The organism is Streptomyces sp. CNP082 (assembly GCF_059570535.1).
Genome location: NZ_JCANSZ010000005.1, coordinates 78,443 through 136,113 on the forward strand (window position 1 = coordinate 78,443; position 57,671 = coordinate 136,113).

Annotated in this window: 44 protein-coding genes and 1 pseudogene (1 of these 45 cut by a window edge); 18 read left to right on the plus strand and 27 right to left on the minus strand. The window is 73.1% G+C overall.

What is annotated here, in order from left to right; all coding sequences use genetic code 11:
* Nucleotides 1-150: 150 nt before the first annotated feature.
* The 3 genes from B124_RS06055 to B124_RS06065 all read left to right on the plus strand — a co-directional run bounded on the left by B124_RS06055 (nucleotide 151) and on the right by B124_RS06065 (nucleotide 2,708).
* Nucleotides 151-1,005, plus strand: a complete 855-nt coding sequence (locus B124_RS06055) for a Hint domain-containing protein (protein ID WP_496501788.1) — start codon at nucleotides 151-153, stop codon at nucleotides 1,003-1,005.
* Between the two features lie 8 nt (nucleotides 1,006-1,013).
* Nucleotides 1,014-1,418 carry a hypothetical protein gene (locus B124_RS06060; RefSeq protein ID WP_496501618.1) on the plus strand — a complete coding sequence of 135 codons (405 nt, stop codon included), beginning with the start codon at nucleotides 1,014-1,016 and terminating at the stop codon, nucleotides 1,416-1,418.
* Between the two features lie 156 nt (nucleotides 1,419-1,574).
* Complete coding sequence (locus B124_RS06065; RefSeq protein ID WP_496501619.1) at nucleotides 1,575-2,708, plus strand: hypothetical protein; 1,134 nt, start codon at nucleotides 1,575-1,577, stop codon at nucleotides 2,706-2,708.
* A gap of 272 nt (nucleotides 2,709-2,980) precedes the next feature.
* On the opposite strand, the gene B124_RS06070 is transcribed toward B124_RS06065, so the two are convergent.
* From B124_RS06070 to gmd, 6 genes are all read right to left on the minus strand, one after another.
* Nucleotides 2,981-3,226, minus strand: coding sequence for a DUF397 domain-containing protein (locus B124_RS06070; RefSeq protein ID WP_496501620.1), 246 nt, complete (start codon nucleotides 3,224-3,226; stop codon nucleotides 2,981-2,983).
* The gene (locus B124_RS06075) at nucleotides 3,223-4,038 is read right to left on the minus strand and encodes a helix-turn-helix domain-containing protein (protein ID WP_496501621.1); all 816 of its coding nucleotides are present in this window, start codon (nucleotides 4,036-4,038) and stop codon (nucleotides 3,223-3,225) included. Before B124_RS06075 ends, B124_RS06070 begins: the two co-directional genes overlap by 4 nt.
* A 121-nt stretch (nucleotides 4,039-4,159) precedes the next feature.
* Entirely contained in the window at nucleotides 4,160-4,999 is an 840-nt protein-coding gene (locus B124_RS06080; protein ID WP_496501622.1) for a glycosyltransferase family 2 protein, read from the minus strand.
* 10 nt (nucleotides 5,000-5,009) lie between these two features.
* Entirely contained in the window at nucleotides 5,010-5,435 is a 426-nt protein-coding gene (locus B124_RS06085; protein WP_496501623.1) for a hypothetical protein, read from the minus strand.
* Between the two features lie 14 nt (nucleotides 5,436-5,449).
* Nucleotides 5,450-7,573: a CBM96 family carbohydrate-binding protein gene (locus B124_RS06090; RefSeq protein WP_496501624.1), complete on the minus strand. Its 2,124-nt coding sequence runs from the start codon at nucleotides 7,571-7,573 to the stop codon at nucleotides 5,450-5,452.
* Nucleotides 7,574-7,642: 69 nt separating this feature from the next.
* Entirely contained in the window at nucleotides 7,643-8,656 is a 1,014-nt protein-coding gene (gene gmd, locus B124_RS06095; protein ID WP_496501625.1) for a GDP-mannose 4,6-dehydratase, read from the minus strand.
* Nucleotides 8,657-8,703: 47 nt separating this feature from the next.
* Between gmd and B124_RS06100 the strand changes: the two genes are divergently transcribed.
* Nucleotides 8,704-9,732, plus strand: a complete 1,029-nt coding sequence (locus B124_RS06100; RefSeq protein WP_496501626.1) for a GDP-L-fucose synthase family protein — start codon at nucleotides 8,704-8,706, stop codon at nucleotides 9,730-9,732.
* A gap of 71 nt (nucleotides 9,733-9,803) precedes the next feature.
* Here the strand turns inward: B124_RS06100 and B124_RS06105 are convergent, their stop codons facing one another.
* From B124_RS06105 to B124_RS06125, 5 genes are all read right to left on the minus strand, one after another.
* Nucleotides 9,804-11,285, minus strand: coding sequence for a sugar transferase (locus tag B124_RS06105; RefSeq protein ID WP_496501627.1), 1,482 nt, complete (start codon nucleotides 11,283-11,285; stop codon nucleotides 9,804-9,806).
* Between the two features lie 258 nt (nucleotides 11,286-11,543).
* Nucleotides 11,544-13,088 (minus strand): arabinosylfuranosidase ArfA, encoded by a 1,545-nt coding sequence (arfA, locus tag B124_RS06110; RefSeq protein ID WP_496501628.1) that lies wholly within the window; start codon nucleotides 13,086-13,088, stop codon nucleotides 11,544-11,546.
* A 58-nt stretch (nucleotides 13,089-13,146) separates the two neighbouring features.
* Nucleotides 13,147-14,034 (minus strand): carbohydrate ABC transporter permease, encoded by an 888-nt coding sequence (locus B124_RS06115; protein ID WP_496501629.1) that lies wholly within the window; start codon nucleotides 14,032-14,034, stop codon nucleotides 13,147-13,149.
* A gap of 3 nt (nucleotides 14,035-14,037) precedes the next feature.
* On the minus strand, nucleotides 14,038-14,973 hold the full coding sequence (locus B124_RS06120; protein WP_496501630.1) for a carbohydrate ABC transporter permease: 936 nt from the start codon (nucleotides 14,971-14,973) through the stop codon (nucleotides 14,038-14,040).
* A gap of 41 nt (nucleotides 14,974-15,014) precedes the next feature.
* Nucleotides 15,015-16,442: an extracellular solute-binding protein gene (locus tag B124_RS06125; protein ID WP_496501631.1), complete on the minus strand. Its 1,428-nt coding sequence runs from the start codon at nucleotides 16,440-16,442 to the stop codon at nucleotides 15,015-15,017.
* Nucleotides 16,443-16,604: 162 nt separating this feature from the next.
* On the opposite strand from B124_RS06125, the gene B124_RS06130 reads away from it, so the two are divergent.
* Entirely contained in the window at nucleotides 16,605-17,633 is a 1,029-nt protein-coding gene (locus B124_RS06130; protein WP_496501632.1) for a LacI family DNA-binding transcriptional regulator, read from the plus strand.
* 165 nt (nucleotides 17,634-17,798) lie between these two features.
* Here B124_RS06130 and B124_RS06135 read toward each other — a convergent pair whose 3' ends face one another.
* A complete protein-coding gene (locus tag B124_RS06135) occupies nucleotides 17,799-18,791 on the minus strand; it encodes an aldo/keto reductase (RefSeq protein ID WP_496501633.1) in 993 nt (330 codons plus the stop codon).
* A 322-nt stretch (nucleotides 18,792-19,113) separates the two neighbouring features.
* On the opposite strand from B124_RS06135, the gene B124_RS06140 reads away from it, so the two are divergent.
* The 4 genes from B124_RS06140 (at nucleotide 19,114) to B124_RS06155 (ending at nucleotide 23,166) form a co-directional block, all read left to right on the plus strand.
* Nucleotides 19,114-20,322, plus strand: coding sequence for a helix-turn-helix domain-containing protein (locus B124_RS06140; RefSeq protein WP_496501634.1), 1,209 nt, complete (start codon nucleotides 19,114-19,116; stop codon nucleotides 20,320-20,322).
* A gap of 90 nt (nucleotides 20,323-20,412) precedes the next feature.
* Nucleotides 20,413-20,811: a recombinase family protein gene (locus B124_RS06145; protein ID WP_496501635.1), complete on the plus strand. Its 399-nt coding sequence runs from the start codon at nucleotides 20,413-20,415 to the stop codon at nucleotides 20,809-20,811.
* 481 nt (nucleotides 20,812-21,292) lie between these two features.
* A complete protein-coding gene (locus tag B124_RS06150) occupies nucleotides 21,293-22,045 on the plus strand; it encodes an MvdC/MvdD family ATP grasp protein (protein ID WP_496501636.1) in 753 nt (250 codons plus the stop codon).
* Nucleotides 22,042-23,166: a methyltransferase domain-containing protein gene (locus B124_RS06155; RefSeq protein WP_496501637.1), complete on the plus strand. Its 1,125-nt coding sequence runs from the start codon at nucleotides 22,042-22,044 to the stop codon at nucleotides 23,164-23,166. Before B124_RS06150 ends, B124_RS06155 begins: the two co-directional genes overlap by 4 nt.
* 469 nt (nucleotides 23,167-23,635) lie before the next feature.
* On the opposite strand, the gene map is transcribed toward B124_RS06155, so the two are convergent.
* On the minus strand, nucleotides 23,636-24,496 hold the full coding sequence (gene map / locus B124_RS06160) for a type I methionyl aminopeptidase (protein ID WP_496501638.1): 861 nt from the start codon (nucleotides 24,494-24,496) through the stop codon (nucleotides 23,636-23,638).
* 78 nt (nucleotides 24,497-24,574) lie between these two features.
* Here map and B124_RS06165 point away from each other — a divergent pair, with 78 nt between their 5' ends.
* Nucleotides 24,575-24,808, plus strand: coding sequence for a hypothetical protein (locus B124_RS06165; protein ID WP_496501639.1), 234 nt, complete (start codon nucleotides 24,575-24,577; stop codon nucleotides 24,806-24,808).
* 284 nt (nucleotides 24,809-25,092) lie between these two features.
* Here B124_RS06165 and B124_RS06170 read toward each other — a convergent pair whose 3' ends face one another.
* Nucleotides 25,093-26,331, minus strand: a complete 1,239-nt coding sequence (locus tag B124_RS06170) for an MFS transporter (protein WP_496501789.1) — start codon at nucleotides 26,329-26,331, stop codon at nucleotides 25,093-25,095.
* A 147-nt stretch (nucleotides 26,332-26,478) separates the two neighbouring features.
* A complete protein-coding gene (locus B124_RS06175; RefSeq protein WP_496501640.1) occupies nucleotides 26,479-27,087 on the minus strand; it encodes a hypothetical protein in 609 nt (202 codons plus the stop codon).
* A gap of 264 nt (nucleotides 27,088-27,351) precedes the next feature.
* On the opposite strand from B124_RS06175, the gene B124_RS06180 reads away from it, so the two are divergent.
* On the plus strand, nucleotides 27,352-29,103 hold the full coding sequence (locus tag B124_RS06180; protein ID WP_496501641.1) for an NAD+ synthase: 1,752 nt from the start codon (nucleotides 27,352-27,354) through the stop codon (nucleotides 29,101-29,103).
* A gap of 34 nt (nucleotides 29,104-29,137) precedes the next feature.
* On the opposite strand, the gene B124_RS06185 is transcribed toward B124_RS06180, so the two are convergent.
* Both B124_RS06185 and B124_RS06190 read right to left on the minus strand, forming a co-directional pair.
* Entirely contained in the window at nucleotides 29,138-30,175 is a 1,038-nt protein-coding gene (locus B124_RS06185) for an endonuclease/exonuclease/phosphatase family protein (RefSeq protein ID WP_496501642.1), read from the minus strand.
* A 228-nt stretch (nucleotides 30,176-30,403) separates the two neighbouring features.
* The gene (locus tag B124_RS06190) at nucleotides 30,404-31,942 is read right to left on the minus strand and encodes an MFS transporter (RefSeq protein WP_496501643.1); all 1,539 of its coding nucleotides are present in this window, start codon (nucleotides 31,940-31,942) and stop codon (nucleotides 30,404-30,406) included.
* Between the two features lie 227 nt (nucleotides 31,943-32,169).
* On the opposite strand from B124_RS06190, the gene panB reads away from it, so the two are divergent.
* Together panB and B124_RS06200 are read left to right on the plus strand one after the other, a co-directional pair.
* Entirely contained in the window at nucleotides 32,170-33,063 is an 894-nt protein-coding gene (gene panB / locus B124_RS06195; RefSeq protein ID WP_496501644.1) for a 3-methyl-2-oxobutanoate hydroxymethyltransferase, read from the plus strand.
* 227 nt (nucleotides 33,064-33,290) lie between these two features.
* Complete coding sequence (locus B124_RS06200) at nucleotides 33,291-33,614, plus strand: hypothetical protein (RefSeq protein WP_496501645.1); 324 nt, start codon at nucleotides 33,291-33,293, stop codon at nucleotides 33,612-33,614.
* A gap of 83 nt (nucleotides 33,615-33,697) precedes the next feature.
* On the opposite strand, the gene B124_RS06205 is transcribed toward B124_RS06200, so the two are convergent.
* The 3 genes from B124_RS06205 to B124_RS06215 all read right to left on the minus strand — a co-directional run bounded on the left by B124_RS06205 (nucleotide 33,698) and on the right by B124_RS06215 (nucleotide 36,910).
* Nucleotides 33,698-33,931 carry a hypothetical protein gene (locus B124_RS06205; protein WP_496501646.1) on the minus strand — a complete coding sequence of 78 codons (234 nt, stop codon included), beginning with the start codon at nucleotides 33,929-33,931 and terminating at the stop codon, nucleotides 33,698-33,700.
* 202 nt (nucleotides 33,932-34,133) lie between these two features.
* Nucleotides 34,134-34,838 (minus strand): NADPH-dependent F420 reductase, encoded by a 705-nt coding sequence (gene npdG / locus B124_RS06210; RefSeq protein WP_496501647.1) that lies wholly within the window; start codon nucleotides 34,836-34,838, stop codon nucleotides 34,134-34,136.
* A gap of 23 nt (nucleotides 34,839-34,861) precedes the next feature.
* Nucleotides 34,862-36,910 (minus strand): hypothetical protein, encoded by a 2,049-nt coding sequence (locus B124_RS06215; protein ID WP_496501648.1) that lies wholly within the window; start codon nucleotides 36,908-36,910, stop codon nucleotides 34,862-34,864.
* A 240-nt stretch (nucleotides 36,911-37,150) separates the two neighbouring features.
* Here B124_RS06215 and B124_RS06220 point away from each other — a divergent pair, with 240 nt between their 5' ends.
* From B124_RS06220 to B124_RS06230, 3 genes are all read left to right on the plus strand, one after another.
* Nucleotides 37,151-37,564 (plus strand): HIT family protein, encoded by a 414-nt coding sequence (locus tag B124_RS06220; protein WP_496501649.1) that lies wholly within the window; start codon nucleotides 37,151-37,153, stop codon nucleotides 37,562-37,564.
* A 56-nt stretch (nucleotides 37,565-37,620) separates the two neighbouring features.
* Nucleotides 37,621-38,478, plus strand: coding sequence for a hypothetical protein (locus B124_RS06225; protein ID WP_496501650.1), 858 nt, complete (start codon nucleotides 37,621-37,623; stop codon nucleotides 38,476-38,478).
* 345 nt (nucleotides 38,479-38,823) lie between these two features.
* A complete protein-coding gene (locus B124_RS06230) occupies nucleotides 38,824-39,558 on the plus strand; it encodes a phosphatase PAP2 family protein (RefSeq protein WP_496501651.1) in 735 nt (244 codons plus the stop codon).
* A gap of 34 nt (nucleotides 39,559-39,592) precedes the next feature.
* Here the strand turns inward: B124_RS06230 and B124_RS06235 are convergent, their stop codons facing one another.
* From B124_RS06235 to B124_RS06265, 7 genes and pseudogenes are all read right to left on the minus strand, one after another.
* Nucleotides 39,593-40,270, minus strand: a complete 678-nt coding sequence (locus B124_RS06235; RefSeq protein ID WP_496501652.1) for a DUF11 domain-containing protein — start codon at nucleotides 40,268-40,270, stop codon at nucleotides 39,593-39,595.
* Between the two features lie 180 nt (nucleotides 40,271-40,450).
* Nucleotides 40,451-43,567: a bifunctional [glutamine synthetase] adenylyltransferase/[glutamine synthetase]-adenylyl-L-tyrosine phosphorylase gene (locus B124_RS06240; protein WP_496501790.1), complete on the minus strand. Its 3,117-nt coding sequence runs from the start codon at nucleotides 43,565-43,567 to the stop codon at nucleotides 40,451-40,453.
* Nucleotides 43,568-43,641: 74 nt separating this feature from the next.
* Nucleotides 43,642-45,003 carry a glutamine synthetase family protein gene (locus tag B124_RS06245; RefSeq protein WP_496501653.1) on the minus strand — a complete coding sequence of 454 codons (1,362 nt, stop codon included), beginning with the start codon at nucleotides 45,001-45,003 and terminating at the stop codon, nucleotides 43,642-43,644.
* A 1,366-nt stretch (nucleotides 45,004-46,369) separates the two neighbouring features.
* A pseudogene (locus tag B124_RS06250) lies at nucleotides 46,370-47,455 on the minus strand (hypothetical protein); the annotation flags it as partial.
* A 939-nt stretch (nucleotides 47,456-48,394) separates the two neighbouring features.
* Nucleotides 48,395-51,511: an alpha-N-acetylglucosaminidase gene (locus B124_RS06255; protein ID WP_496501654.1), complete on the minus strand. Its 3,117-nt coding sequence runs from the start codon at nucleotides 51,509-51,511 to the stop codon at nucleotides 48,395-48,397.
* Nucleotides 51,512-51,676: 165 nt separating this feature from the next.
* On the minus strand, nucleotides 51,677-52,327 hold the full coding sequence (locus B124_RS06260) for a LuxR C-terminal-related transcriptional regulator (protein WP_496501655.1): 651 nt from the start codon (nucleotides 52,325-52,327) through the stop codon (nucleotides 51,677-51,679).
* The gene (locus tag B124_RS06265) at nucleotides 52,291-53,583 is read right to left on the minus strand and encodes a sensor histidine kinase (protein ID WP_496501656.1); all 1,293 of its coding nucleotides are present in this window, start codon (nucleotides 53,581-53,583) and stop codon (nucleotides 52,291-52,293) included. The genes B124_RS06260 and B124_RS06265 overlap by 37 nt, the downstream gene beginning before the upstream one ends.
* A gap of 352 nt (nucleotides 53,584-53,935) precedes the next feature.
* Here B124_RS06265 and glnII point away from each other — a divergent pair, with 352 nt between their 5' ends.
* Together glnII and B124_RS06275 are read left to right on the plus strand one after the other, a co-directional pair.
* Complete coding sequence (glnII, locus tag B124_RS06270) at nucleotides 53,936-54,979, plus strand: glutamine synthetase (RefSeq protein ID WP_496501657.1); 1,044 nt, start codon at nucleotides 53,936-53,938, stop codon at nucleotides 54,977-54,979.
* Nucleotides 54,980-55,153: 174 nt separating this feature from the next.
* A protein-coding gene (locus tag B124_RS06275; protein ID WP_496501658.1) for a phosphoinositide-specific phospholipase C-related protein crosses the window boundary here: on the plus strand, nucleotides 55,154-57,671 show its 5' portion. It continues 512 nt past the right edge of the window; the window shows 2,518 of its 3,030 coding nt (coding positions 1-2,518); it begins with the start codon at nucleotides 55,154-55,156; its stop codon lies beyond the right edge, outside the window.

The following is a 57,671-nucleotide window of genomic DNA, read 5'->3' on the forward strand; positions in this document are numbered from 1 at the left end:
GACCCGAGGTACCAGGACAGCTTCTGCTTTGCCGCCGAGAAGCTGGGTTGGATATCGTTCGACACCCCTGGCCTTGATGTCCTGGGAGTCCTCGGTATCCGGGATGCCTGGAACTGCGTTACGGACGGCGACGGCGGAGCGTGTGCGTGGGTGATCGCGGATGCAGCCACCCGTGGTGCAACCAAGCTGCTGAGGATAGGGAAACTCTGCACACGACACAGCTTTACCCCCGGAACACGTGTCCTCCTCGCCGACGGAAAAACCAAGCGGATCGAAGACGTCGAGAAAGGCGACCGCGTCGTCGTCACCGACCCCGACACCGGCAAAACCACCACCCGCACCGTCAAACGACTCATCACCACCCACGATGACAAGGATTTCGTCCGCCTCACCCTCACCACGAAAAACGGGCACAGCAGCAAGCTCACCGCCACCACAACCCACCCCTTCTGGGCCGANTACGCAGGCGAATGGATCGACGCCGGCGACCTCCTCCCCGGCACAACCATCCGCACCACCACTGGCGACACGCTGACCGTCCAGGCCGCTGACCACTACACCAAGCGCCAGACCACCCACGACCTCACCATCCGCGACATCCATACGTACTATGTGCTGGTGGGGGCCACTCCGGCTCTCGTCCACAACAGCAACTGTGCAACGCGGCCTGATTTCAATTCAGGTTCCTCGGCGGCGAAGCACTATGCCAAGCACGTATTGGGTGTGAAGGTGGGGAAGAGGGGTAAGCTAACGGCTGGAGATGCGGCGGACATGCCCGAGTTTAGAGGTCCTGGCGGGCTTAAGCACTACCGTGAAACCGCGAGAAACTTCATGTCGGGCGCTGGCCCGGAGGGATCGATCTCGCTGCCAAGTTCTAGTGGTGGAATGTTCCGCGTTGATCCGCAAACTGGATACTTCGGCTACATGAATTCCTCGGGGACAATCTCAACGTTCTTCAGGCCGAGAGGGAATCCAGTGGATTACTTCTGGAGTCAGTTCAAGTGAGAGGTCGAGTGAGCAGGTTTAACGACAGGTTCCAGGAGATCGCTCAAGCCCATGGGTGGCGTCAGTCTCCGATTCCGGTTGCCGCCCTGAGGATGTGGGAGGGGTTCGTCAACGAGTGCCAGATCGGCTATGGGTTCGACCTGTCCGAGTATCTTAACGACCTGGCTGTGCGAGACTTGCTTGCGTCAGCCTTGGTGGATGCAGAGTTGAGGGGCTTGGGTGAATTTGAGTGGCTAGCTCGCGAGACGGGCAGAATTGATTCACTCTTCCGGAAAATTCTCGCCAATGGTCCGGTAGTCTGGCCAAACTCCGTGAATTGGTGGAGCAAGATGCTGCCCGAATATGGGTCGGAGGAGTTTGTATCTGATGTTAAGGAACGCCACCACGTGGTTCTTAGGATCAGAGAGGAATAGGAAGATGCCCGTCTGGCGGCAGGAGTTGAAGGCTACCTGCAGGGCCGATGGGTAGCTCCTGGTTGAATGTGTGCACCAGCAAATCTGATGCCCTACAGGTATGGCCGATGGGGTGCAGTAGTGTTCGTCGTTACGTCGAACCACCCTGGAGAATTAATGTTGGGAAGACTGCAGAGATCCTTTAGTCGCGTCACCGTAGTAACTGTGCTGGCGGCGCTTATGCTCACAGGTGGAAACGTCGCTGCTCTCACGTCAGGTACGATCGCCACGAGCGCGGCCAGGTTCACCTCAGCTCCTGTGGACGGCCCTACTGCCCACAATGACACTCCGGTCGAATACGTTCAGGACAGTCTCTATGTCGCTGGCGACTCCGGATACCTGCACCGCAGGGCGAACGCAGATGGTTCGCTAGGGCAGTTCACCTGGAGCGGGTACGATGGGAGCGAGCAGACGCTTGAAGCATATGACGGCGCAGTTGCCGGTAATTTCAAGTACTACGGCGCCGGGACCGATGTGCTCAGGATTCCCCCGATCAGAAACGGTGAGATAGAACTACGCGACATGGCTACCGGGGAAACAATCCATGTTGCAATTCCAGACGGGCAATTCTATTTCGCTAACTTTGGTACCACTGTGATCACGGCGGAATTAAACGATGTGTGGGATGTCTCCCGTCTCCACCTGCTGCGACCCTCGGGCGACGGTACGACTGTCACCGACATTCCGGTGGACCCGCCTGGAATCGAGTTCTTCCATGGGGAACAGCCGATCATGGCCGGCGACAGCGAGACCGCGGTGATCCGCTTCCGCCACGCATTCGACATCGGGCTGCTTAACCTTGCTACCGGCGAGTTCACGGAGGTCGCCGCTCGCCCCCGCATTGATGAATCACTCCGGCTCCAAGCGGCGCTTTCCCCGACACACATCACCTGGTACGAGATGGACAGGAGTATCGCACACGTTGTACGGCGGGACGACCCGACCTCGGATCCGATCACGGTACCAGTGCCTCTCCCCGAGGCAGGTAGGCCCTTTGTAGGGCTGGCCGGCGAGTGGCTGCTGACTACCACCTTGCCGCCGTGCTGTCAGACGACCGGCCCGGTGGGACCGCTGACGGCCATCCCTCTGGAGGGAGGGGAGCCGCGAACGCTTCTGCCCGCGATGGACCCGCAGATTGCGCAGATCCCCAGCGGCGGCGCTATCGCTGTTGGCCAGGCGACTAACGGCCGGTGGCTTCCACACCGCATCTCCGTGTTGGACAACGGCAAGCTGTCGATCCAGGCTCTATGACGCAACTGCGCTGGGCCGTGGGGATAGGCTGAAACAGTGATGGCGTCCCACGGGACTCCCAACCCCCGTTAATTCAGGTCCGAATCGTGCGACAGGTGGGACCCTCCTGTTTCAGGAAGCACTGGCCCGATACCGGCGCCCACATCCGCCTTCTGTGTGGCGTTTGGTGCAGGCGTCACCATGACTACGCCTGGGGAATGGGCTGGGCGCTGGTGCTGGGGCGGAGGCGGAGCGCGGTGTGGGGGCGTGTGCTCCGCCTCCGGGGGTGCGGGTCAGGTGGGGGTGGTGGTGTGGGTGAGGAAGGTGGACCAGGCTTCGGGGGTGAAGCAGAGGTGGGGGCCGTCCGGGTCCTTGGAGTCGCGGACGTGGATGGCGCCGGGGACGGGGGCCACCTCGACGCAGGCGCCGCCTTCGTTGTCGCTGTGTGTGGACTTGCGCCAGGCGACGGCGACTTCGATGCACTCGCCGCCCTCGTCGTTGCTGTAGCTGGACTTGAACCAGTCGAGCTTGTTCTTCATCGCTCCTCCAGGAGCCGAGTGATGAACTGCACGGAGTCTCGGGTACAGAGGGCCTCGCCCGCGATCAGGTCGCGACGGCGCATTGCGAGATTGACCCTCTCCGAATCAGCGTAAAGCATCCCACCTGCCTGGCTTTCAGCGTAGGCGAGGTGCTCGCGCTGAGGTGTTTCCAGGATGACGATCGGGCCCCGGAGACCCGGGTGGAGGCCGCGGTCGGACGGCATCACCTGCAGGGTGACGTTGCGTCGCTCCGCGACCTCCAGCAGGCGGCGCAACTGCCGTTCGTGCGCCTCCTCGCTGCCGAAGCGGCGGCGCAGTACTGCTTCTTCAGTGACGAAGCCGAACGAGCGGCTCTCGTGGTCCAGCAGCGCTTGCCGCTCCAGCCGGGCCTTGACTCGCTCTTCGAGCGTCTCCGCATCCAGCGGCGGCACGAACGCAGACAGAACCGCTCGGACGTACTCCTCCGTCTGCAACAGGCCGGGAATGTAGTGGGGCTGGTAGAAGCTCAAGGCCAGCGCCTCGGCCTCGTACACCATGTACTCCTGCGAGTACGTCGCGAACTTCTCCGGCTGCAAGTACCCCAGCCCCGCCACCAGCAGCCCATGCGCATCGCACATCTCATCCGCCACCTGCAGCAACCTCGGCGTCGGGCGGCGGATGCCCTGCTCCATCTTCTTCACGTGGTCGTAGGTGTACCCCGCCTCCGCCGCCAGTTCCTCGCGGCTCACCCCCGCGCGCGTCCGCCACCGCTTCGTCTGGTTACCGCAGTAGCGCCACTGCACCGGCGGCTGGGAGTTCTCAAGCGTCGTCACCGCATTCACCTCGCCATTGAGGGGCACGGAGGTCCACAGACCCCCCCTTCTCCCTACGCACAGTAGCGAGATGCAGTCACTCTGTGAGACCTGAACCCCGAACGAGGAGGGTTCAACGCAACTACGCGCTCTTCTCCCGGGTCTTGAGGCCGATCTGCCAGCGGTAGAAGCTCATCGCCAGCGCGTAGTCCAGCCCCGCCCGCCCGTCGAGGAAGCCGCGCTTGTACACGTAGGCGTACGCGAACGACACCAGCGGCTTCAGCGGGGCGCGGTGGAAGAGCTGGCCCTGGCGGGTCTTCGCCTGGCGGATTTCCTCGCGGACCTCCGGGTGGTGTTCCAGCCACGCCTCCCAGTCCGAGTAGCGGTTGTGCCGCTCGAACCACGTGTGCACCGGGTCCAGGTCCTCGTGCTCGATCGTCGCACTCAACCGCACCACCCTTCCGTCGGCCAGCGGCTGGTAGTGGCCCTCCTGCTCGCCCATGCCCGGTGCGTCCAGGTCTCCCAGCTCCGGGAAGCGGACGCGGGTGCGGTCCATCAGGGCGCGTTTGACGATGGTGTAGCCGTGGCGCAGGCGCTTGCCCGCGAACCAGTAGCCCAGGGGGATGTCGAACGCGGCCGGTGCCACCCGGACCGTGTTGCCGGCCGCCGGGTCGAAGATGCGGTGCAGTTCGGCGATCAGTTCCGCGCTCGGGGTTTCGTCGCCGTCGATGAACAGCATCCAGTCCAGCTCGGGGTGGATGTGGTCCAGGCACCACTGCTTCTTCTTCGGGTACTTGCCGTCCCAGGTGTACGGGACGATCTCGGCGCCCTCGTCCGCCGCGAGGGCGCGGGTGTCGTCAGTGCTGTCCGAGTCGACCACCACCACGGCCTCGAAGTGGTCGATGACGGACCGCACCGTCGTCGCGATGTTCTCGGCCTCGTTCTTGGTCGGTATCGCGACGACAATGGGCAGTCTCTTCAAAGCCGGGCTCCTACAGCAGGTCTTCGTACTCGGGGCACAGGGTGCGGACCGCGTCCTCGGCGTTGGCGATGTCGCCGGAGCGGATGGCCTCCTGCGCCAGTTCGTCGTTCGTCGCCGCCGCGCTCTCGATCTTGGCGCAGGCTTCCTCGCCCGCCTCCAGGACGGCCGCCGGGTCCACGCCTTCGGGCACCCGTTCCTTCAGGTACGTCTTCTCCTTCTCGGAGAACTCGCCCTCCGCCGGCTCCAGGTCCTCCTCCGGCACCTTCTCGGTGTCGTCGGCCTTCTCATCGGCCTCCGGACCGGGGTCCTTCGGGGTCTTCTCCTGCTGCGACGCCGGGGGCTTGGCGGCTGCGTCGTCGTCCCCGTCGTCGCCTCCGCTGCAGGCGGTCAGGGTCAGGGCCAGGACGGCGGCGGCCGTCGCGAGCGTTCTGCTCACCGTACGGGGCCCCATCAGGCCGCTCCGAACGTCAGCGTGAGCTTCGGCGCGTACGAGGTCTCGCGTGCCCGCACCCACCAGGCGTCCGTGCCGTCGCTGGTCAGCGCCACGTCCAGGGTGTCGCCCAGCGAGCCGGCGAGCTGGGCGGCGGACAGGGACGCGGTGTTGTCGGTGTCCAGCTCGGTGGCGCCGGTGAACGTGCCGAGCGCGGTCGACGACAGCGCCGGGCGGTTCGCGTACGTTACCGCCGACTCCGTCCAACTGCCCGTCACGGGCTGGACGCTGATGGTGTCCGGGGTGCCGGCGCTGGCGTCGGTGGTGGTGCGCAGCGTCAGCTTCGCGGACTTCAGCGTCATGCCGCTCGGCGCCTCGGGCAGGGAGAACCGCAGGTAGCTGAGGTACGGGGAGGTCTCCCTGACCAGGAGCTGGTTGTGCGTGCCGTAGTTGGTGCTCGTCGCCGAGCCGTTGACGTAGGAGTCCGCGGTCGCGGTGCGCTCGATGGTGGTCTCCGTCGGCGTGCCCGGCGTGGTCACCGACACCGCCGCGGACTTGGCGGTGGTGTTGCCGGCGGCGTCGCTGGCGGTGATCTGGTAGCTGTACGTCGTGCCCGGCTTGACCGAGGTGTCGGTGAAGGAGCCCTGCGGCAGCGTCCAGAAGGTGGAGTCCAGCGTCGGCTTGGTCGCCAGCGCCGCGCCGTTGCGGTAGATCGTGTACGTCAGCTTGCTGTCGTCGCGGTCCCAGCCGGCCTTCCAGCGCAGCCGGACGCCGCTGTCGACGTTCGCCGCGGTCACGCCGGTGGCGCCGGCGACGGGCTTGCGGGAGTCCGGGGTGTTGGCGAAGCGGACCAGGCCCTGCTGGAGCTTGTTGCCGTTGGACTGGATGCGGGTGAACTCGCCGCCGACCCACATGTAGTCCTTGCCGCCGCTGGACGAGGTGACCATCACGCGCGGACCGATCTGCTCGGTGCCGGACGGGCCGTCGTCGGTGTCGGGGAACCAGGACAGCAGCGGCTTGGGGCTGTCGACGGACTCGGCGAGCATGTGCTGCCGCTCGTTGAGCTCCGGGAACTGGCCCATGCTGCTGCAGTTGTGCGCGTGCGAGACGCTGTAGAGCACGCCCTCGTAGACGGTGACGTCCTGGGTGGCGCCCAGGCAGGTGTCGCGCCAGCGCTGGGTGAAGGTGCTGTTGAGGTTCATCGCCAGCCGGCCGTCGAAGACGCCGCCGCCGTGGCCCTCGTGCGCGGTGTAGATGCCGGACTCGTCGATGTGGATGCCCTTGACGAGGGAGTTCCAGTGCAGCTCGTACGGGTTGTTCTGGTTGTTGCTGACGCCCTTGAAGGCCCGTACGGTCGCGCCCGTGTCGGCGCGGACGACGCCCAGGCCGTGCACGGTGCTGTCCCCGTTGAGCCCGTTGAAGTCGCCGCCGACCACCACGTGCTGCCCGTTCGGGGTCTCCTCGATGACCCGGCCGGCCCGGTCCGGGCCCGCGTTGGCCTTCCAGGAGTTCAGCGCGCCGGTGCTCGCGTTGACGGCGGCGAACTTCACCCGGCTCTGGCCGCGGACGGTCTTGAAGTCGCCGGCCAGGTACAGCCGGCCGCTCGCCGCGGCGTCGAGCCCGTATACCCGGGCGGAGACCGCGCCGGCGTTGAAGCCGGTCTTCACTGTGCACGAGGCGATGTCGACGGCTGCGACGCGGCTGCGCGAGACGCCGTTGACGGAGCCGAACTCGCCGCCCGCGTAGAGCGTCTTGCCGTCGGGGGAGACGGTCAGCGCGCGTACGGTCGCGGTGCCGGAGCCGATGGTGAAGTTCAGCTTGCAGTCCGTGGGCTCACCGGTCGCGGCGTTGAACGCGGCGAAGTTCGCCACCTTCGTCTCGCTGGTGCCGGCCGCCGCGCCGGGCGGGCGGATGGCGGAGAACGTACCGCCGGCGAAGACCACGCCGTTGGACTCGGCCATGGCCCACACCACGCCGTTGGTCTGCCAGGTCGCCAGGTCGTCCGCGGTCATCGCCACCGGCGGCGTCACCGCCTCCGCCGCCGGCGAGGAGTAGGTGATGCCGACCGTCACGAGCGTCCCACTCGTCACCGCCAGGGCGGCGCCGAGCGCCCCCCACTTCCGCGTCCTTCTGTGCTTGTGCATGTGCCCCCCTGGGCCGTCGTCCCCTGCGGCCCCGCGCCCTTCGCGAGTCAGGGGAGAGAATATCCGTCTTTACCTGTCGATCCTGACGGTGGTACCGGCCAGTTCGGCGTCCAGCGCCCCGATGTCCGCCTCCACCATGATCCGGGCCAGCTCAGGCCACCTGACCTGCGGCTTCCAGCCGAGCAGGTCGCCTGCCTTCGAGGCGTCCCCGATGAGCGCGTCGACCTCGCTGGGCCGCTCGTACTTGGGGTCGAAGCGGACGTACTCCGTCCAGTCGAGCCCCGCGGTGGTGAACGCGGCGTCCAGGAACTGGCGGACGCTGCCGGCCTCGCCGGTGGCGACCACGTAGTCGTCCGGCTCGTCGCGCTGGAGCATCAGCCACATCGCCTCGACGTACTCCGGGGCGTAGCCCCAGTCGCGTATCGCATCGAGGTTGCCCATGTAGAGGCGGTCCTGCAGGCCCGCCTTGATCCGCGCCACGGCGCGGGTGATCTTCCGGGTGACGAAGGTCTCGCCGCGGCGGGGCGACTCGTGGTTGAAGAGGATGCCGTTGACCGCGAAGAGGCCGTACGCCTCCCGGTAGTTCACCGTCGACCAGTAGCCGAAGACCTTGGCGCAGCCGTACGGGCTGCGCGGGTGGAAGGGGGTCCGCTCGTTCTGCGGGGGCGGGGCGGAGCCGAACATCTCCGACGACGACGCCTGGTAGAGCCGGGTGTCGATGCCGGCGGCGCGGACCGCCTCCAGCAGCCGCATGGAGCCGAGGCCGGTGACGTCGGCGGTGTACAGGGGGGCGTCGAAGGAGACCCGGACGTGCGACTGGGCGCCGAGGTTGTAGACCTCGTCGGGCGCCAGGTCGCGCAGCAGGTTCACCAGCGCGACGCCGTCGCTGAGGTCCGCGTGGTGCAGCACCAGCCTGCGGCCGGGCTCCTGCGGCTCCTCGTAGATGTGGTCGATGCGCTCGGTGTTGAACGACGACGAGCGCCGCACGAGACCGTGCACCGTGTAGCCCTTGGCGAGCAGCAGTTCGGCCAGGTACGAGCCGTCCTGGCCGGTGACGCCGGTGATGAGGGCCGTCTTGCCCATGGGATCCTTCCCCCTGATCATTCCGCCGGATGGCAGAATTCGTACTTATGACGCCATCGAACGAACTGTCCCCGCCCGTCGGCGCTGACGGTCTCCCGCCCGCCGGCTCTGACGGTCTCCTGCCCGCCGCCCGCGTGCTCTTGTCGCCCGGCGCGCGCGTCTTCGTCGCGGGCCACCGGGGTCTTGTCGGCTCCGCCGTCGCCCGCCGGCTGACCGCCGAGGGCTACGACGTGCTCACCCGCACCCGCGCCGAGCTGGACCTGCGCGACGCCGAGCGGACGGCGGCCTGGCTGGCGGCCGTCCGGCCCGACGCGGTGGTGCTGGCGGCGGCCAAGGTCGGCGGCATCATGGCCAACAGCCGCTTCCCGGTGCAGTTCCTGGAGGACAACCTGCGCATCCAGTTGAGCGTCATCGCGGGCAGTCACGCCGCGGACGTCGCCCGGCTGCTGTTCCTCGGCTCCTCGTGCATCTACCCCAAGCTCGCCGATCAGCCGATCCGCGAGGACTCGCTGCTGACCGGGCCGCTGGAGCCGACGAACCAGGCGTACGCGCTGGCGAAGATCGCCGGCATCGAGCAGGTGCAGGCGTACCGCAGGCAGTACGGCGCGGCGTACATCTCGGCGATGCCGACGAACCTCTACGGTCCCGGCGACAACTTCGACCTGGAGACGAGCCACGTCCTGCCGGCCCTCATCCGCCGCTTCCACGAGGCGCGCCAGGCGGGTGCGGAGGAGGTCGTGCTCTGGGGTACGGGGACGCCGCGCCGGGAGTTCCTGCACGTGGACGACCTGGCGGCGGCGTGCCTCGCGCTGCTGCGCGGGTACGACGACGACGCGCCGGTGAACGTCGGCTGCGGCGAGGACCTGACGATCCGCGAACTGGCGGAGACCGTACGGGACGTCGTCGGCTACCCGGGCCGTATCGCGTTCGACGCGAGCCGCCCGGACGGCACGCCGCGCAAGCTGCTGGACGTCTCGCGCATCACGGAGCTGGGCTGGCGCCCGCAGATCGGGCTGAAGGACGGCATCGCGGCGGTGTATGAGGAGTGGTGGCGTACGACGCGGGCCGGCGCCTGATACGCATGACACCGCGGCGCCGGCCGACCCCGAATGGCCGGCCCGGCGCCCCGCGCGTGCGGTTCCGTATCTCAATACGCCCCCCGGCCGTCGACGACCGCGCGCAGGGTGCGGGCCATCACGTCCATGTCGTGGGCGAACGACCAGTTCTCCACATAGTGCAGGTCGAGCGCGACCGTCTCGTCCCAGGTCAGGTCCGAGCGTCCGCTCACCTGCCACAGCCCCGTCATCCCCGGCTTCACCGCCAGCCGGCGCAGCTCGGTGTCGTTGTAGCGGGCGACCTCCTCCGGCAGCGGCGGGCGCGGGCCCACGAGGGACATCTCCCCGCGCAGCACGTTGAACAACTGCGGCAGCTCGTCCAGTGAGCTGCGGCGCAGCACCTCGCCGACGCGGGTGACCCGGGGGTCGCGGCGGATCTTGAAGATCGGGCTGCCGTCGTGTTCGTTGACGACGGACAGGGCGGCCTTCTGCTGCTCCGCGTCCTCGACCATGCTGCGGAACTTCCACATGGTGAACGGCGCGCCGCCCCGGCCGAGCCGGGTCTGCCGGTGGAACACCGGCCCCGGCGAGGTGAGTTTCACCGCCGCCGCGATCACCGCGAACACCGGTGACAGCAGCGCGATGCCGAGGGCCGCGGCGACGCGGTCGCTCGCCGCCTTCAGCGTCGCCTGCGCGCCGCGGCGCAGCGGCGGCGCGATGTGCAGCAGCGTCAGGCCCGCCACCACCGACAGCCGCAGCCGCCGCTCGGCGACCTCGGCTATGCCCGGCAGCACGGCCAGCGGCAGCCCGGCGTCGTGCAGGGCCCATGCCAACTGGCGCAGCCGGGCCGCCGGCAGCAGCGGGCCGGGGGCGGCGAGGACCAGTTCCGCGCCGTGCTCCCGGGCCGCGGCCAGGACCGCCTGGGTGTCCCAGCCCGCCCGGTCCGCGGGGACCGGGCCGAGCCGGGCGGCCTCGGGGGCGCCGCAGGACAGCGGACCCTCGCCGACCGGGACGACGCCGACGACCACGTACTCGTGATCGGTGCGCGCGGCCAGCCGGCCGACGACGTGGTCGGCGGTGGCCGGTTCTGCGACCACCAGCACGCGCCGTACCGCCTGGCCCTCCCGGCGGGAGGCGACGAGGTGGTGGTGGAGCAGCTTGGCGGTGACGACGCTCAGCGCGAACGCCGGCAGCAGCGCGAGCAGCGCCGGCTGCGGTTCCGCGGCGCTGTCGGCGGTGAACGCGCGGACGACGGCGAGCACGCCGAGGAGCAGGAGCCAGTCCTGCAGCAGCGGCACCACCGCGCCCGACTCGCCGAGTTGCCGCGCGGAGTAGCGGCGCCGCGCGGCCCGTACGGCGAGCCAGCCACCGGCGGCCAGCGCGGCGCAGAGCCCCGGGTAGGGCTGCCGGGTGGTGACGAAGACGAGCACGACGGGGACCGCGATCCCCGCCGCGTCGGTGACGAGGACGGCCGGCAGATACCACGCCGGCTTTGCCGCGGCGGAGCGGACGCGGGTCCCGCGTCTCGGCTCCGCCGTCACGATCCCGGTATCGGCAACTCCGATACGCCGCATGTTCCCCCCTGGCACATCGCGACTGATGAAGGCGTACGCGACCCTCCCCCGGCCGACGCGCACCTTTCGCTCCCGGAACTTTAGGCCAGATTTACGTAGAAAGCCCAGGCTTCCTACAAAAAGGGCCTAAATGTAGCGAGCTTCACACCAGGTCGGCGCCGTGCGGCTCACGCCGTGCGACTTACGACGTACGACTCCTGAGAGGCGCCGAGGGATGTACGGAGTTTTGCGGCAGTTTCGATTGCCCGTGGATCCCGGTCAGGCACCCCGTTTCCGCAGGCGGAGCACGTTCCAGGATACGCACGGCAGTTCGGCTTCAAGCTCGCCGTCTGCACTGATCCGGGTGGTGGAGACGGATCGCGGCAGTACGCGCCCCGGCTGTTCCTCGGTGTTCGCCGCGTCGGGATCGTCGTCGGCGAGGACCAGATGTTCGATCACCGTGTACGTGCCCGAACCGTCCCCGCCCCCGCCGAAGCCGCGCAGCGCGACGGTCAGCCGCAGCGGCTCGTCCTGGGCCCGGTTGACGGCCAGGATCGTCAGGTCGCCGCTCTCCTCGTCGTACGTCACCACGTGGTCGAGCGCGGTGACGTCGCCGTGGCGCGGCGTCTCGACGCGCGTGCCTGTACGGTCGGCCTCGGTGCGCAGCACCGTGCCGCGCGCGAACTGTGCGGCCTGCGCGAAGGGGTGGAAGATGGTCTGCCGCCAGGCCGGCCCCCGGGGCTCGCTGCGGATCGGCGCGATGACGTTGACGAGCTGCGCCAGGCACGCCACGGCGACCCGGTCGGCGTGCCGGAGCAGGGTGATGAGCAGGGAGCCAACGACGGCCGCGTCGGTCACGGAGTACGTGTCCTCGATCAGCCGGGGCGTCTCGGCGGTGGCCAGGTTCCGTTCGCCGGGGAAGCGGGCGGCGTACCAGACGTTCCACTCGTCGAAGGAGAGCCGGATCCGCTTGTCCGCCCGCCGTACGGCACGTACGTGGTCCGCGGTGGACACCACGTCGGAGATGTGCTGGTCCATGTGCGCGCCCGAGGCGAGGAAGCTCGCCCGGTCGCCGTCCAGTTCCTCGTAGTAGGCGTGCAGGGACAGGTAGTCGACCTCGTCGTAGGTCTCCTCCAGCACTTCGCGCTCCCAGGTGCCGAAGGCCGGCATCCCGGCGTTGGAGCTGCCGCAGGCGACGAGTTCGATCGACGGGTCGACCTGGTGCATGGCCTTGCCGGCCTCGGCCGCCAGCCGGCCGTACTCGCGCGCCGGCTTGTGCCCGGTCTGCCACGGGCCGTCCATCTCGTTGCCCAGGCACCACAGCCGCACGCCGTGCGGCTCGGCGACGCCGTGCCGGATCCGCAGGTCGGACCAGGCGGTGCCGCCGGGGTGGTTGACGTACTCGACGAGCGCGCGGGCGGCGTCGATGCCGCGGGTGCCGAGGTTGACGGCCATCATCGGCTCCAGACCCAGCCCCTTGGCCCAGGTCAGGAACTCGTTCGTGCCGACCTCGTTGGTCTCCACCGACCGCCAGGCGAGGTCGAGCCGGCGGGGCCGCTCGGCCACGGGGCCGACGCCGTCCTCCCAGTGGTAGCCGGAGACGAAGTTGCCGCCGGGGTAGCGGACGAGGCCGGTGCCCAGCTCCCGGACCAGCGCGGCGACGTCGCCGCGGAAGCCGGCGGCGTCGGCGGTGGGGTGGCCGGGCTCGTAGATCCCGGTGTAGACGCAGCGGCCCATGTGCTCGACGAACGTTCCGTACAGGCGCGGGTCCACCTCGCCGATGACGAACTCGGGGTCGACGGTGAACCTGGCGGTGTGCGGCATGCGGTGCCTTTCTCCGGGGGTGTTGACGGGGGGTACGGGATATGGGGGCGCGGCGGGGCTACTTCAGGCCCGTGCCGGCGATGCCCTCGACGATGCGGCGCTGGAAGAGCGCGAAGACGGCGAGCAGCGGGATGGCGCCCAGCACGGCGGAGGCCATGAGCTGCGCGTACGGGATGCCGAAGGCGTCCTGTACGGAGTTGAGCCCGACCGGCAGCGTCATCATCTCCGGGTCGGTGACCACCAGCAGCGGCCACAGGAAGTTGTTCCACACCTGCACGAAGACGAAGATCGTCACGGCCGACACGGCGGGCCGGGCCACGGGCATCACGATCTGCCAGTACGTGCGCAGCCAGCCGGCGCCGTCGGCGCGCGCGGCCTCGATCAGCTCTCGGGGGATGCCGTCGAAGAACTGCTTGAAGACGAAGACGGCCACCACGTTCGGCACCTGCGGCAGCACCACGCCCCAGTACGTGTTGAGCAGGCCCACCTCCTGCAGCGCCAGGAACTGCGGGATCATCAGCACCTGCATCGGGATCATGATCCCGGCGAGCAGCAGCAGGAACACCCCGCGGCGGAAGCGGAAACGCACCTGGGAGAGCCCGAAGGCGGCGAGGGAGGCGGTGACGACGGTGAGCACCGTGGTCAGCAGCGAGACGATGAAGCTGTTGGCGTACCAGTAGGGCAGCTTGCCCTTGTCGAAGAGGTCTGTGTACGCCGCGAAGGTGGGGTTGGAGGAGAACCAGGACGTGGGGTCGACGGCTATCTCGTCCGCCGGCCGGAGGGATATCGCCGTCGCGAACAGCAACGGCACCAGCCACAGCAGGGCGAAGGCGATGAGGACGCCGAGGGCGACGCGGTTGAAGAGCTTCTCGGCGTCGTAGCCGCGCCGGGGCGCCGGGGCGGGGTCCGCGGCGGCGGGCACGGTGGTTTGCGTAGTAGCGGCCATGGCTCAGCTCTCCTTCTCTGCCCGGCGGACGAGGAAGAACCAGACCAGGGAGATCAGCAGGATGACGAGGAAGAGGAAGAGGGAGACGACCGAGGCGTAGCCGGTGCGGCCGTCGGTGAAGCCGGTGTCGACGATGTACTGCAGCGTCGGCCGGGTGGAGCCGTCGGGGCCGCCGGCGGTCATCATGTAGATCTGGTCGAAGACCTTCAGCGAGGCGACGATCTGGAGCACGGTGACGAGCGTCGTCGTCCGCCCCAGCATGGGGATGACCACGTGCCTGATCCGCTGCCAGGGGCCGGCGCCGTCGATCGCGGCGGCCTCGTGCACGTCCCGGGGGATCTCCTGCAGACCGGCGAGGTAGAGCACGAAGTTGAAGCCGACGGTCCACCAGACGGTGACGCCGGCCATCGACCACATCGCCCAGTTGGGGTCGCCCAGCCAGGACGGCGGGGTGTCGACGCCGAGCGTCTTCAGCCAGTCCTGGGCGAGGCCGGTCTGGTCGGCGAGCACGCCCCACATGAAGATCAGCGAGACGGACGCGGACGGGATGACGTACGGCGCGAAGAACGCGAAGCGGAAGAACCACCGGCCGCGTACGAACCGGTCGGCGAGGATCGCGAGCACCAGCGCCAGCAGCACCAGCGGGATGGTGGTGAGGACGGTGAACCACAGGGTGTGCTTGAGCGTGCGCCAGAACTCGGAGTCGCCCAGCACGTCCGCGTAGTTGGTGAGGCCGACCCAGCTGCCGAAGCCGTCGCGCAGCAGGCTGCCGTTGAAGAAGCCCGCGACGAAGGTGTAGATCAGCGGGCCGACCAGGAAGATGACGTAGAAGAGCGCGAACGGCGCGATCAGGGCGGGGCCCGCGAGCCGCCCGCGGACGGCGCCTGCGGCGCCTTGGCGGTCGGGAGTGAGGGCGCCGGTTCCGGCTGTACTCGCCACGGGGATGCCTTTCGGTTGCGGGGATGTGTCGGCGGCGGGGTTCAGATGGGGGACTCGACGTCCGCGAGCGTGCGCAGGGCGTTGCGGACCCGTTCCGCGGTGGCCCGCGGGTTCGACCGGCCGGTGAGCGCGGCGGTGACCGCGTCGCCCACGTCGTTCTGCAGGTTGCTGCCCGCGCCGCCGTACCAGGCGACGGGGTCGTACACGGCGCCCTCGGCGGCGGCGGTGTAGTGGGACTGGGGGGTCAGCTCCCGGTACGCGGCCGAGCGCTGCGTCGGCAGCCACGCGGGGACGTGGCCGCCCTCGGCCCACAGCTTGCTGGAGTCCAGCAGGGAGGCGGCAAACTCCAGCGACAGGTCGAGGCGTGCGTCGTCCAGCTTCGGCGGCCGGGGCAGCACCAGGGCGTGGCTGTCGGCGTGGCAGGCGTACGGGGCGTCGGAGAAGATCCGCGGCAGCGGCCGCATGTCGAACTTCACCCCCGCGTCCAGGACGGCGATGATCTGCCAGACGCCGTCCATCAGGAACCCGGCCTCGCCGTTGGTGAGCAGGGTGATGGCGGCCTGCCCGTTCGCGCCGGTGGGGATCAGCTTCTCCTTGCCGAGGCGCTGGATATACGCGAGCGCCTCCTCGGCGGCGTCGAGGTCGACCGTCACGGTGGCGCCGGCGTCGGCGACCAGCGGCCGGCCGCCGAGCTGCGTGTAGAGGGACAGGAAGAGGCGGAACTGGGTGGCCGTGTCCTTGACCGAGGCGATGGAGCCGCCCCAGACGCCGGTGACCTCCTTCGCCGCGCGCAGCGCGTCGGCGAACTCGTCGGGGCCGTCGATGCCGACCAGTTCGCCGCCGTCGAGCAGGCCGGCCTTCTCGGCGATGTCGGTGCGGAAGTACAGGGCGAAGGGGTGGGTGTCGAGGGGGATGCCGTAGAGGCGTTCGTCGACGTGGGACTTGCGCCAGGGCTTGGCGTCGAACTTCTCCGGCGTCATGCCCTGCTTGGCGAGGGCGTCGGCGGGCAGTTCGGTGAGGAGCCCGGCCTGGGCGAGCACCGGGAGCTTCGACAGGTGGGCGATGGCGACGTGCGGGGGGCGGTCGCCGACGGTGGAGAGGCTGAGCTTGGTGTAGTACGGGTTGCCCCAGACGAAGGTGGTGGCCCGCAGGGTGTTGTCGGGGTGGGTCTTCTCGTACTCCTCCTGCATGGCGACCATGCGCTCGCCGTCGCCGCCGGTGAACGGGTTCCAGAAGTTCAGCCGGTCCGCGGGGGGTTCGCCGCCGGTGAAGCCCTGGGCGATGGTCGAGCCGCAGCCGCTGAGCGCCGCGGTGGCGGCGGCGCCGGCGGCGAGGCCCGCGGAGCCGCGCAGCAGGGCGCGGCGGGAGGGGGCAGGCGCAGCGCGGCGGGAGGGGGCAGATGCAGCGCGGCGGGAGGGTGTGGCGGGGTCGGGGGCTGCGCGGCCGGGGGAGTTGAGGCGTCGGAGCATGGCGGATGTCCCTTTCCGCGGCGAACTAATACAACGTTGTAAAATGTTCTTGGTGCAACGTTGTATAGCGCTGTGCGCCCCACGTCAACAGCCTGCGCAGCAAGGCGTAGGGTGTGCGCAGCCGGAACCGCGGGGGAACCGCGGAGAAATCGGGAGGAAGCCGTGGCCGGGGCCCGCCTCAAGGACGTCGCCGAGCGCGCCGGTGTCTCGATCAAGACCGTCTCGAACGTCGTCCGCGGTGCCGCGCGCGTCGCCGAGCCGACGCGCGAGCGCGTCCTGCGCGCCATCGACGAACTCGGCTACCGCCCGCACGCCTCCGCCCGCCATCTGCGCACCGGCCGCAGCGGCGTCATCGCGCTGGCCGTCCCCGAACTCGTCGCGCCCTACTTCGCGGAGCTGGCCACCAGCGTCATCGCCGCCGCCAAGGAGCGCGGGCAGACCGTCCTCATCGAGGTCACCGGCGGCGACCCGGCCGAGGAGCTGCGCATCGCCTGCGGGCTGAGCGACCCGCTCATCGACGGCGTGCTCCTCAGCCCTCTCGGCCTGGACCAGACGGCGCTGGCCGCCCGCGAACGCCGCGTCCCGCTCGTGCTGCTGGGCGAGCGGGACTACGAAGTCCCCGCCGACCACGTGCTCATCGACAACGTCGCCGCCGCCCGCGACGCCACCCGGCACCTGATCGGCCTCGGCCGCCGCCGTATCGGCGTCATCGGCTGGCAGCACGCCGAGCGCACGACCGCCACCGCCCAGCAGCGCATGCAGGGCCACCGCGAGGCGCTGGCCGGGGCGGGGCTCACGTACGACCCGGCGCTGGCGCCGGCCGTGGGCGCGTACACGCGTGCGGCGGGCGCGGCGGCGATGCGGGAGCTGCTCGCCCTGCCGCAGCCGCCGGACGCGGTGTTCTGCTTCACCGACCTGATGGCGTCGGGCGCACTGCGCGTCGCGCACGACGCGGGCCTGGCGGTCCCGGCGGGCCTGGCGGTGGTCGGCTTCGACGACATCCAGGAGGCGCGGTACATGGTGCCGTCGCTGACCAGCGTGGCGCCGGACAAGCAGGAGCTGGCCAGACTGGCGGTGAAGGCGCTGCTGACCCGGATAGAGGGCCCGGCGGAGGCGCCGCCGACGACGCTGCTGGCGGGGTACGAGCTGGTGCCCCGGGAGTCGACCACGCTCTCGCCGGGCGGGCGGTAGCGGAGTCCTCGCTGGGTGGGCGATAGCGGGGTTCGCGGCGCTTTCGCGGGGTGGGTGGTTGCGGGGTTGGCGGGGCCCTTGCCGAGCGGGCGGGCGCGGGGGCCGCAGCGCTCTTGCCCGGGGCTCTCGCCGGGCGGGCGCAGGCGGCCCCCCGCCGCACGCGTGCTACGCCAGCAGGGCGTCGATCTCCGCCAGTTGCGCGGCGTCGAGCGGCCCCGCGGCGAGGGCGTCCGCGTTCTGGGCCGCCTGCGCCACCGTGCGGAACCCCGGGATCGGCACCGTGTGCGGGCTGCGGGCCCAGATCCACGCCAGCGCGCCCTGCGCGACGGTGCGCCCGCCCGAGGTCAGGACGGCGCGGATCGCCTCAAGCCGCGGCAGCCACCCCGGCGCCACCCGCCCGTCCGCGTCGAAGTAGGTGAGCCACGCGGGCGGCGTCGCCCGGATGTCGCCGCCGGCGACCCGCGAGCCCGTGTCGTACGCGCCGGAGAGCAGCCCCATCGCCAGCGGGCTGCGGTTGACGCTGGCGAGGCCGCGCTCCGCGCACAGCGCCAGCATCTCCGGGGCGTCCTCCAGCACGTTGAGCCGGTGCTGCACCGCCGCGCAGTGCGGGCCCTCGGCGAAGACCGCGGCGCGCGCGGGGTCGTCGGTGCTCCAGGCGTACGCGCGGATCAGGCCCTCGCGGACGAACTCCTCGCACGCCTCGCGCAGTTCCGCCGCCACCGTGGGCTCGGCGTCCCCGATGTGCAGTTGGAACAGGTCGACGCGGTCGGTGCCCAGCCGGCGCAGCGAGGCGGTCAGGGCCCGGCGCGCGTACCCGGGCGACAGGTCGGGGGCCAGCAGCGTCCGGCGGTCGGCGTCGAAGGTGTTGCCCCACTTGGTGGCGATGACGACGTCGTCGCGCCGGCCCGCGAGCGCGCGGCCGAGCACGGTCTCGCTGTGGCCGGTGCCGTAGACGTCGGCGGTGTCGAAGAACGTGACGCCGCCGTCGAGGGCGCGGTGGACGGCCCGTACCGACTCCGCGTCGTCGACCGTGCCCCAGCCCAGCGGGTTGCCGTCGGCGTCCTGCCACGGGCCGCCGATCGCCCAGCAGCCGAAGCCGAGTGCGCTGACCTCGATGTCCGTACGTCCCAGAGTGCGCTTGTCCATGGGCGGAACCATGCACCCTCAAGTGCGCTCTAGGGCAAGGGGCGGGCCGGCCGCGGGGGTCGGGCTGCGGGGCCCGGCCGCGGGGGGCCGACCGCGGGGAGGCGGGCTGCGGGGAGGCCCGGCCGAGGAGACCGGCGAGCTCCCTGCCGCGTGCGTGTGAGTGGGCGAAAGTCGGCTCTAGCGGGTGATTTACCCCAGTCTGTCAGCGGGGTTGTTGCGAGCTTCGACACCCTACGTTCACGCGAACCGCCTCCGGTGATGGGGGCGTTCGCGCGGCACTCCCGGGCCAGCCGGGGGTACGGTCTTGAGTGTCGAGGTCTGAACTGGAGCCAGCATGCCCCACCCCGCCGACGACCACATCGGAGCGCGGATCGCGGACTACCGCAAGCTGCGCCACATGACACAGCTAGCCCTGGCACAACAGGCTCACCTGTCCCGCGCCTACCTCGCCCGAGTCGAGGCCGGTCTGTCCCCGGCCACGCCTGCCGTTGTCGCCGCCGTCGCCCGCCCGCTGCAAGTCGACATCGCCGCGCTCACCGGCCAGCCTTATGTCTCGCAGCTACAGCAGGACCACCTCGAACAGCTCGTCGCGCCCCTCGCGGACGCGCTCGACGTCTATGACCTGGGACCCGATCCCGAGGTCCGCCCGCGCCCCTTGGCGCAGATCGACGTTGACGTAAAGAGGCTGTGCGGCAGCACCTACGCCACGGAGTACAAGGGCGTTGGTGCCCAGTTGCCGGGTCTGTTGGCCGAACTCACCACGACCATGGCGTCTCTGCGGGACGGCAGTGGTGAACAGCGCAGTGCCGCGGCTGCGTTGGCCTGGTGCTATTGGGTCAGCTACGAGTTCGCCTATCGCCTCGGCTACCACCAGCTCGCCACCATCGCGCTGGAGCGTATGGGCTGGATGGCAGAGCAGGCGCAGGACCCGCTGCTGCTCGCCATGCGGCTGTCCAAGCGGTCCAGCATGCTGCTGCGCCGTGGCGACAACCGCCGCTCCTTGCAGGTGCTCGACCGCGGGCACAGCCTCGTCCAGGCGCACGACAACCCCGGCTCACTGGAGCCGCTGGCCGTTACAGGCAGCCTGCACCTGGCCGGGGCCATCGCTGCCGCTCAGGCGAAGGACGGGGACGGAGTCGAGGAGCACATGGAGTCGGCGCGGGACGCCGCTGAGAAGATCGGTCATGAGGTTCCGAGGGTGTACTGGTCGTCGTTCGGGGCTGCGAGCGTCGGTCACTTCGAGGTGGCCACGCTCGTCGAGTTGGGGCAGCTCGGCCCTGCGGTCCAGCGTGCCCGCACGCTGCATTTCCCAGCCGGACACCCGAGGATGCGGGTAGGCCGCTACTACATCGAGATGGCCCGCGCGTACACCCAGATGGGCCGCGCGGAGGCCGCGCAGAAGGCGCTGCAGACGGCCCGCGAAGTCGCCCCGCAGCAGGCCCGCTACCACCCACTGATGCGGGAGACGATCGGTGCTCTCGTGCGGCGGCAACGGCGTGCATCAGAGGGGCTGACGTCGCTTGCTGCGTGGGTGGGCATGTAGCCCGGCGACTGTTCCCAGAACCGGTAACACCACCGCTACGCAGAGTCGGAACCCTGTGACTGCCGAGCCCCGAGCCGCTTGGAGTCGACCATGTGCACCCCGACGTTGGCGTTTGTCTACGACCGGCACGCCACGCTGTCCGGCGCTGTTCTCGACGAGCGCAGAGAGCGGTGCCGGCAGTACGCGGACGAGCGCGGTTGGGTGATCGCCGGGGTATGGGTGGACCGCGGGGACGACGCGCTGTCGAACTGGCCGCGACCGCAGTGGGATGCGCTTACGTACGCCATGCGGCAGGCCGCCGCCCGCGCCGTGTGCCTGGTCGACTCATGGGACCGGATCAGCCGCGACCGGGAGGCCAGCGCGATCCTGCGCCTGGCTGTCCGCCAGGCCGGAGGCCACTGCGTCACCACCGGCGGGGAAGACGACCGCGAACTCGCCTACGGCCGCATCACGGTCACCGCGCCGCTGCCGCTGCGGGGGCGGCCGTGAGCCCCGACGGGCGGCCCACCCCGCCGCCCCGGCTGCCCCCGGTCGACCAGCGGCGGCAGCGGCGGCCCGAGCCGTTCAACCAGCGGCCCGCGCTGGCGAGCCTCGGCGAGGCGCCGGACTGGCGTGGCTGCCCGCCCGGACCAAGGAAGGGGAAAGGCGTGAACGCAGCTCAGCCCGAAGACGGCGTCGCCCGCAGCGAAGGTGCTCCTGACCACCCCGATACCAGTGACGGCGAGGCAGGCGGCCCCGCCCGGTCGCATCGACGCCGGGTTTCCGTGCCAAGCCGCGAGGTGGCGGGTCGCACCGCCCTGCGTGGCGTCGGCTCGGCGAGCCACCCTTCGCGGCCGGTCATCGTAAACATGCCCCTACAACAAAGGGAGATGAACGACACCATGGCAGAAGAAACCCAACTCACCGGTCCGGGCACTCTCGCCCCGCCCGTGTTCCCCTATCCCGAACCTGTCGACCGCCCGTACACGCGGTGTACTACCGCCGCCCCTCGGCCCACCACATCGCCCCCACCGTATCCGCCGACGACGCTGCCTGGGCACATGCCGAGGCACGCGCCGGCCTCGGCGGAGTGCTCACTTCCCTCGACTGCCTGTGGGCCAATCATCCCCACCGCAACGCCTACGCCTCCCTTCCTCCCGTCGCCTTGGCCACCGCCGCCCGCTGCGGCCTGACCGTCCCGCAGACCCTGGTCACCAACGACCCCGTACGAGCGCGCGCTTTCGTCGCTGCCCTGCCCGAGCAGACCGCCGCCTACAAGGCCCTGGGCGCCGGCGGGCCGCTCCGCCGCGACGGCACACCCTTCGTTCTGTGGACCACCCAGGTACGTGCGCGGGAGATCGACGACACCGTCGCGCTGACCGCGCACCAGTTCCAGCAGTGGATCCCCAAGGCGTACGAGGTCCGGCTGACCGCCGTCGCCGGCAGCATGCACGCCGCCGAGATCCACGCTGGCAGCGACGCCGCCCGCATCGACTTCCGTACCGACTACGACAACCTCACCTACAAGCCCTGCCCGGTTCCCGCCCCCATCGCGGACGGCATACGCGCCCTGTGCGCCGCCCTCGGCCTGCACTACGCCGCCTGCGATTTCCTCGTGAGCCGCGACGACGGCCGCTGGTACCTCACCGACGTCAACCCCAATGGGCAGTTCGGATTCATCCCCGAACTACGCGACCCCATCGCCGCCGCCCTCGCTGATCTCCTCCAAGGACCCCGCACATGAGCACCTCCACCGCGCCAGCCGAGCAGCTACGCCGACGCATGGCCGACACCCTCACCGCCGCCGGCGCTCTCACCTCCCCAGGCTGGCACCAGGCATTCGCCACCGTTCCCCGGGAGGTGTTCGTCCCCGAGTTCACCGTGCGCGCCGCGGACGGCGCACGTACCGCCCATCGCGCCGGCGAACCCGGGTACCTCGAAGCGGTCTACGGCGACGACTCGCTACTCACCCAGCACAACGCCCACGGCATCGCGACCAGTTCATCCACCCGCCCGCACATGATGGCGCTGATGCTCGAAGCGCTCCGCCCTCTCGACGGTGGCCGCATCCTCGAAGTGGGCACCGGCACCGGCTACAATGCCGCGCTTCTCACGCACCACTACGGCCCCGACCGGATCGTCTCCCTTGACGTAGACCCGCTTCTCGTCACCGCCGCCCGCGACCGCCTAGCCGCCCTCGGCTACGCGCCCACCCTCACCACCGGCGACGGCACCCTCGGCTGTCCCGAACACGCCCCCTACGGCGCCCTGATCGCCACCTGCGGCATTGGCCGCATCCCCGCGGCATGGCGCCAGCAGGTCCGCCCCGGAGGAACCATCGTCGCCAACATCGGCAACGGCCTCGCCTCCCTGAGCATCGACGCGGACCACGGTGCTTCCGGCCGCTTTCTGCCCACTCTCGCCGCCTTCATGACCGCCCGCCCCACCCCGGACACGACCACGCCCCTGGCATCCAGCTACGCAGGCCGGCTGGTCACCGCTGTAGGCGCCGCCCGCGTTATCGAGCTGCCCGTCGACCTGACCGCTGACATGCCGCAATTCCTCGGCTCACTCGTCCACCCCGACGCCGTCGAACTCACCCTCACCGACGCCGAGGGCCGACAACTGCACGGCTTCGTACACCCGCGATCCGGATCATGGGCCCGCATCACCCCCGGCCCCCACCACACGGCCCGCCTCGAAACCGGCGGCCCCCGCGACCTGTGGAGCGAACGCCTCCCGCTGCTCACCCACTGGACCAGGGCCGGCAAGCCACCAGCCGACGCCTACAGCCTGACCATCCGCCCCAACGGAGAACACGAACTCTGCTGCCAGGGGCACCCGTGCTGCACGCTGCCTTCCTAGTCACCTCCCGCCGCCCGGTAACCGCGGCCACGGTCACCGGGGTTCACCTCACCAGCCCGTGGAAAGGAACCGACACGCAATGCGCGCTCTCATCGCCCGCCCCCGCCGTCTGGTTGGGGGCAGCGGGTGACTGATCCCACGTGCCGCTACCCGGATCGCCCGGTGCACCTGCCCGGTCCATGGCCCCTGCCCGACGAGCCCCCGGTTCCCGGCTGCGCCCGGTGCGCGGAGTTGGCCGCCGGGCGGACCGTCGCCCGCGCGGCGGGTGATCTGTCGGCTGTCAGCGACGCCAACGTGCTCATCCGCCGGCATCCCGGCCACTGATCTCCCGCCCCCGGCCGTGTGGACACGGCGATCAGGGGGCCGGACCCCCCGGCCGGCTGAAGGCGCTCGGCGCCGGTCGGGGAAGGCCCCGCCTGCCGTCTCGAATCCTTCGGCGGGCGGGGCAGTACCAGGCGCCCGCCGCCGGCTACGGCAGCGTCAGCACCTCGGCGCCCGACTCCGTCACCACGAGCGTGTGCTCGAACTGCGCCGTGCGCCTGCGGTCCTTGGTCACCACCGTCCAGCCGTCGTCCCACATGTCGTACTCGTGCGTCCCGAGGGTCAGCATCGGCTCGATCGTGAACGTCATCCCGGGCCGCATCACGGTGGTGGCGCGCGGGTCGTCGTAGTGCGGGATGATCAGGCCGGAGTGGAAGGCGGTGTTGACGCCGTGGCCGGTGAAGTCGCGGACCACGCCGTAGTCGAAGCGCTTGGCGTACGACTCGATGACCCGGCCGATGACGTTGACCTGCCGGCCCGGCCGGACCGCCTTGATCGCGCGGTTCAGCGACTCGCGGGTGCGCTCGACCAGCAGCCGCGAGGTCTCGTCGACGTCGCCGACGAGGTACGTCGCGTTGTTGTCGCCGTGCACGCCGCCGATGAACGCGGTCACGTCCAGGTTCACGATGTCGCCGTCGTGCAGCACGGTGGAGTCCGGAATGCCGTGGCAGATCACCTCGTTGACCGACGTGCACAGCGACTTGGGAAAGCCGCGGTAGCCGAGGGTGGAGGGGTACGCGCCGTGGTCGCACAGGTACTCGTGCACCACCCGGTCCAGCTCGTCCGTCGTCACCCCGGGCGCGATGTGCTCCGCCGCGGCGGCCATCGCGCGGGCGGCGATCCGGCCGGCGATCCGCATCCGCTCGACGGTCTCCGCGTCCTGGACCTCGGGGCCGGTGTAGGGCGCGGGGCCCTTCTTCCCGACGTACTCGGGGCGGGGGATGGCGGTGGGAACGGCGCGGGGCGGGGAGAGCTTTCCGGGCGCGAGCAGCGAAGACTGGCCAGACATGGTGCGAGTCTATCGGCGGGGGATCGGGCACGATGGGCGGCGGCAGACCGCGCAGGCACGGCGCAGGTGAGGAGCGAGATGGCGCTGTTCAAGAAGAAGAGGGCGGGCAAACCGGGCGAGTGGTACTACTGCCTGGAGCACAAGCGGGTCGAGGAGGGTCCGCAGTGCAGGGCCCTGAACCGACTCGGGCCGTACGCGACGCCGGAGGAGGCGGCGCGGGCGATCGAGACGGCGGAGGCGCGGAACGAGGAGTGGGACGAGGACGCGCGGTGGAAGGACGACGCGGAGGGCGGGGACGCGGCGGGGCGCTGAGGCCGCGAGGCGGGTGGCGCTGACGGCGCGGCAGTCGGGCGGTGCCGGGGCTGTCCGGCGGGGTTGTCCGTTGGCGGGCTGACCCGGTGCCCGCGGGCAGGGTCGCGCCGCGGTCGGGCGATGGGCGTCCGGCGGAGCCCGGCGGTGTGACGCGCCGGCTCGTGACTCCAGGCTCGCGGCGCCCGGTGCGGGACTCCGGTGCAGGGTGGTCGGGCGCGCGGTGGTCGGGTGCACGGCGACTGCGGGGTGCGGGACTCCGGTTCGCGGCGGCCCGTTGCGCCGCGTCAGGCCACCGGGCCGCCCGGTGCCGTCTTCGCCGCCGCCGCGGCGGCGCGGCGTTCCCGTTCCCGTACGGCGTGCTCGTTCGTACGCGCGTCGTACGTCATCAGCTTCGGCAGGCAGGCCGCCAGCACCAGCACCGCCCCCGCGCACATCACCCCGCCCGACCAGACCGACGTGCGCACGCTCGTCAGCGCCGCCACCCCGCCGGAGCGGAACTGCCCGGCCACCGGGCCGACCGAGTAAGACAGCAGCTCTATGCCCGCGAGCCGGCCGCGCAGCTCGTCGGGGATGGTCTGGTTCCACATCGCCGCCCGGAACACCCCGCTGACCATGTCGAACGCCCCCGCCACCGTGAGCAGCAGGAGCACCGCCCAGGCGTTCGGCATCACCCCCGCCGCCGTGATCGCCACCCCCCAGCCGGCCGCCGCCAGCGCCACCGCGCGGCCGTGCCGGTGCACCCGCCGGGTCCACCCGCTGGTCAGGCTCACCAGCAGCGAACCCGCGGGCAGCGCCGCGTACATCAGCCCCAGCGCCCACGGCGCGTCCAGGTCGTCGGCGAGAAACGGGAAGAGCGCGAGCGGAAAGGCGAAGAACATCGCCGCCAGGTCGATGGCGTACGTGCCCAGCAGCTCCTTGCGCCGCCAGGCGTAGCGCGCGCCCTCCGCGACGGCCCGCAGGCTCGGCGCGACCGCCTCGTGCGCGGCGGGGGAGGGGGCGAGCAGCAGGGCAAGACTGACGGAGACGACGAACGTCCCGGCGTCCAGCGCGTACGCCCAGGGCAGTCCGGCGTACGCGACGATGAACCCGGCGAGGGCGGGGCCCGCGATGCCGCCGATCTGCCAGCGCAGGGAGTTGAGCGCGGCGGCGGCGGGCAGGTGCTCGTGGGGCACGATGCGCGGGACGATCGAGTCCAGGGCGGGGCGCTGGATGCCGGTGAGCGCGCTGGTGAGCGCGGCGACGAGGTACAGCGGCCAGAGCTTCGGACTGGGCAGCAGGCTGTTGACCAGCAGCACGACGGAGACGAGGCCGAGGCCCGCCTCGCTGTAGAGGATCAGCTTCTTCTTGTCCGCGGCGTCGGCGAGGGCGCCGCCGTAGAGGCCGAAGACGATCAGCGGGACGAGCTCGACGGTGCCGATGGCGCCGACCGCGAAGGCCGAGCCGGTCAGCTCCTTCACCTGCACGGGGAGGGCGACGAAGGTGAGGAAGCTGCCGAAGGAGGTGATGAGGCCGGCGACCCACATGAGGCGGAAGTCGCGCGAGGCGTGCCAGGGGGCGAGGTCGGGGAGGAGGTCGCGGTGAGCCACGAGGCATGGTCGGGCGGGTGCGGTGCGGGCCGCAAGGGAATTACGGCGGCGGGGCGAGGTGCGGCCGGGCGAGGTGCGGCCGGGCTACCAGCGGGGCGGGGGCGGAGATGACAGCACCTCGGCGAGGCGGGCGAGGCGGGCGCGGAAGCCGGAGCGGGCGGGGGCGGCGGAGGGGGCGCCGTTCTCGCCGGCGGCGGCGCTGACGAGGTGCTGGACGGTCTCCAGGTCGATCTCGCCGCTGTCGCCGGGCACGGTGAGCAGTTCGTGGGCGAGCCCGGGCAGCTCGGCGGAGCCGCCGTCCAGCGCGAGCACCGCGGCCCCCGCGCGGCGGGCGTCGCCGACGCGCTCCAGCAGCGCGTCGCCGGGCTCGTCCGGGGCGACGACGAGCAGGGTCTCGCCGCGCCCGGCGGCCTCCAGGCGGCCGAGGCCGACGCCGAGGTGGGCGGGGCCGGCGTTCGGCATGCGGTGGCGTACGAGGGTGGGGGAGAGCGCGGGCAGCCCGGACCAGGCGGCCTCGTCGTCGAGGTGGGCGGCCAGGTGCCACGGCTCGTACGCGGCGGTGCCCACCAGCAACAGCCCGCCCCCCTGCGCCTCGACGGCCCCCCGCAGCACCCCGGCGAACCGCCGCGCCGCCCCGGGCCACTCGGTCCCGGCCAGCACTTCCCGCAGCAGCGCCACACGCACGGCATCCATGCGGCGGGATGCTGCCGGAGGAGCCCTGCGCCCCGCAGCAGAACACCCCGGGATCACCAGATCGGGCCTGCGCCCGGACCCGCTCGGGGCTGCGCCCCGGATCCCCGCGGGGCTGTGCCCCGGGCCCCGGCGGGGCTGCGCCCCGGATCCCCGCCGGGCTGCGCCCCAGGTCCCCGTGGGCTTGCGCCCGGGTCCGCGGCGCATGTGACGCAGCCCGCCCCGGCCCCGCACGACATCGCGTCAGACAGACGATAAAATGGCCGGGTGCCTCAACTTCGCCTCGCGCTGAATCAGATCGACGCCACCGTCGGCGACCTCGCCGGCAACGCCGACGCCGTCGTCCGCTGGACCCGGCACGCGGCCGACCGCGGCGCGCACTTCGTGGCCTTCCCCGAGATGGTGCTCACCGGCTACCCCGTCGAGGACCTGGCCCTGCGCTCCTCCTTCGTCGAGGCGTCCCGCGCCGCGCTGCACGCGCTCGCCGGGCGGCTGGCCGCCGAGGGCCTGGGCGAGACCCCCGTGCTCGTCGGCTACCTCGACCGCATCGACGAGCCCCACCGCTTCGGGATGCCCGCGGGCTCCCCCGAGGACGGGGCGGCCGTGCTGCACCGCGGCGAGATCGTCCTCACCTTCGCCAAGCACCACCTGCCCAACTACGGCGTCTTCGACGAGTTCCGCTACTTCGTCCCCGGCGACACCATGCCCGTCGTCCGCGTCGCCGGCGTCGACATCGCGCTGGCGATCTGCGAGGACCTGTGGCAGGACGGCGGCCGGGTGCCGTCCGCGCGGATCGCCGGCGCCGGACTGCTCGTCACCGTCAACGCCTCGCCGTACGAGCTGAACAAGGACGACACCCGCCTGGAGCTGGTCCGCAAGCGCGCCCAGGAGGCGGGGTGCACGACGGCGTACGTCGCGATGACCGGCGGCCAGGACGAGCTGGTCTACGACGGCGACTCGATCGTCGTGGACGAGCGCGGCGAGGTCGTCGCGCGCGCCGGGCAGTTCGCCGAGGAGTGCCTGCTCGTCGACCTCGACCTGCCCGCCGCTCCCGCCGAGCCGCCGGCCGGCATCGCCGACGACGGGCTGCGCATCGAGCACGTGACGCTGTCGGCGGAGCCCGTCGCGCCGTACCCGCGCCGGTACGCGGGGACCGTGGCCGAGCGCCTGTCCGACGAGGAGGAGATGTACACCGCGCTGGTCGCCGGGCTGCGCGCGTACGTGGCGAAGAACGGCTTCGGCTCCGTCCTCGTCGGCCTCTCCGGCGGCATCGACTCCGCCCTGGTCGCCGCCGTCGCCTGCGACGCGCTCGGCGCGGAGCACGTGTACGGCATCTCCATGCCCTCGCGCTACTCCTCCCAGCACTCCCGCGACGACGCCGCGGAACTCGCCCGCCGCACCGGGCTGCACCTGCGCAGCGTCCCCATCGGCCCGATGTTCGACGCCTACCTGGAGTCGCTGGCGCTGACCGGCCTGGCCGAGGAGAACCTCCAGTCCCGGCTGCGCGGCACCCTGCTGATGGCCGTCTCCAACCAGGAGGGCCCGCTCGTCCTGGCCCCCGGCAACAAGAGCGAGCTGGCCGTGGGCTACTCCACGCTCTACGGCGACTCGGTCGGCGCGTACGGCCCGATCAAGGACGTCTACAAGTCGGTCGTCTTCCGGCTCGCGAAGTGGCGCAACGCCGCCGCCGCGGAGCGGAACGAGATCCCGCCGATCCCGGAGCACTCCATCTCCAAGCCGCCCAGCGCCGAACTGCGCCCCGGCCAGGTCGACACCGACTCGCTGCCGGACTACGACGTGCTCGACGCGGTCCTGGAGCTGTACGTCGACCGCGACCTCGGCAGCGCGGAGATCGTCGCCCGCGGGTTCGACCCGGAGCTGGTGGAGCGGGTGCTGCGGATGGTCGACACGGCGGAGTACAAGCGCCGGCAGTATCCGCCGGGCACGAAGATCTCGCCGAAGGGCTTCGGCAAGGACCGCCGGCTGCCGATCACCAACCGCTGGCGGGAGCGGGCCTAGCCGACGGGGGCGCGGGCCGCGGGGCGCGGGGACGTCAAAGGTTCACCGAGGCCCGTACCGGGCGGTGGTCGCTGCCCGTCTCGCCCAGCACGTCGGAGCTGACGGGCTCGACGCCGCGCAGCAGGATCTGGTCGATCCGCGCCGTCGGGAAGCCCGCCGGCCAACTGAAGCCGAAGCCGCTGCCGGCCGCGCCCTGCGCGGAGCGCACCTGCGAGGTGATGTTCGCCAGCGCCCGGTCGTTCATCGTGCCGTTGAGGTCGCCGAGCAGCAGGACGCGCTCGATCGGCTCGTTCCTGATGGCCTCGCCGAGCGCGTGGGCGCTCGTGTCGCGCCGGTTGGCGGTGAACCCGGCGTCGAGCTTCACCCGCACGGACGGCAGGTGGGCGGTGTAGAGCGCGAGCGGGCCGCTGTCGGTGGCGACGGTGGTGCGCAGGGCGCGGGTCCAGCCCATGTGGAGGTCCACCGGCCGGGTGTCCGACAGCGGGTACTTGCTCCACACCCCGACCGTGCCCGCCACCTCGTGGTACGGGTACGCCTCCGCCAGGCCGTCCACGTACGCCGCCCTGTTGGCCTGCGTGACCTCCTGCAGGGCGAGCACGTCGGCGCCGGACTCCACCAGCTTGCGGGCGGTGCCGGCCGCGTCGGTGTTCTCCTCGGCGACGTTGTGGCTGACGGCGGTGAGGTCGCCGCCGCCCGAGGACTTGTCGGTGAGCAGCCCGCCGAAGAGGCTGAACCAGACGAACACCGGCAGCACCAGCGCGCACACGGCGGTCAGCGACCGCCGCCACAGCGCGCACACCAGCAGCACCGGCACGGCAAGACCGAACCACGGCAGGAACGTCTCGACCAGGCTGCCCAGGTTGCCGATCCGGTTGGGGATCGCCGCGTGGCCCATCATCACGATGCCGTCGAGCAGCGCGAGCGCGGCGACCACCAGGCCGCGGCGCCAGGTGCCCGGGCCCAGGCCCTCGCGGAGCCGGCGGCGCCAGTACACCGCGCGGGACTCCGCGGGGCCGGCCGCCTGCGCGGTCCCGCTGCCGGGCCGGGTCTCCGCCTCGTCCGCCTGCGTCATGCGCTGTTCCTCACCTCACTGCACGTGCCGGTCCGCCCCGTTGCGCCTTGCCTGGCGCCTGGCTGTGCCTGACTGTGCCTGGCTGTGCCTGACTTACCTGACGAGCGGGACGGCGCCGCGAGTTGCGGACGGGGCGCGCCGGAAGGTCACCGTAGCGAAATCCGGACATTTCAACGATCGGATGAACGTACGCCGCCGCACCCGGCGGCAACGGCCCGCCCCCCGCCGCTACGTCCGCGCGGCAGGCACATTCTCCCTGCTCCGGGCCGGCAGGAACACCGCGGCCACCACCGCGCCCAGCACCGCGGCGCCCGCCGCCGCCAGCGACGTCACGTGCATCGCGTCGATGAACGCGTTGTTGGCCTCCGGGATCAGCTTCTTCCCGGCGGAGCCGGCCTTCTGCGCGAAGGTGCGGGTGGCCTCGATGGACTCGCCCGCCGCGCTCGGCGCCCCCGGGGGCAGCGTCACCTTGCCGCGGTAGACCGAGGACAGCAGCGAGCCGAGCACGGCGACCCCGAGGGCGCCGCCGACTTGCCGGAAGGTGTTGTTGACCGAGGAACCGGCGCCGGCCTTCTCGCGCGGCAGGGACTGCATGATCGCGGTGGTGGCGGGCGGCATGACGTGCGCCATCGCGGTGCCCATGACGAAGAACAGCACCTCCAGGATCCACAGCGGCGACGTCTCGTCCAGCAGCAGGAAGCCGGCGAAGGCGGCGGCGACCGCGAGCATGGCCACCGTGCACACCGCCCGGGCGCCGAACCGGTCGACCATCAGCCGGGACCGCGGCGCGAAGATCAACTGTGCGACGGCCAGCGGCAGCAGGAGCAGCCCGGAATCCAGCGGCGAGAGACCCCGCACGCTCTGGATGTAGAAGACCATGAAGAACGTGACGCCCATGAGTGCGAAGAACACCAGGCCGATGACGGCGACCGAGGCCGAGAACTGCGGGTTGCGGAACCACCGGATGTCGAGCGCCGGGTGCCGGCTGCGCCGCTCGTACCAGACGAAGAGCCCGATGACGACCGCGCCGCCGAGGATCGTGCCCCAGACCTCCGGCGCGCTGAAGTCGGCGCGCTGACCGCCGCGGACCACGCCGTAGACGATCAGCACAAGACCGGCGATGGACAGCAGGACGCCGGTGGGGTCGATCCGGCCGGGGGCCGGGTCCTTGGAGTCGGGGACTACCAGCACCATGCCGATCAGCGCGACGCTGATGATCGGCACGTTGACCAGGAAGACCGACCCCCACCAGAAGTGCTCCAGCAGCAGCCCGCCGGTGATCGGCCCGATGGCGATGGCCAGGCCCACGGACCCGGCCCAGATGCCGATGGCCCGGGGCTGCTCGTCGTGCTCGAAGACGTTGACGATGATCGCCAGCGTGGCGGGCAGGACGAACGCGCCGCCCATCCCCATCAGGGTGCGGAAGCCGATCAGCTCGGCCGGGCTGGCGGAGAACGCGGCGAGCACCGAGCCCACGCCGAAGACCACCATGCCGGCCAGCAGCACCCGCTTGCGCCCCAGCCGGTCGCCCAGGACGCCCGCGGTGAACAGCAGGCCCGCGAAGGCCAGGGTGTACGCGTCGATCGCCCATTCCAGCTCGCTCTGGCTGGCGCCGAGGCCGGTGGGGGCCGGGGTGGCGATCGTCTTCATCGCGACGTTGAGGATGGAGTTGTCGAGGACGACGACCAGCAGGCTGAAGACGAGGACGCCGAGGATGAGCCAGCGACGGCGGTGGACGGCCGGGGCGATGTGCGGCGCGGTGTCCATGAAAGTCACGCTAGCGCCGGTCCGGGCAGAGCGCCGTCTCGTGAGACGGAGTTCGGGTGACGGCGCCCGCACTGGGCGAGCCACAGGTCAGGGGCCCGGGGTGCGGGCGCGTGCGACCTTCGGCACACGTGCCGGGGCGGGGTGTCCATCGCCGCCGCGGCGTGCCAGCATGGAAGTGGTCCGGGGACGCCGTCAGGGCGCCTCGAGATGACGAAGGAGCGTTTGCGATGACGCACGTTTCGCATGCCCGCACGTCGCCCGGAGGGGCTGATTCCGCCCCGACTTCGCCCCCGACGCTGTACGGCGGGGGCGGGGGCGGCAGCAACCGCCGGGTGACCGTCCGGGACCTGGCCGCCGCCAAGCGGCGTGGCGAGAAGTGGCCCATGCTGACCGCGTACGACTCGACCATCGCCGGCATCTTCGATGAGGCCGGCATCCCCGTGCTGCTGGTCGGCGACTCCATGGGCAACGTCCACCTCGGCTACGACACGACCGTGCCGGTGACGCTGGACGAGATGACCATGCTCTCTGCCGCCGTCGTCCGCGGCACCCGGCGGGCCCTGGTCGTCGCCGACCTGACGTTCGGCTCGTACCAGGAGGGCCCGGTCCAGGCGCTCCGCTCGGCGACGCGGCTGGTCAAGGAGGCCGGCGTGGGCGCGGTGAAGCTGGAGGGCGGCGAGCGGTCGCTGCGCCAGACCGAGCTGCTGGTGGAGTCCGGCATCCCCGTGATGTCCCACCTCGGCCTCACCCCGCAGTCGGTCAACGCCATGGGCTACCGCGTCCAGGGCCGCTCCGACGAGGACGCCCACCAACTGGTGCGCGACGCGAAGGCCGCGCAGGAGGCGGGCGCGTTCGCGGTGGTGCTGGAGCTGGTGCCGGCGGAGCTGGCCGCGGAGGTGACGCGCTCGCTGGAGGTCCCGGTGATCGGCATCGGCGCGGGGCCCGACACCGACGCGCAGGTGCTCGTGTGGACCGACATGGCGGGGCTGACCGGCGGCAAGATGCCGCGCTTCGTCAAGCAGTACGCGCAGGTGCGGCAGGCCCTCGGCGACGCGGCCAGGGCCTTCGCCGAGGACGTCGGCTCGGCCGCGTTCCCGGCCGAGGAGCACAGCTTCCACTGAGCCCGCGGGGCGGCGCATCACTCCGGGCGCCGGAGTGATGCGCCGATGCGGTGATCTTATTAACTGCATGCGGGTGCCCGCCGTCGTGCCGACGCGGCCGGGGCGCGGGCCGCGCGGACGCTGACGGAAACACACCGACGGAAGGCGCCGGAAGGTCCGGTACGACACGGGCGTACCGGCGCCGGCTCCGTCCGCTCCCGTCGTCCCCGTGGAGAGGAACCCCGCCCATGTCCCCCGGACACCCCGGCAGCCGCCTGCTGCTCACCGGCCTCGCGGCGCCGCTGCTCTGGGCGGCCGTCACCGCCCCCGCCGAGGCGCTGGCGCTGCCCGCCGCGGCACCGGCCGCCGCCCCCGTTCCCGTACAGGAAGACACGCCGCACACCACCGGCGACGGGAAGAACCCCGGCCACGCGCCCGCGATGGGCTCCCCGGGCGCACCCGCCGTCCGCGGCGACGACGCCTGGCCCGCGATCGCCGCCGGCGGGGTCTTCGCCCTCTCGCTCGGCGCGGCCGTGTACTTCCTCGGCTGGGGCCGCCGCCGTACGGCCTGACGGCCGCCCGGCCCTTTCCTGCCCGGCCGTTCAGCCGCTGCTCAGCCCGGCTGCTCAGCCCGCCCGGTCAGCCTGTCGGCCGGTCAGCCCGCCGGGCTCTCGCCCCGGCCGCGGGCCAGCCGCGCGCGGCGTACGTAGTACCACGCCATGTTCGACGACAGCCCGGCCAGCAGCACCCAGACCGCCCCGATCCAGTAGCCGTTCACGAACGACACCACCGCCGCGGCCACCGACAGCACGCACACGACGACGGCGAAGACGGCGAGCCGGTTCGGCTGGGTGGACGGGGGCGTGGGCTGGCGGGGCTCGGACGGCATGGGGGCGGGCTCCTCGGAGGCTGCGGGGTGCGGATCCATTGTGCCTCCACGCCGCGTCCGCCCCGCACCGCCCCCGGCGTCCGCCAGCCGCCGCCGGGCCGCCCGACGGCCTCCCTCAGCCGCCCGACGGCCCTCCCTCAGCCGCCCGTCAGCCGTCCGTCAGCCGTCCGTCAGCCGCCCGCCGGCCGTCGCCGGATGCCTGTCAGACGTCCGTCAGCCGCACCCCGGCGTGCGCCCGGTAGCGGCGGTTGACCGAGATCAGGTTGGCCACCAGCGCCTCGACCTGGTGCGCGTTGCGCAGCCGGCCCGCGTACACGCCGCGCATCCCCGGGATCAGCCCCGCCAGCGCCTGCACGACGTCCGTGTCCTGGCGGGACTCGCCCAGCACCATCACGTCCGTCTCGATCCGCTCCACCTGCGGGTCCTGCAGCAGCACCGCAGACAGGTGGTGGAACGCCGCCGTGACCCGCGACTCGGGCAGCAGCGCCGCCGCCTGCTCGGCCGCGCTGCCCTCGGCGGGGCGGATCGGGTACGCGCCCTTCTTGTCGAACCCCAGCGGGTTCACGCAGTCCACGACGAGCTTGCCCGCCAGCTCCGCGCGCAGCGCCGTCACCGTCGCCTCGTGCCCGTCCCACGGCACCGCGACGATCACCACGTCGCTGCGCCGCGCGCACTCCGCGTTGTCCGCGCCCTCGACGCCCTCGCCCAGCTCGGCCGCCGCCGCCTCGGCCCGCTCCGGCTTCCGGGAGCCGACGACGACCCGCTGCCCGGCCCGCGCCAGCCGATAGGCCAGCCCACGGCCCTGGTCGCCGGTGCCGCCGAGGACGCCGACGACGAGGTCAGAGACGTCGGGCAGGTCCCACGGGTCTGTGCGGGCGGGCGGGGTGTTCTGCTCACTCGAAGTCATGCGTTGATCGTACGGCGGCCGGCTCACCCCGCCGGCTCGGCCGTGCAGGGCGCGCTGCCGCAGACATCCACGATCCTGCCGGTGTTCAGGAACTCGGCCATCTGCTGCTGCGCCGCGGGCTCAGCACGCGGGTCGCTGTGCGGGTCCCGCCCCTCGGCGGGCGGCGTGTTCGTCAGCGGCTGGTACGGGCTGCCGCTGTCCCAGACCAGGATCCCGGAGCCGGCGGACGGGTAGCGCAGCTTGTCCATCCCCCAGTACGGCTCCTCGTCGGGGTTGCGGCCGTCGGCCACGACCGGCGTGTGGATCCGGGCGCCGACGGTGCGGGCCTGCACCTCGGCGGCGGTGGGGGAGACCTGGTGGTCGCCGTACGCGACGTGCATCAGCACCTGGTGGCGCGGGGTGCGCGCCAGCGGTTCCGACGTCATGTGGTGGGCGTAGCCGTTGGCCTCACCGCGGTCCCAGAGCATCTGCATGAGCGCGAAGCCGAGCTGCTGCTGGAGCTTGTCGGGGTACGACTGGTCCAGGACCTGCTGGAACGGTGCGAAGTCGACGCTGCGGTTGAGCAGCGTGCTGTAGTTCATCGCCGGGACGCCGAGCACGGAGCGCGTGCTGTCCTGCGCCACGGCGGTGTACATCCCGCCCATGATCCCGCCCTGGCTGTGGCCGGCGTAGCCGAGTTCGGCGCGGACGTCGATCGCCGGCGCGCCGCCGGCGCCGCGGAAGGCGTCGTCCGCGGCGAGCCCGTCCGCGTGCCGCATGAGGCGGCCGAGCCACAGGGTGTTGAGCACGCCCTGCTGGAGCCGGTCGGCGATCGCGGGGAAGCGGCTGAGGTCCTGCAGCGCGCTCGCGACGAACGGGATGTCCTCGTCCGCCATGCCCTGCCACTTCGTGGCGCACATGACGAAGTTGCCGCGGACCGCCAGCTCGTCCTGGGTACGGGAGCCGACCTGCGTCTCGTTGCCGAGGAGCCCGTGGCCGTACAGGACGGGCCGCGCCGCCGTGCCGGGAGAGCCGGGGCCGCCGAGGGCGGCGCGCGGAATCTCGCACTGGAACGGCACGACCTGGTTGTTGCCGGGCAGCCGGGCGGGCAGCGCGTCCTTGCCGCCGCCGTCGCGGTGGAAGCCGGAGCCGGGCGGGCCGCCGGGGGCGTCGAGGTAGCTGGGGACGTTGTAGACGCCGCGGACCGTGCGGGCGACGGGGTCGTCGGCGGGGTGGTCCGTCACCTCGTACACCAGATGCTCGGGTACGCCCTTGCCGAGGCCGGCGAAGGCGTCGTCGCGGATGTGCAGCATCCGCTCGCTCAGGCTGCGTTCGCTGGCGACGGTGAAGTCCCAGGCCAGGTAGAGATCGCGGGAGGTGACGCCGGCGCGGGCGAGGCTGCGGCTCAGCCGGCGGTGCTCGCGCTGGCGCTCGTAGAGCGGGTCGCTCCTGCGCAGCGTGGGGCCGTCGACCCGGCGGAAGGCGGCGGGGGCGGGGATGGCGCGGCCGTCGGCGTCCTTCAGGCGGCGCAGGGCGACGACGTAGCGGTGGCCCTCTTCGAGGTTGCGCGCGGGGCGGACGACGAGGGCCTGGCGGGCGGGCTCTGTGGCGTTGGCGTCCAGCTCCGCCCAGTACGGGTGCCGCTTGCCGGTGTCGGCGTCGAGGAGCACGATCGGCGCGTCGCGGTCGAGGGAGGCGCCGATGTCGGTGAGCGGCGCGGCGCCGGTCTCGCCGAGGTCGATGCCGGGCACGTGGGCGAGGACCATCGAGCCGGGCGAGAAGCCGTCGCTGCGGTTCCACTCGGCGGGGTCGACGCGGGTGCCCGCGGCGTTGGCGGGCATGGCGGACGGCTCGAACGCGACCCGGCGGCCGGTGTCCGTGGTGCGGTCCTGCTCGGTGTACCAGTCGTTGGGGAACGGCAGCAGGCACTCCGAGGGGCCGATGGGGTCGCAGCCGGCGCGGTCGGCGCCGCGGGGCGCGGGGACTGGATCGGCCTGGCCGCCCGGGCCGCCCGGGCCGGCGAGTGCGGTGGGGGCGAGGAGGCCGAGCGCGAGCGCCGTGACGGTGGTCAGGACCGTGAGCCGAGCGCGCACAGGGGCCTCCAACGGGTGGTTACCCAACAGTTAATCGAGGTTATTAGTCAGACCAGCGAGTGCTGTCAATGCCGGAGGCTTCAGCGATTATCCACGCGGTTCTCACGCGATCCTCAGGCGCGCGGGGGACCTTGGGAGCCATGAACGCGCTTGTACCCGTCTGTCCGCGCTGCGGCCGTGTCCGGTGCATCTGCCCGCCGCGTGCCGCGCGATGTCACCGGCCCGGTGTTGACTGGAAGGGTGACGTGCACCTTCTGCGACATCGCCGCCGGTGAGCTGCCGAGCCACCGGGTGTTCGAGGACGACCTGGCCGTGGCCGTCCTCGACACCCGGCCGCTCTTCGCCGGTCACGTCCTGCTGATCCCCCGCCGCCACGTGGAGACGCTCCTCGACCTGCCGGAGCCGGACGTGGGCCCGTTCTTCGTACGGGCCAGGCGGCTGACCGCCGCCGTGGAGCAGAGCATGGGCGCGGCCGGGTCGTTCGTCGCGATGAACAACCGGGTCAGCCAGTCCGTGCCGCATCTGCACGTGCACGTCGTGCCGCGCAACCGCAAGGACGGCCTGCGCGGCTTCTTCTGGCCCCGGACGAGGTACCGGGACGACGAGCACGCCGCCGAGACGGCCCGGCTGATCCGCGCGGCGCTCGACGACTGACGCGCCGCGCGGGCGCCCGGAGGGAACCCGATGCGGAGCCGCGCCGTCCGAGAGGCATGAAGCGAACGACCCCCCTGCGCACCTCGGCGGCCACCGCCGCCGCCTTCGCCACCGCGGCGCTCGCCGCCGGCTGCGGATCACAGGACGCCACCGGGTCCGCCGGCGACGGCAGCCGCGGCGACGCCGGTGCCGACGCCGGCTCCGCCGCCCAGCTCTACCGCGTCGAGGCCAGCGTCCTCGCCAACGACGACCACGGCCCGCAGCTCTGCCACACGATGGCCTTCTCGATGCCGCCGCGCTGCGAGGGCCCCGACGTCGTCGGCTGGGACTGGGACGACGTACGCGAGCACCGCGCGAACGGCACCACGTACACCGACCCACTGGTCCTCGTCGGCACCTGGGACGGCGAGCGCTTCACCCCGGCCGAGAAGCCGCGGCCCGCGGACGAGGCCGCAGAACCGGGCGAGGGTGAGGCCGCACCGGACTTCACCACGCCCTGCACGGAGCTGAAGGACGGCGGCAAGGACGCGGGCGGCGCCGGCCGGCAGCGGGTGCTGGAGGAGGCCCAGCGGATGCCCGGCTACGCCGGCGCCTGGCTCGACGGCGACATCGTCAACGTCAGATTCGCCGGCGCCGGGGACGACGGCCCCGACGCGGCCGAGCGCGAGCTGCGCGCCCTGTGGGACGGCCCGCTGTGCGTCGTCGGCGCCGAGCACACCGAGGCCGAGCTGAAGCGTGTCCAGCAGCAGGTCGGCAAGGACCTCGACGGCGTCCTGCGCTCCTCCGTCGACCCGGTGCGCAACGCCGTCACCGTCGAGGTCGCCGTCGCCACCCCCGAGCTGCGGCGCGAGCTGGACCGTACGTACGGCGAGGACACCGTGCGGCTGAGCGGCTGGCTCCAGCCCGTCGCCTGACCGCCCCGCCGGCCTGACCCGGGTCCCGTGCCGCTCCTCCCCGTCGGGCGCGGACCCCCGCCGCCGCGGACCGCGGAGCGCGCCGGGTCGCGGCGGACTGCTGCGCACGGGGGAGGTACCGGCCTTCACGGGGCACCGGGGGATGATCTGACACCCGCTCTCCGTCTGGCAAACTGTCTCCCCATGGGCGCGTCGTATTCCCGGGACCTTGCTCCCCGGCCAGCGAAGATTGCGAGGACTCTCCAGGACCGGCGGACACCCGTTTCCCCGACCGGCACGGACGCCGAGGAGAGACGCAGACCCCCCGCGACCTCCGGGGAGCGCCTGCGCGCCCTGGTCGACCGGATGCGCTCGCCGCGCCCGCCGCGGCTGTGGTTCGAGATCATGCTCGTCGCGCTCGTCTACTGGACGTACTCCCTCATCCGCAACGCCGTGCCCGAGCAGGAGGCGCAGGCGATGAAGAACGCGGACCGCATCTGGAGCTTCCAGGAGAGCGTGGGGCTGGCCTTCGAACGCTCCCTCAACCACGCGGTCGACGGCGTCACCTGGCTCGTCGTGTCGATGAACTACTACTACGGCACGCTCCATTACGTCGTCACCCTCGGCGTGCTCGTCTGGCTCTACCGCCGCCAGCCCGGCCGCTACGCCGCCGTGCGCCTCGCGCTCGCCATCACCACCTGCTTCGCCCTCGTCGGCTACTACAGCTTCCCGCTCGCGCCGCCGCGGCTGATGGAGGGCATGGACTTCATCGACACCGTGCGGGCGCACGAGACCCTGGGCTCGATGTCCCAGGGCAACCTCGCCAACGTCTCCAACCAGTTCGCCGCCATGCCCTCGATGCACGTGGGCTGGTCCGTCTGGGCGGGCGTCACCATCGCCGTGCTGGCGAAGCCGCTGTGGGTGAAGCTGCTCGGCATCCTCTACCCGGTGCTGACGCTGCTGGTCATCATGGCGACCGCGAACCACTTCTGGATGGACGCGGTGGGCGGGGTCATCTGCCTCATCTTCGGCTTCGCGGTCTCGTACGCCTGGTACGGGACGATCGCGTACCGGCTGCCGCAGAAGGTGGTGTCGACCTAGGGCCCGCCGGCGTGCGGCGAGAGGCCCGGGCGCGTCAGCGCGGGCGGTCGTCCTCGGAGTCCCGGGAGCGGCGGCGGCGCAGGATCACGATCCCCGCGGTGCCGACGAGGAGCGCGGCGGCGGCGCTGCCGGCGGCGTAGACCTTGTTCGAGGAGACCCAGGGCTCCGGCGACCACTCGTCGTCGGCGCTGGTGCAGGTGAGCCACTCGCCGCGGGTGCCGCCCTGGAAGCACACCGTGGTGGCAGACGCAGGGGCCGACGCAGGGGCGCCGTCCCCGGCGGCGGCGCCGGCGCGCCCCTGCGCCCGTACGCCGTCGGCCGCGGTCGCGGCGTGCGGCTCCCGGCCGTCCCGTTCGCTCCGGTCGGGGGCGGCGGTCACCGTCAGCTCCCGGCTCGTGCCCGCCGGCAGCGCGATCCGCCACGTCACCTGCTGCCCGTCCGTCCGGGCCCGCGGGCTTGCGGAGACGTACTCCAGGGAGTCGGGGAGGCGCTGGGTGACCCGGCCGTGCGGCGCGTCCGCCCCGGAGGGGTTGTGCACGGTGATCGCGTACGTCGTGCCGCCGGCCGCCGCGTCCCGGCTGTCGAGGGCGAGCCGGATGGGCGACAGCGGCTCGTCCGACCGGTGCGCGCCCGCGGGGGGCAGCGGCGGGGCGAGGGCGAGGGACGCAAGCAGGCCGGCGACCAAGCCCGCGGGAGCGATCGCCGTATGCATGCCCTGCCACCTCACTGTCCGTACTGCACGGTCCGTGCGGCCGGTCTACCAGCGGGCCGCGCAAAGAAAAAGGGCAAATCGCACCGACGGGGCGCGATGCTACGAACGGCCCGCCGAACCCTCCCTCCTTCGGAGGAACGGGACCGGGGGAACGGGAACCGGGGAAGCGCGGGGACCGGTTCAGTCGCCGTAGAAGAGCCGCTCCACGACCGCGCGCGCCCGCCGCGTCGTCCGCCGGTACTCCTCCGGCAGCTCGCCGGCCTGCCCCGGGCCGTAGCCGAAGTAGCGGGCCACCGCGCCGAGTTCGCGCTCGGCGGCGGGGAAGGTGTCGCCCGGCCGGCCGCGGACGAGCATCACCGCGTTGCGCAGGCGCGTCGCCAGCAGCCAGGCGTCGTCCAGTATCCGCGCGTCCCCCGCGTCCAGCAGCCCCGCGGCCAGCGCCGCGGCCAGCGCCGCCCGGGTGCGGGTGGTACGCAGCGCGGGCACCTCGCGGGCGTGCTGCAACTGCAGCAACTGCACCGTCCACTCCACGTCCGCCAGCCCGCCGCGGCCCAGCTTCGCGTGCAGCGCCGGGTCCGCGCCGCGCGGCAGCCGCTCCGCCTCCATCCGCGCCTTCAGCCGCCGGATCTCGCGGACCGCGTCGTCGTCGAGCCCGCCCTCCGGGTAGCGCAGCGGATCGACCAGCTCCGTGAACCGCGCCCCCAGCTCCGCGTCGCCCGCGACCGGCTCCGCGCGCAGCAGCGCGTGGCTCTCCCACGGCAGCGACCAGCGCCGGTAGTACGCCGCGTAGGACGTGAGGGTGCGCACCAGCGGCCCCGACTTGCCCTCGGGCCGCAGGTCGGCGTCGACCAGCAGCGGCGGGTCGGCGCTGGGCAGTTGCAGCAGCCGGCGCAGCTCGTTGGCGACGGCGAACGCCGCCGCGCCCGCCTCCTCGTCGGAGACGCCCGCGCGCGGCTCGTGCACGAAGAGCACGTCGGCGTCCGAGCCGTAGCCCAGCTCGTGGCCGCCGAAGCGCCCCATGCCGATCACCGCGAACCGCGTCGGCAGCGTGTCGCCCCAGCGGGCGGCGGTCGCCGCGCGCAGGGCGCCGGCGACGGTGGCGGCGTTGAGGTCGCTGAGGGCGTCGCCGGTGCGGTCGACGGCGGCGGCGATACGGGCGTGCTCGTCCCGGTCGGGCTCCTGCGCGTCCCCGGCCGCCGGCTCCTCCCCCGCGCCGGGCGCCGCGGGTGCCCCGTACGCCGTGATGAGGTCGGCCGCCGCGGTACGGAACAGCTCCCGCCGCCGCACCCCGCGGGCCGCCGCCACCGCCGCCTCCGGGTCCGTGTGCCGGCCCACGGCCGCCAGCGTCTCCTGCTCCAGGTGCGCCCGCCCGCGGGCCCGCAGCCCCTGCTCGTCGCCGAGCAGCGCCACCGCCTCCGGCGCCCGCAGCAGCAGGTCGGGCGCGAGCCGGCCCGAGGACAGCACCCGCGCCAGGTTCTCCGCCGCCGCGCCCTCGTCGCGCAGCAGCCGCAGATACCACGGCGTGCTGCCCAGGGCGTCCGAGACCTTGCGGAAGTTCAGCAGCCCGGCGTCCGGGTCGGCCGAGTCGCCGAACCAGCCCAGCAGCACCGGCAGCAGCGTCCGCTGGATCGCCGCCTTCCGGCTCATGCCCGCCGTCAGCGCCTGCAGGTGGCGCAGCGCCGCCGCCGGGTCCTCGTACCCGAGGGCCACCAGCCGCTCCCGGGCGGCGTCCGGCGTCAGCCGCACCTCGCCGGGCGCGAGCCGGGCGACGGCGTCGAGCAGCGGGCGGTAGAAGAGCTTCTCGTGCAGCCGCCGCACCTCGAAGGAGTGCCGCCGCCACGCCTTGCGCAGTTGCGCCACCGGGTCGCCCCGGCCCTCGTCGGGCAGCAGCCGCGCCAGCGAGCGGCCGAGCGCGCGCAGCTCGTGCTCGCCCTCGGGCACCAGGTGCGTACGGCGCAGCTTCTGGAGCTGGATGCGGTGCTCCAGCGAGCGCAGGAAGCGGTACGCGGCGTCCAGCGCGGCGGCGTCGGCGCGCCCCACGTACCCGCCGGCGGCGAGCGCGGCCAGCGCGTCCAGGGTCGTGCCGCTGCGCAGCGAGGCGTCGGCGCGGCCGTGGACGAGCTGGAGCAACTGCACCGCGAACTCCACGTCCCGCAGCCCGCCGGGGCCCAGCTTCAGCTCCCGGTCGAGCTGCGCCGCCGGGATGTTCGCCACCACCCGGCGGCGCATCTGCTGCACGTCCGGCACGAAGTTCTCGCGCTCCGCCGCCTGCCACACCATCGGCGCGATGGCGTCCGCGTACGCCGCGCCCAGCTCCGTGTCGCCCGCGACCGGGCGGGCCTTCAACAGGGCCTGGAACTCCCAGGTCTTGGCCCAGCGCTGGTAGTACGCGAGATGCGAGGAGAGGGTGCGCACCAGCGGGCCGTTGCGGCCCTCGGGGCGCAGGTTGGCGTCCACGGGCCAGATGGTGCCCTCGGCGGTGGTGTCCGAGCAGACGCGCATCAGGCGGGCGGCGAGACGGGTCGCGGCCTGCATGGCGGCACGCTCGGCGCCGTGGTCGGCGCCCTGGCCGCCGCCCAGCGCTTCGTCGCGCGGCTCGGCGACGAAGATGACGTCCACGTCCGAGACGTAGTTCAGCTCCCGCCCGCCGCACTTGCCCATCCCGATCACCGCCAGCCGGCAGCGCGCGGCGTCCTCGGGCTGCTCCTCGCAGGCGATCTCCAGCGCCGCCCGCAGCGTCGCCGTCGCCAGGTCCGCCAGCTCCGCCGCGGCCTGCACCACGTCCGTCGTGCCGCACACGTCCCGGGCGGCGATCCCCAGCAGCGCCCGCCGGTACGCCACCCGCAGCGCGTCGGCCCGCGGCAGCCGTGCGCCGCGCGCCCCCCACACGCCCTCGGCGAGCGCCCGCTCGAACTCCGCCGTCGTCGGATGCAGATCGGCCGCCTCGTACGTGACCAGCGACTCCCAGTCGTCCGGCTGCCGCGCCAGATGGTCGCCCAGCGCCTCGGACGCGCCGAGCACCCCCAGCAGCCGGTCGCGCAGCGGCTTGGCGGCCACCAGCGTGTCGAGCAGCACCTGCCGCCGCTCCGGCGCCAGCGCCTCCGCGAGCCGCACCAGACCGAGCAGCGCCCCGTCCGGATCCGCGGCGCCGCCCAGCGCGTCGAGCAGCACGGGATCGTCCCGTACGCCGTCGAGCACCGGGGACTGCAGCAGCCGCGCGGCGTCGGCCGGCTCGCCGAACCCGTAGCGCAGCAGCCGGGTGAACGCGCTGGACCTGCGCCCCTGCGGAACCGCCATCGCGCGCACCGCCTCCCGTCCCGTGATCACGACACCATGAGCCTACGGCCGCCCCCGGCCGCGCGGGTCGCGTCCTACAGCACCGGCAGGCTCTTGCGCAGCTCGAAGGCCGTGACCTCGGAGCGGTACTCCTCCCACTCCTGCTTCTTGTTCCGCAGGAAGAAGTCGAAGACGTGCTCGCCGAGCGTCTCCGCGCAGATCTCGCTCCGCTCCATCAGCCCGATCGCCTCGCCGAGGTTCTGCGGCAGCGGCTCGATACCCATCGCGCGCCGCTCCGCGTCCGTCAGCGCCCACACGTCGTCCTCGGCGCCGGGCGGCAGCTCGTAGCCCTCCTCGATGCCCTTCAGGCCGGCGGCCAGGAGCATCGCGTACGCCAGATAGGGGTTGCAGCCGGCGTCGAGAGAGCGGACCTCGATGCGGGTGGAGCCCGTCTTGCCCGGCTTGTAGAGCGGGACGCGGACGAGCGCCGAGCGGTTGTTGTGGCCCCAGCAGATGTACGACGGCGCCTCCCCGCCCGCGCCCGCGGTGCGCTGGGAGCCGCCCCAGATGCGCTTGTACGAGTTCACCCACTGGTTCGTCACCGCGGACACCTCCGCGGCGTGCCGCAGCAGCCCAGCGATGAAGGAGCGGCCGACCTTGGAGAGCTGGTACTCCGAACCCGACTCGTGGAAGGCGTTGCGGTCGCCCTCGAAGAGCGACAGGTGCGTGTGCATCCCGGAGCCCGGGTACTCCGAGAACGGCTTCGGCATGAACGTCGCCTGCACGCCCTGCTCCAGCGCCACCTGCTTCATGATCAGCCGGAACGTCATGATGTTGTCGGCGGTGGCCAGCGCGTCCGCGTAGCGCAGGTCGATCTCCTGCTGCCCGGGGGCGCCCTCGTGGTGCGAGAACTCCACCGAGATGCCCATCGACTCCAGCATCGTGATCGCCTGCCGGCGGAAGTCCATGCCGACGTTCTGCGGGGTGTGGTCGAAGTAGCCGGAGCTGTCCGCGGGCACCGGGCGGCTGCCGTCGACCGGCTTCTCCTTCAGCAGGAAGAACTCGATCTCGGGGTGGGTGTAGAAGGTGAAACCCAGGTCGGAGGTCTTGGCGAGGATCCGTTTCAGCACGTACCGCGGATCGGCGAAGGACGGCGAGCCGCCGGGCATGAGGATGTCGCAGAACATCCGCGCCGTGCCGGGGGTCTCGGCGCGCCAGGGCAGGACCTGGAACGTGCCGGGGTCGGGCTTGGCGAGCATGTCGGACTCGTGCACCCGGGCGAAGCCCTCGATCGCCGAGCCGTCGAAGCCGATGCCCTCGTCGAACGCCTGCTCAAGCTCGGCGGGGGCGACGGCGACGGACTTCAGGAAGCCCAGCACGTCGGTGAACCACAGCCGCACGAACCGGATGTCGCGCTCCTCCAGGGTCCGGAGCACGAACTCCTGCTGCTTCTCCATGGTCCACATCCTCGCAGGTGACTCGGTGGTGGGGGCGGCCCGGCCCTCAGTATCACGGTAGGGAGTTTCCACCGCGTTTCGCCTGCGGCGGGCGCGGCGGGGTGGATCCGTCCGCGGCAGCGGCCGGGTGAGGCGTGTCGCCACCGGCTGCGCTCGCTGCTGCGTGGCCTGGCTTCCAGTGTGCGTCGTCCCACAGGGTGCGTGTCCGTCCGCCGGTGCGCAGGAGGGCGGGTCGCCGTGCTGCCGGCCGCTACGACGGGGGGTGGAGCGTCGAGCCGTCCGGGAGGGTCGCGGTCAGTTCCGCGCGGGCGCCGCGTGTCGCCGCCGCGGCCAGGAACCGGCCCTGCGCCGCGCCGCTGACGCCGCCCGACGCGGTGACCGAGGTGACGTCGCGGCTGCCCGCCGCCAGCACGTACCAACTGCCGGAGCGCGCCTTCCACAGTACGCCCGCCAGCGCGTGCGGCGCCCGTACGCCGCATGCCGTGGTGTCCAGCGCGCGGGCCGCCACCGCGCCCTGCTGCCGCGGGTCCGCCGTCGGCGGCTGGAACTGCGCCAGGGTCACCCCGCCCGTGCCGCGCCAGGTGTCGGCGCGGGTGCACACCCAGGCTGCCGTGCCGCCCGCCTCGGGCAGCGGCTGGCCGGCGAACGTCCAGGAGTTGACCGTCCGTACGCCGTGGGCGCGGAGCGCGGCGAGGTGGCACGCGGTACGGGCCCAGCGGTCGCGGGCGGCGCCGCCGGCGACGTCCGTGGCGGCGGCCGGGGAGCCGTACGTCAGCCGGGCGGGCACCAGCTCGCCGAGGTCGGTCGCGAGCTGGGCGGGCGCGCCGGTGCCGGCGGAGGGGCGGGTGCGCAGCTCCAGGGCGGGCCAGGTGGTACAGGGCTGGCGGGCGGTGGGGTGCTCCGTGGCGGGTGTCCCGCTTGCGGCGGCGGCCGGGGCGCCCGGGGCGTGTGCTCCAGGTGTCGTCTCTGCGCCGGGTGGCTGAGCGGCGGGTGCCTGGGTGTCGGTCTCGCTTGCGGGGGCCGGGGTGCCGGGGGCCCGTGCTCCGGGTGTCCCGGCGGGGGCGTCGGTGGTCTGGGCGTCCTCGGCCCGCGCGCCCTGTGCCCGTTCGCCCTCCGGCGCTTCCTCGGGTGCCGCCAGGTCCGTGGCCACGCCCGTGTCCGTCTCGTCGTGGGGCTCGCCGCCGGGGGCGCCGTTCTCCGCGGGGGTCCGGGCGTCCTCCGCCCGTGCCCCCTGTGGCCGCTCGCCCCCCGTTTCCTCGCCGGGTGCCGCCGGGTCCGTCGTCTCGCCGGTGTCCGTCTCGTCGCGGGGCGCTCCGCCGGGGGTCCCGGGGGTGCCGTTCTCCGCCGGGGCGGTGGTGGGCAGCGGGGGGCTGGGGACGGGGTCGGTGACGCCGTCCGTGTCGCGGCCGACCCGCTGCGCCGGAGCAGCCGGGTCCAGCAGCTCGCGCAGCGAGACGCCGGAGACCCAGGGGGCGGTCAGATAGCGGACGTTGCCGTCCGTGCGGGCGACGACGACGGCCAGCGCGCTCGCCGCGTCCGCCGCGTCGGCGCGGGCGAAGTCCAGCACCGCGGCGCCCGGCTTGCCCCGCAGCTCCGCGTACCGCACCAGCCGCAGCCCGTCGTGGAAGAGGACGACGGTCGCCCGGTCGACGTCCCCCGCATACAGCAGCCGCGGTGGTCCCGCGGGCGGCCCGGCGGCGGTGCCGGGCGTCGCGGAGAGCCGTACGGACTCGCCCGGGCGGGCCCAGACGTTCAGCGCCCGGCGCAGCAGCGCGGTGTCGCCGGTACGGGCGCCGCGCGCCGGCCAGGCGGCGAAGTCGGCACGGCCGGTGCGCTCCCAGTCGGCGCGGCCGGCGCCGACGAGCTGCGTCGGGTCGAGGGCCTGCTCGGCGAAGGCGTTGCGGGCGTACGGGGGTGCCGCCGCGTCGTCCGTGCCGTTCTCGGCGCCGGGGACGCCGAGCAGGGCGACGACCGCGACGAAGGCCGCGGCGGCGGCGAGCGCGGCGCGGGTGTGCTGGCGGCGCCGGAGCAGGTCGGTGGGGCGGGCCTGCAGCGAGCAGGGGTCGAACTCGGGGGAGAACAGCAGCCGCCGCTCCGCGCTGCCGGGCGGCTCCGCGACGCGGTCGGCGGCGGCGAGCGCGGCCCCGGGGTCCTCGGCACCGGCCGCCGCGAGCAGCCGCCGCACGGCGGGGTCGGGCAGCGCTTCGAGGCCGCGCAGGACGTACGCGGCGCGGGCCGGCGCGGGGAGCGCCGCGAGGGCGCGGTCGAGGGCCAGCTCGTCGGAGCCGCCCGGGCGCGGGTGGAGCCGCAGCCCCCAGAGCCGCGGCAGCGGGCTCGGCAGCCGCCCGGCCGGCGGCAGCCGGAGCGGGCGCCGGGGCCGCCCGGCTTCGAGCGCGGCCCGTACGATCCGCAGCCGCACGTAGTCGTACCCGGCCCCGGCGTCGCCGCCGGGCCGCCACCCCGCACCGTCCTCAAGGCCGGACGCACCGTCCGCCGAGCCGTACGTGCTGCTCACCGAGCCGTACGTGCCGTCCGCCTCCGCCGCCGGACCGGGCCCCCGGCCCGTACCGTCGTCCGTACCGGCGTCCGTACCGGGGAGGCCCTCCGCGGAGGGCCTCCGGCGGCCCGCGCCCGCCGTACCCGCGAGCCCGTTGCCGGAGCCCGGCTTCGCCGTGCGCCGATCCCCGTACGGGGCGTCGTCCGCGGTGGGGCAGCCCTCCGCGGAGCGGCTTCGGCGGTCCGTGTCCGCCGTGTCCGTGAGTCCGTCGCCGCGGTCCGGCTTCGCCGCGCGCCGATTGCGGTCCGTGGTGCCGTCCGCGGCGCGGGAGCCCGTCGCGGAACGGTTCCCGCGGTCCGTGTCCGTCGTGTCCGCGGCTCCGTCCGCGCGGCCCGGCTTCGCCGTGCCCGGACCCCGGCCCCCGGCGGCTCCCGCGTCGGGGGAGCCCTCCGCCGGACGGCTCCCGCTGTCCGCGTTCTCCGTGCCCCAAGCCCCCGGGCCGCCGCCCCGCCCGCCGGCGTCCGTCCGGGGTCCCGGCACCGCGACCGCCGGGACCCCGGTGCCGCGCACCCCGCCGCCCCGTGTGCCGCCCGCCGGGGCCCCCGGGGCCGTGCGGCCCCGGGGCAGTGAGCGTTGCACCATGCCGTGCGCCGCCAGGACCCGCTTGCCGCGGTTCTGTTCGGCCGGCAGGAGCAGGTACGCGAGCCGCGTCAGGTGCGCGTAGTGCTCGACGACCGCGGCCTCGGCCTGCGCGACGTCGACGGGTGAGGAGACGGTGTCCGGGGGCGGAGGCGGCTGCGCGGCCCCCCGGGCGGTGACGGCCTGCTGATCCACGCTGGGTTGAACGAGTGAATCCTCAGATGGTCACCCCGCCCCGGGGCGGCCCCGCACCTCTCAGCTGCTCGTCCACCCGCTGAACTCCACCGTCCCCCGCACCCCCGCCGCGGCCGACATGAACAGCCCGGCGTCCTGCGTCCCCGCCGTCCCCGGCACGGTGACCGTCGCCACCGTCCGCCACGTCGCCCCGCCGTCCGTCGAGAACGCCCCGGTGAACTCACCGGTGAACTCCCCGCCCGCGCGCGTCAGCCGCAGCGTGACCGGTGCCGTCACGCCCTCGACGCGGCGGTACGTGTCCAGCGTCCCGTCGCCGTTCGAGTCGTACGACAGCACCACGCCGTTCGCCGGGGTCACCGCCAGGTTGAGGAACCCGGCCGCGCCCGCCGTCCGCAGGTCGTTGCGGGCCACGATGCCCGCCCGCGCCCACGGGCCCGTCGGCGCCTGCGCGTCGACGGTCAGCGTCACCGAGCCGCCGGAGGCCAGCGACCCCGGCCGGAAGACCGCGCCGAACTCCGTCGTCGCCTTCCACATGTCCGCCCCGCCCCCGTCGACCGCCCAGCGGTCGCCGAGCTGGCCGAAGACGGCGGCGTTCGTGGTGACCGTGGCGACGCTGTCGTCCAGCGGGCCCGCGACGAACAGCGTGCCCGGCGAGTGCACCGTCACCGGGGCCTGCCCCGCCATCCCGTACGCCGTGCGCACCTCGTACGCCAGCGGCGTCAGCGGCTCCGCGGGCGGCCCCGCGGGGGCCCGTACCTCCCACGCGAACTCCGCCCGCCCCGCCTCCGCCACGCCCGGCAGGGTGACCGCACCCGGCGGCGCGGCGTCGAGGCCGGTCAGCTCCAGCTCCACCGGACCCGTGGCGGCCAGCCCGCACATGTTGCGGAACGCGGCCGTCAGCCGCCCCGTCCCGCCCGGCGCCAGCGCCGGGGGATCGGCGACGGCGGTCACGACGCCCTGGTACGGGGCCGTGGCGAGCACGTCGTGGACGCGGCGCGCGAGGGCGTGCGCGTCGCCGGAGGGGCGCTCGGGGTACGGATTGCGCTGCCGCGTCCAGGGCTCCTCGACCGCGTACCAGTCGAAGGGCTCAGGGTCGCGCCCCGCCGCCAGCGCGTCCTGCAGCTCCTCCAGGTACGCCTGCCAGCGCGGCGCGTGGACGTCGCGGATCAGCCCGGACCAGTCGCGGTTCGCGTAGTCCGCGAGGTGCCCGCCGTCGGCGGTGGGGCGGTCGGCCCAGGTGGTCACCAGCACCCGCGCGGTGCGCTCCAGCAGCGCGGCCTCCACGTCGTCGGCGGCCATCCGGCGGGCGTCGGCGAGCCACGGGCCGAGGAGGAAAGCGCGGTGTGCGCCGGTGATCTCGTCGCTGAGCGCCATCAGCCGCAGCCACAGGTCGGACAGCGTACGGAACGCGGTGGCGTCCTTCCGCCCGTACGCCGCCTTGAGCTGCGGCAGCAGCACCCGCGAGCGGCTGGCGAGCGCCTGCCGGGCGAAATCGACGAGATCGTGCCGGTACGCGTCGGAGGCACGCAGCGCCGGCGCGACGGCCAGCAGCGCGCCGAACGCCTTGTCGAACTCGGCGAGGTCGAAGGCCGGGGTCTTCGTGGCGTAGTACGCGCCGGAGAGGGCGTCGAGCGACGGCCGGGCGGCGAAGACCGAGTCGTGCGGGCGGCCGTCGGCGCTGGAGATCGCGTACGCCGTCTCGCGCAGCGTCGCGAACGCCGTGCGCGCCGCCGCGTCCTCGCCGCCGTAGCGCACGGCGGCGTACTCCTCGAACCACGCCGTGCGGTCCACCGGCTCCTCCCGCCACGCCAGCTCGCTGAAGAGCTCCAGCGCCGCCGGGTCGCGCTCGGCGGCCTCCGGCATGTACGCGGTGCCGGCGCAGGCGCTGCCCGGCTTGTCGCGCCAGGCGGCGAAGCGCTCCGCCCACATGTGGGTCTTGGCGCCGATAGTGGTGCGCCCGCCGAAGTTGGGGATGGTGCCGAAGGCGTACGGCACGCCGCCCCAGTCCGCCTCGCGGTCGCTGATCCGCTCCAGGTCCGACAGGCCGTCGACGACGAGCATCCGCTCGGGGTGCGCGAGGCCGTCGAGCAGGTCGCGCCGCGGGTTCTCCTGCCAGCCGAGGATGACCCACGTCGCGCCGGGGCGGGCGGTCTGCAGCGCGGTCTCGACGGCGCGCGCGGCCTCCGGTACGGGCACGTCGCCGGGGTCGCCGCCCTCGTGCAGCAGGTCCATCTTCAGGTGCTGTACGGGGCCGAACAGCTCCTCCTGGTGCCGGTAGAACGCGGCGGCGACGTCGCGGAAGACATCGGTGCGCGGGTCCAGCCAGTCGGGGCGGGGCAGGCCCGACCAGGTGCCCTGGGGGACGGTGCGGGCGCCGGGGTTCCTGTCGGCGAAGCCGCCGGGGACGGTGCCGAAGTAGCCGGGCAGGACGGGGGACATGCCCAGCTCGCGCAGGCGGGCGGTGATGCGCCGGCCCAGTTCGGTGCGCTCGGCCAGCAGCGCGGGGCTGACGGGGCCGCCGTAGCCGCTCATGTTCTGCAGCAGCCACCAGGGCTGGTGGCTGGGTGCGGGCAGCCAGGCGCGGGCCTCGGCGTCGGAGTAGCCGAAGTCCGTGAGCAGCCGGTGGTAGACGGCCTCGGTGCCGGGGGTGACGAGCACCTGGTTGCAGCCGTGCAGGGCGAGCACGTCGAGGAACCGCTCCCAGCGCGGCCAGCCTTGGTACGGGCCGGTGTAGCCGTCGTGCGTGTCGTTGAGCGCGAACCGGGCCGGGACGGTGGCGCGGCGCTCCACGGGCGCGGCGGGCGCGGGGAGCGTGCGCGGCAGCCGGGTCTGGCTGCCGGACCAGGAGACGACGGCGCGGCAGGTATACTTCAGATACCAGTGCACGCCGGTGAGGAGCACCGCGGGGCTGGTGCCGCCGACCTCGATCAGGCCGGCCCGGCTGCGTACGGTGAACCGCTCGGCGCCGTCGAGGGCGGTGAGCGCGAACTGCCGGGCGTGGTCGGGCAGCAGCCGCTCCAGCGCCTCCCGGGCCGCCGCCACGTCGAACCTCCCGCCGGCCGCCGTACCGTCCCCGGCCGGCACGCTACGGGCGTGCGCCGGCCCGCCGACGAGTGCCGCGCCGGCGCCGAGCGCGCCGGCCGTGCCCAGGATCGTGCGTCGTGTCATGTCCGTCATCAGCGGACCGTAGCCACGCGCGGGGGGAGGGGGCAACGGAGGGAAACGGGCGAAAGTGACCGGCCGTCGGGTCGGTTCCGTGAGCGGTGCTCTGGTCGGTGAGCGGTGCTCCGAGAGCAGTGCTCTCGTCCGCGGACCGTGCTCCGAGCCTCCCGCGCGCCCCGGTCAGCCCCGGTCCAGGTACGCCAGCACCGCCAGCACCCGGCGGTTGTCGTCGTCCGACGGCGGCAGCCCCAGCTTGCCGAAGATGTTCGACGTGTGCTTGGCCACCGCCCGCTCCGTGACCACCAGCCGCTCCGCGATCGCCGCGTTGGACCGCCCCTGCGCCATCAGCTCCATCACCTCGCGCTCCCGCGGCGTGAGCGTGTTCACCGGCTGGTCCTGCGCCGCCCGCCGGCTCAGCAACTGCGAGATGACCTGCGGGTCCATCGCCGTACCGCCGCCCGCCACGCGGCGTACCGCGTCGATGAACTGGTCCGCGTCGAACACCCGGTCCTTGAGCAGATAGCCCACTCCGCCGCGCTCGTCGGCCAGCAGCTCGCGCGCGTACAACTGCTCCACGTGCTGCGAGAGCACCAGCACCGGCAGCCCCGGCCGCTTCGCCCGCGCCTGCAGCGCGCACTGCAGGCCCTCGTCCGAGAACGACGGCGGCAGCCGGACGTCGACCACCGCGACGTCAGGCTCCAGCTCGTCCAGGGCCCGCGCCAGCGCCGGGCCGTTGTCCACCGCGGCCAGGATCTCGAAGTCATACGCTTCGAGCATGCGGACGAGACCGTCCCTCAGAAGGAAGAGGTCTTCGGCGATGACAGCTCGCACGGAATCTCCAGGGTCACCATCGTGGGGCCGCCGACCGGGCTGTTGACGGCCAGTACGCCGTCGAATGTACCCAGCCGGCGCTCCACCCCGGCGAGCCCGGAGCCCTTGGCCGCCGACGCGCCGCCGCGGCCGTCGTCCGTGATCGCGATCCGCAGCATGCCGTCGCGGTAGCCCATGTCCAGCCAGACGCGGTCCGCCTGCGCGTGCTTGACGGCGTTCGTCAGCACCTCGCTGATCGCGAAGTACGCCGCCGACTCCACCGGCTCCGCCGCCCGCCCCGGCGGCGTACCCAGGTCGATGTCCACCTCGATCGGCACCGGCATGCGCAGCGCCAGCGCCCGGACCGCGTCCGCGAGCCCGCGCTCCGCGAGCACCGGCGGGTGGATGCCCCGCACCAGGTCGCGCAGCTCCGTCAGCGCCTCGGCGGACTCGCCGCGCGCCTTCGACACCAGCTCCTTCGCCTTCGCCGGGTCCTTCTCGATGAGCGCTTCGATGGTGCCCAGGCTCATGCCCATGGCGACCAGCCGGGCCTGCGCGCCGTCGTGCAGGTCGCGCTCGATGCGGCGCAGCTCGGCGGCGGAGTTGTCGACGGCATCCGAGCGGGTCTCCGTCAGCCGCGCGACCCGCTGGGCCAGCTCGACCTCGCGCGGCGCCAGCACGCCCTTGGTCATCTGGAAGTGCGCGGTCAGCAAGCGGTGGCTGGTGAAGAGGCCGACGACGAGCAGCGCGGAGCCGAGCCCGGCGGCCATGAACGCGGTGCTCTGCGAGGACACGGGCACGAAGCCGTACCAGTACGTGTTGTCGCCGCCGCCGGTCATGGGGGACCAGACGCCGGCGGCGATCACGTACCCCTCCAGCGGGTAGAAGGTCAGCGCGACCGTCACGATGGCGAGGACCGACCCCGCGATCATGTCGGTGAACAGCCAGCGCACGTCGCGCCAGGTCGCCGGGTCGGTGAGCAGGTGGCGGGTGCGCTGCGCCTGGCCGACGGGCCCGCCCTGCAGGTTCGGCGGCCAGGGGCGGTACGTGGCCGGGATGCGCACGTCCGACCACTGCGCGGCGAGCAGCCGGCGCAGGTTGGCCTGCCAGCGCACGCCCTCCAGCACCCAGGGCGTGGTGACCAGGCCGATGCCGAGCACGGGGATGAGCACGACGGAGACGAGGGTCAGCACGAAGAGCGTGATCGAGACCGCGGTGCACAGCACCGTCAGCGCCAGCGCCCGTATGCCGGCGAGCGCCCAGTTCCGGAAGATCATCTCCGTGTTTCCCCTCTGCTCCTCGCGCGGCTCTGCCTCGCGCGGCCCGTTTCTCCGGGCGCACGTCACAGTCTGCCGCGTGCCCCGGACGGCGGCACGGGGCCGTACCCCCGGGCCGGGGTGTAGCTAGCACCACCCCGCTGTCCGGGAAGCCGTACGGGGGGCCGTACGAGGGGCCGTACGAGGGGCCGTACGAGCCGGCCGGGAGGGCCGCACCGCGTGCCGGGACACACCGGGTTTACATCCGGGCAACGGTCGGGAAACCGCAGCTTGCGACGCTGCCGGCAGGACAACACCGCACACCTGCGGGACGACTGCGCCTCGCCCGCACCCGGTACGAAGGACGACGACCGTGAGCCACACATCGAGCCGCCCCGCGCGCTACAAGGCCGAGTACATCTGGATCGACGGCACCCTGCCCACCGCCAAGCTGCGTTCGAAGACCAAGATCGTCGAGACCGGCGCCGAGCCGCCCGTCTGGGGCTTCGACGGCTCCAGCAGCAACCAGGCCCAGGGCGCCTCCTCCGACTGCGTCCTCCAGCCCGTCTTCGTCTGCCCCGACCCGCTGCGCGGCGGCGCCGACGTGCTCGTGCTCTGCGAGGTCCTCGACACGGACCTGAGCCCGCACGCCTCCAACACCCGCGCCGAGCTGCGCGAGGCCGCCGAGCGCTACGCCGCCCAGGAGCCGGTCTTCGGCATCGAGCAGGAGTACACCTTCTTCCGGGGCTCCCGCCCCCTCGGCTTCCCCGAGAACGGCTTCCCGGCCCCGCAGGGCGGCTACTACTGCGGTGTCGGCGCCGACGAGATCTTCGGCCGCGAGGTCGTCGAGGCCCACCTCGACAACTGCCTCCGGGCGGGCCTCGGCCTGTCCGGCATCAACGCCGAGGTCATGCCGGGGCAGTGGGAGTTCCAGGTGGGCCCGCTCAGCCCGCTGGAGGTCGCGGACCAGCTCTGGGTCGCGCGCTGGCTCCTCTACCGTACGGCCGAGGCGTTCGGCGTCTCCGCCACCCTCGACCCCAAGCCCGCGAAGGGCGACTGGAACGGCGCGGGCGCGCACACCAACTTCTCCACCCGGCGGATGCGCGAGAGCTACGAGGCGATCATCGCCGCCTGCGAGGCGCTGGGCGAGGGCGACAAGCCGCTGGCGCACGTGCGCGCGTACGGGGCGGGCGTGGAGAGCCGGCTGACGGGGGCGCACGAGACGGCGCCGTGGGACGAGTACTCGTACGGGGTGTCGGACCGCGGGGCGTCGGTGCGGATTCCGTGGCAGGTGGAGAAGGACGGCAAGGGATACATCGAGGACCGGCGGCCGAACGCGAACGTGGACCCGTACGTGGTGACGCGGATGATGGTGGACACGTGCTGCACGGCGCTGGAGAAGGCGGGACTGGACTGACCGCGGGGCCCGGCTGAGGCCGGGGCCGGACTGAGGGCGGGCTTCGGGCCGCCGGGCCGCGGGGCACCGCGTGGTTCCCGGCGGCCGTCCGGCTTGGTGCAACCGGCTTTTTCCGCTCGCTCTTTCGGGCGCCTTGCGCTGGCCCGCGGCCGGGGAGGTGCCGACGCTGAGTGCATGCCAGGGGCGCGGCGGATCTGGACGGCGGTCACCGCCGCGCTGCTGAGTGCGCTGACGGTGCTGCTGGTGTGCCGGTCCACGGTGGCCGACCCGGCGTACTACACGGGCGCGGTGCGGGAGGCCGACGGCTACCGGCGCGTGTACGACGAGGTGCTGCCGGACCCCGCGGTCCGCCGGGCGCTGCGCGCGGGCGTGCTGGGCATCCCGCTGCGCAGCGACACGGTGGTCGACAACCTGCCGCTGCTGGTGCCGCGGCCGGCGCTGGAGCAGGCGGCGGACCGGCAGGCGCGGGCCCTGGTCGAGGCGCTGACCGGCACCGGCCGGGCGGCGCCGGGTGACGAGTGGCGCGGCCCGGTGGCGAAGAGCGCGACCGAGGCGGGCAGCGACCGGCTGCGCGCGCTGCGCGCCGACGCGGACCCGGCGGCGGCCCGCGGCCTCACCCAGCTCATCACCCGCCTTCGCACATACGTGACCCCCGCACGCCAGGCGCCGACCCTGGCGGCGGCGCTGCGCGGCGCGGTCGCGGCCTTCGTCCACGACACGTGGCCGCCGGGTACGGCGCGCCGCATCATGACGGCGCTGGACGAGCTGCTGCCGGGGGCGGGCGCGGGCGCGGAGCCGCGCGGGCCGTCGCCGTCGGCGGGGGGCGGGAGCGTGGGGGGCGGGCCGGGGGCGGCGGTGCGACCGCCGTTGACCGGGCGGGGAGTGGCGGTGGGACGGCCGGACCTGTGGTCGGCGGAAGCGCGGGGTGAGACGGCGGGCGATGGGGTCCCGCAGGCGCCGGGGGGCGGCGCGGGGGATGCGGCGGGGCGGCCGGGGGCGGCGTCGGCGGTGCCGGGGGGTGCGGTGGGGGAGCGGCGGGTGCCGTTGGTGGTGGAGGCCGGGGCCGGGACGGATCCGGGGGCGGGCGCCGCTTCGCAGTCTCCGGGGTGGATGCCGGAGGGCGGGGCGGTGGTACGGGTCGTGCTCGCCGGGTCCGCGTCGTGGTGGGCCGTCGCCGGGGTGGCCGCCGCGGCGGCCGGGGCCGGGGCGCTGGCGCTGCGCGCGGCGGCCCGGCGCGGGCGCCACCGGGTGCGTACCGCCGCGGCTGCGTGCGCGGGCGCCGCGGTGCTGACGGCCGCGGCGGGGACGGCGGTGTGGGCGACGCTGCCGACCGCCGCGGGGCTGGTGCCGGACGGCCTGCCGCCGAGCGTGTCGGCGCTGCTCGCGGACGTGGTGGCCGGGCTCTACCGCGAGGCGGTCCTGACCTGGTCCGCGGCCCTGCTCGCCCTGGCCCTCACCGCTACCGCCCTGGCTCTCACCACGGCCCCGCCCGCCCGCAGAACCCTGCACCGCGCCCTCGCGGCGGTCAGGGCCACCGCGGGTCCGCGTGCCGCGCACACGGGCGCCGCATGCACGGGCGGAAACGCCACGGGCACGCGCGCCGGGGCAGCGCACGCCGCGTCCACGCAGGCGCCCCCCGCTCCGGCCCGCCCCGCCCCCGGCACCGTCCGCGACAACCCGCACCGCATAATCGCGCCGACCGCGGGCCGCGACGTGCCGCCGACGGACGACGCCACGTCAGCCGGGGACCCGGCCACGTCAGCCGGGGACCCCGCCGGGCCGGCGACGGGCCATGCCGCGCCGGCCACGGGCCATGCCGCGCCGGCCACGGGCGACGCCGCGCCGGCACCGGCGTCCGCCGCCACTCCGCGGCCCTCCACCGCGCAGCCTCCCGCTGCTCCGTCACCCGCCCCCGGGCCTCCCGCGTCACCGCCCCCGGCGGGCCGTACCGTCTCTGCCGCGCCCGCGTCGCAGGCGCCCCGCCCTGCGGGGGCCGGCGCCCCGGCGCGCCCGGGTGCCCCCTGCGCTCCGCCGGCCACCGGCGTGAACGAACCACCGCCCCCACCGGGCCGTACCGCCTCTGCGGCACCCGCGCCGAAGGCGCCCCACTCTCCGGGCGCCGACGGCCCCGCGGGCGCGGCCCCCGCGGCTCCGCGTACCCGTACCCCCGCCGCCCTGTCCGCCACCGACACCCCCTCACCCCCGCCCCGGGCGTCCCGTTCCCGGTGGGGGCGCCGGGGTGCCGTTGTTGCCGCGCTTGTCGCTGCCGTCGCGCAGGTGTGGGTGCTGGTCGGGGTGCCCTCCGAGGACGCGCTCGCCTGCAACGGTGACGTCGCCCTGTGCGGGCGGCCGTACGACCGCGTCGTGCAGGTCGGGGCGCACAACGCCATGGCCACCGTGCCCGACGGGTTCCTCGGGGCGCACCAGGACGTCTCCGTCACCGGGCAGCTCGACCGCGGCGCCCGTGCGCTGCTTCTCGACACCCACTACTGGGAGACCGCCGAGCGGCTCGTGCCGCCCGCCGGTACCGGGGGGCTCGACGCCGCCGCGCGGGCCACCCTCGTACGGGCCGTGGACTCCGTCGTACGGCCGCGGCCCGGGACGTGGCTGTGCCACGGGGCGTGCCGGATGGGCGCCACCCCCCTCACCTCGCAACTGCGCGAGCTGCGCGACTGGCTGGAGGCGCATCCGC

What these genes read in the sequence shown, in the direction of transcription:
- B124_RS06065 (WP_496501619.1), top strand. Translation starts at nt 1,575, where the DNA reads ATGTTGGGAAGACTGCAGAGATCCTTTAGTCGCGTCACCGTAGTAACT.
- B124_RS06070 (WP_496501620.1), bottom strand. Translation starts at nt 3,226, where the DNA reads ATGAAGAACAAGCTCGACTGGTTCAAGTCCAGCTACAGCAACGACGAG.
- B124_RS06090 (WP_496501624.1), bottom strand. Translation starts at nt 7,573, where the DNA reads ATGCACAAGCACAGAAGGACGCGGAAGTGGGGGGCGCTCGGCGCCGCC.
- gmd (WP_496501625.1), bottom strand. Translation starts at nt 8,656, where the DNA reads ATGGGCAAGACGGCCCTCATCACCGGCGTCACCGGCCAGGACGGCTCG.
- B124_RS06100 (WP_496501626.1), top strand. Translation starts at nt 8,704, where the DNA reads ATGACGCCATCGAACGAACTGTCCCCGCCCGTCGGCGCTGACGGTCTC.
- B124_RS06105 (WP_496501627.1), bottom strand. Translation starts at nt 11,285, where the DNA reads ATGCGGCGTATCGGAGTTGCCGATACCGGGATCGTGACGGCGGAGCCG.
- arfA (WP_496501628.1), bottom strand. Translation starts at nt 13,088, where the DNA reads ATGCCGCACACCGCCAGGTTCACCGTCGACCCCGAGTTCGTCATCGGC.
- B124_RS06115 (WP_496501629.1), bottom strand. Translation starts at nt 14,034, where the DNA reads ATGGCCGCTACTACGCAAACCACCGTGCCCGCCGCCGCGGACCCCGCC.
- B124_RS06125 (WP_496501631.1), bottom strand. Translation starts at nt 16,442, where the DNA reads ATGCTCCGACGCCTCAACTCCCCCGGCCGCGCAGCCCCCGACCCCGCC.
- B124_RS06135 (WP_496501633.1), bottom strand. Translation starts at nt 18,791, where the DNA reads ATGGTTCCGCCCATGGACAAGCGCACTCTGGGACGTACGGACATCGAG.
- B124_RS06140 (WP_496501634.1), top strand. Translation starts at nt 19,114, where the DNA reads ATGCCCCACCCCGCCGACGACCACATCGGAGCGCGGATCGCGGACTAC.
- B124_RS06145 (WP_496501635.1), top strand. Translation starts at nt 20,413, where the DNA reads ATGTGCACCCCGACGTTGGCGTTTGTCTACGACCGGCACGCCACGCTG.
- B124_RS06155 (WP_496501637.1), top strand. Translation starts at nt 22,042, where the DNA reads ATGAGCACCTCCACCGCGCCAGCCGAGCAGCTACGCCGACGCATGGCC.
- map (WP_496501638.1), bottom strand. Translation starts at nt 24,496, where the DNA reads ATGTCTGGCCAGTCTTCGCTGCTCGCGCCCGGAAAGCTCTCCCCGCCC.
- B124_RS06165 (WP_496501639.1), top strand. Translation starts at nt 24,575, where the DNA reads ATGGCGCTGTTCAAGAAGAAGAGGGCGGGCAAACCGGGCGAGTGGTAC.
- B124_RS06170 (WP_496501789.1), bottom strand. Translation starts at nt 26,331, where the DNA reads ATGTGGGTCGCCGGCCTCATCACCTCCTTCGGCAGCTTCCTCACCTTC.
- B124_RS06175 (WP_496501640.1), bottom strand. Translation starts at nt 27,087, where the DNA reads ATGGATGCCGTGCGTGTGGCGCTGCTGCGGGAAGTGCTGGCCGGGACC.
- B124_RS06185 (WP_496501642.1), bottom strand. Translation starts at nt 30,175, where the DNA reads ATGACGCAGGCGGACGAGGCGGAGACCCGGCCCGGCAGCGGGACCGCG.
- B124_RS06190 (WP_496501643.1), bottom strand. Translation starts at nt 31,942, where the DNA reads ATGGACACCGCGCCGCACATCGCCCCGGCCGTCCACCGCCGTCGCTGG.
- panB (WP_496501644.1), top strand. Translation starts at nt 32,170, where the DNA reads ATGACGCACGTTTCGCATGCCCGCACGTCGCCCGGAGGGGCTGATTCC.
- B124_RS06200 (WP_496501645.1), top strand. Translation starts at nt 33,291, where the DNA reads ATGTCCCCCGGACACCCCGGCAGCCGCCTGCTGCTCACCGGCCTCGCG.
- B124_RS06205 (WP_496501646.1), bottom strand. Translation starts at nt 33,931, where the DNA reads ATGCCGTCCGAGCCCCGCCAGCCCACGCCCCCGTCCACCCAGCCGAAC.
- npdG (WP_496501647.1), bottom strand. Translation starts at nt 34,838, where the DNA reads ATGACTTCGAGTGAGCAGAACACCCCGCCCGCCCGCACAGACCCGTGG.
- B124_RS06225 (WP_496501650.1), top strand. Translation starts at nt 37,621, where the DNA reads ATGAAGCGAACGACCCCCCTGCGCACCTCGGCGGCCACCGCCGCCGCC.
- B124_RS06230 (WP_496501651.1), top strand. Translation starts at nt 38,824, where the DNA reads ATGCGCTCGCCGCGCCCGCCGCGGCTGTGGTTCGAGATCATGCTCGTC.
- B124_RS06235 (WP_496501652.1), bottom strand. Translation starts at nt 40,270, where the DNA reads ATGCATACGGCGATCGCTCCCGCGGGCTTGGTCGCCGGCCTGCTTGCG.
- B124_RS06240 (WP_496501790.1), bottom strand. Translation starts at nt 43,567, where the DNA reads ATGGCGGTTCCGCAGGGGCGCAGGTCCAGCGCGTTCACCCGGCTGCTG.
- B124_RS06245 (WP_496501653.1), bottom strand. Translation starts at nt 45,003, where the DNA reads ATGGAGAAGCAGCAGGAGTTCGTGCTCCGGACCCTGGAGGAGCGCGAC.
- B124_RS06255 (WP_496501654.1), bottom strand. Translation starts at nt 51,511, where the DNA reads ATGACGGACATGACACGACGCACGATCCTGGGCACGGCCGGCGCGCTC.
- B124_RS06265 (WP_496501656.1), bottom strand. Translation starts at nt 53,583, where the DNA reads ATGATCTTCCGGAACTGGGCGCTCGCCGGCATACGGGCGCTGGCGCTG.